Raw genomic sequence first — 57,671 nt, 5'->3', positions numbered from 1 at the left:
AAACTCATCTTCACTGATCATGCTCACCCCCAGTTGCTGGGCCTTGCTGACTTTGGAGGGGCCGGCATTCTCGCCCACAATCAGATAGTTGAGTTTTTTAGAGACCCCGCTGAGCAGCTTACCACCATGGGCAGCTATTTCGGCTTCGAGTTGCTCGCGGCTATAGTTGGCAAAGGTGCCGGTGTACAGAAATGTTTTGCCCGCCAGTGTATCACTCAGGGCCTCGACTACCTTACGTTCGCCGACCATAGTTAATCCGGCTGCCCGCAGCCGTTCTACATAAAGCCGGTTGTCAGCTTCCGAGAACCACTCAACCAGACTCTGGGCAATTCGCGGACCGACGTCCGGCACATTGGCCAGGGTTTCGAGCGAGGCAGTCATCAGCTCATCGATGTTGCCAAAATAGTCGGACAGGCGTTCGGCAGTCGTGTTGCCTACGTACCGGATACCCAGCGCAAACAGCACGTTGGCAAACGACTGTCCTTTGGATCGGTCAATGGCGGTCAGGATATTATCGACGGTTTTCTGACCAAACTTCACCACCCGCACCTTTCCGGTTTCTTCCGGGCCGCTGTCGGCGGGGTACGCTTTTTCGAGGCCCAGCAGGTCGGCGTTGGTCAGGTCGTAGAGATCGGCGGGGGTCTGCACCAGTCCCCGCTCAATCAGCAGCTGTATTTTCCCTTCGCCCAGGCTTTCGATGTTCATGGCCCGGCGCTGGATAAAGTGCTCAAAACGCGCCTGCCGCTGCGGAGGACAGCCGTTGGTATTGGTACAATAAAAATGAGCCTCTCCCTCGCGCCTGACCAGCGGGGTGCCGCAGGCGGGACATTCGGTTGGGTAACTGATAGGCTCGGTTTGCCCGGTTCGTTTGCTCAGGTCAACGCCCGTTACCTTCGGAATAATCTCGCCCCCTTTTTCGATGAAGACCGTATCATGCAGCATGACCCCCAGCCGGGCAATTTCGTTGGCGTTATGCAGCGAGGCCCGCTTGACAACGGTACCGGCCAGCAGCACCGGGGTTAGCAGGGCGACCGGGGTAACCGCTCCCGTTCGACCCACCTGGTAGTTGATGGCATTCAGGGTAGTGCTGGCCGCCATGGCTTTGTATTTGAAGGCAATGGCCCAGCGCGGGCTTTTGGCCGTATACCCCAGCTCCTGCTGCTGGTCATACCGGTTCACCTTAATCACGATTCCGTCGGTGCCGAGGGGCAGATCAAATCGTTTGGTTTCCCACTCGTTGATGTACAGCATCACCTCGCGGATGTCGGCGCATTTTTTCCAGGTAGGCGATACGTTGAACCCCCACGCCTTCATGGCCACCAGGCTTTCTTCGTGGGTTTTGAAGAGCGACGTACCATCGGGAGCCGGTTCGGATAAAAATGAATACAGATAGCAGTCGAGCCGGCGTTTGGCTACGGCCGTTGAGTCCTGTTGCTTGAAGGTTCCCGAGGCTGCGTTGCGTGGGTTAGCCAGCAGCGGCTCGCCAATGTCCTCGCGTTCTTTGTTGATGCGCTCAAACTCGGCCAGTGGCAAAAATCCCTCGCCCCGCACCTCAAACAGAGCCGGTGGGTTCAGCGCAGCCGGAATTCGCAACGGCACCGTACGAATGGTCCGGATGTTATGGGTAATATCGTCGCCCCGCACCCCATCGCCCCGGGTGGCGCCCTGCACCAGCACCCCGTTTTCATAGGTCAGGCTGAGGGCCACACCGTCGAATTTCAATTCGCAGATATACTCGACATCAGCCCCGTCGAGCCCCTTCCTGACGCGGGTATCGAACTCGACCAGCTCTTCCTCCGAATAAGTGTTACCCAGCGACAGCATAGGAAAACGGTGGTATACGGTAGCAAAATCCTTGCTTACGGTACCGCCTACCCGCTGAGTAGGACTGTCGGCCTGCCGGTATTCGGGGTACTGTTTTTCGAGGTTGGTCAGCTCGTCCAGCAGCTTATCGAAGGTAAAATCGTCGACCTCCGACGTGCTATTTTGATAGTATTGATAGTTGTAGTGATTCAGTTGTTCTGTTAATTCGGCAATTCGTTGCTGGGGTGTCATAAGGCAGTAGGCAGTTTGTAGCCAATCACTCAAAACCCGATAGGTTTTAAGCCGGCAATATGGGTATTGTTTCTTCGTTCGGCCAAAAAAAAGTACTTTTACGAGACAAAAATAGTGGTATGTCACAGCCTCTCATCGCCCCTTCTCTACTCGCAGCCGACTTTGCCAATCTGCAACGTGACCTGAACCTGATCAACCGCAGTGAGGCCGATTATCTGCACTTCGATGTGATGGATGGCGAGTTTGTTCCCAATATCTCATTTGGTTTCCCCCTTCTGGAAGCAGCCCGCACACACTGCCAGAAGCCCCTGGACGTTCATCTGATGATTGTTCAGCCCGACCGGTATATCGATGCATTTGCCGACGGGGGGGCAGCCATTATCCACGTTCACCATGAAGCCTGTACCCACCTCCATCGTACGCTGACGCACATTCGTGAGCGCGGTTGCCAGGCGGGCGTAGCGCTGAACCCCCACACGCCCGTCGAAGGTCTGATCGATGTGCTGGAGCTGATTGATGTGGTGCTGATCATGTCGGTCAATCCGGGCTTTGGCGGGCAGGCGTTTATTCCGCATACTCTCCCCAAAATAACCCGGCTCAAACAAATGCTGACGGCTAACCAATCGGCTGCGCTGATCGAAGTAGATGGCGGAGTAGGGGTGGGTAATGCTGCGGCTTTACTCCAGGCCGGGGCCGATATCCTGGTAGCAGGGAACTCGGTGTTTCGGGCTGCCGATCCGATCGAAGCGGTTCAGCAGCTAAAAAACAGCCATCGGCCAACGATGGCCTGAGTGCGACAAACAACCCCGTAACGTAGCGCGCTTTACGGCGACCTAACAACAGAACTGTTTATGAAGAAAACCCATCTGGCCGTTGCCCTTAGTTTGTTGACCCTGGCAACGGCCTGCCGCAATGAACAAAAACAAGCTGAAACCACGACAACTTCTACCAGCGCGTCAGCCCCTGAGTCGACTCCTCCGCCGGCTCCCGACTGGGCCAGAAACGCTACCATATACGAAGTAAATACCCGTCAGTTCTCTCCCGAAGGCAATTTCAAAGCCGTTGAAGCCCAGCTCCCCCGCCTGAAAGAACTGGGTGTCGATATTATCTGGCTCATGCCCATCTACCCGATCAGCCAGAAAAATAAAAAAGGCACGCTGGGTAGCCCCTACGCCGTTGCCGACTACAAGGCCGTTAACCCCGCCTACGGAACCCTCGCCGATTTCAAAGCCCTGGTCAACCGGGCTCACGCGCTCGGCCTGCGGGTCATCCTGGACTGGGTACCGAACCATACCGGCTGGGACCATGTCTGGACCCAGCAGCATCCGGACTGGTACACGCAGGTCAACGGAAAAATGATTGCACCTATCGATCCGAAAACGAAAAAACCGACCGACTGGACCGATGTCGTTGACCTCAACTACGACAACCCGGACATGCGCCGGGGTATGATCGAAGCCATGCAGTACTGGATCAAGGAATGTGATATTGACGGGTACCGCTGCGATGTGGCCGGTTTTGTACCGAACGACTTCTGGGCCGAGCTTCGCCCCCAGCTGGATAAAATCAAGCCCGTTTTCATGCTGGCCGAATGGGAAGATGAACCGGATCACTTCAAGAGTTGCTTCAACATGAATTACGGCTGGAGCATGCATACCATGATGAAGGCAGTGGCCAAAGGCGCGCGTACGGCCGACAAGATCGATTCGCTGCGGCTGGCCAACCAGAAACGGTTTCCGGCCTGGTATTACCAGATGCTGTTCACCCAGAACCACGACGAGAACAGCTGGAACGGAACCCTGGCCGAGTCGTTCGGTCCCGCGGCCAATGCGTTCATCGTTCTTAGCAGCACGCTGGAAGGGATGCCACTGGTCTACAACGGCATGGAGTCGAACCTGAATAAGCGGCTGGCTTTTTTTGAGAAAGACTCAATACCCTGGGGCAACTACAGCAAGAGTGATTTTATCAAGGCGCTGCTTACACTTAAACACCGGAATACGGCCCTGTGGAACGGACCAGCCGGTGGGAAACTGGTAAAAATCCAGACCGATCACGACGATAAGGTCTATGCCTTTTACCGCCAGCGGGACAACGATCGGGTGGTGGTGCTGCTCAACCTGAGCAACCAGCCACAGGAAGTACGCCTTAACGGGTCGGGATTCGAAGGCACCTACACCGAAGTCTTTCAGCATCAGCCCGTAACGCTGCAACCCGCCATGAGTGTTGCCATGAAACCCTGGGAGTATCGGGTAATGACTAATTAAGTTTGCTATTTTTGAGTATTGGCTGACGTATGGTACGGAACGACACCCTGAAACTGGCCCTGCCAACGGCGGTTCGGGGGTTGCCGATCAGCTGTTTTTATTCAATATAGACTTCACATGTGTACGCAGCGTCTTCTGACCCTGATTGGTGGTTTGCTAAGCCTTACCCTGGCGGGTTCGGCACAAACCGCCAGCCGGGGCACGCTACAATGGGCCAGCCGCGTGGTAGGTGTTTCGTCAGAAAAGAAAAGCGAAACGACCGGCGACCAGTTTAAGGCATCACAGGCGCTGGGGCGTCCTAACAAACCGCTGCAACTGGGAGCCACCCCCTGCGCCTGGGCTCCGTTCTATCCAGATGGAACCACCGACGAGTGGGTGCAGGTTGGGTTCGACAAACCCATCCGCGCCCGCCAGATCGTCGTTGCCGAGAATATCAATCCTGGCGCCGTGGTTCGGGTCATTGTGCTGGATGAAAACAAACAGGAACATGTGGTGTACCAGAATGCGGGAAACCAGCCGCGTCAGGACCCGCTGCTGCGTATCTTCCCGACTAACCCTACCTATGTGTGTCATCAGATCAAAGTGGTCATCAACGGGGCGGCCCTGAAAGGCATGAACCAGATCGATGCCATCGGCATTTCAGAAGATACCAGCCCCGTTACCGTTGGCATCAATGTGTCGGCCAATACGCCTAAGGAAATTCAGAAAGAAAACCTCGGTAAAACCGTCAACTCGCCGGGGCAGGAAGTAGCTCCTGTGATCTCACCCGATGGGCGTACGCTGTATTTTACGCGGGGGTTGAACAAAGCCAACATCGGGGGAGCGGAGCATCAGGACGTCTGGTACTCAACACTCGCGTCGGCCAGTGGTGGCAATCCCGCCAGCTGGAACGAGGCTATTAACATGGGCTCCCCGATCAATAACGCGGGCGACAATGCCATCAGCGGCATGGCTCCCGACGGGCGAACAGCCTACCTCATCAATGTATACCAGCCCAACGGTTCTATGTCGTTCGGCATCTCCAGGTCAATCCGGACCAAGGCAGGCTGGTCGCAACCGGTTGAGTGTAAAATCGCCAACAACTACAATCTGCACGAAGATAACCAGCTGGAGTTCTGCGTCTCGCCCGACGGGCAGGCCATCATTCTGGCCGTACAGCGGAAGGACACTCGTGGCAACCGGGACCTATATGTGTCGCTGCAACTACCCGACAAGACCTGGGCAGAGCCCGTCTCGCTGGGTGGCGTCGTCAATACCGCCGATGCGGAGAGTTCGCCTTTTCTGGCCGCCGATGGGCGTACACTCTATTTCACGTCTATGGGGCACCCCGGTTTCGGCAATGGCGACATCTTCGTATCGCGCCGGCTCGATGACTCATGGGGCAACTGGAGCGAACCCGAAAATCTGGGTCCAGCTATCAACACGCCCGAATGGGACGGCTATTTCACCATTCCGGCCTCGGGCGATTTTGCCTACCTGAGCTCGCGGGCGGGCTCTATGGGCGAAGACGATATCTTCCGGCTCAAGCTCTACCCGGCCATCAAACCCGACCCCGTGGCCATTGTATCGGGACAGGTGCTCGACGCCCAAAGCAAAAAGCCCGTTGCGTCGGAGGTCATCTCGGGCATTTTCAACGAAAACAAGGCCGTCAGCAAGGTAGATTACAACCCGGAGACCGGTGAGTACAAGCTCATTCTGCCCACCCAGAAAACTTATAACCTGACCGCCAGCCGCGAAGGCTATTTCCCCACGACCGAAACCCTGGATTTGAGCAAAGACAAACGGTTCCGCGACATTCGGCGCAACCTGTACCTGGTTAAGATCGAGCCGGGCCAGAAAATTATCATGCGCGATGTGCTGTTTCAGCAGAGTGAGTTTGCGCTCCTGCCGGGCGCCAGCGTGGAGCTGGACCGAGTGGTAGCCATGCTGGAAAAATACCCCGCCATGGAGCTGCTCGTTGAAGGGCATACCGATAACCAGGGCGAATGGGAACCCAATATGAAGCTGTCGCAGGACCGCGTTCGGGTGGTGAAAGAATACCTGACGGGCAAGGGCATTGTCGAAAGCCGGATTCAAACCAAAGCCTGGGGACCCAGCAAACCGATTGCCAGTAACGAGACCGAAGAAAAGCGGAAACAGAACCGGCGGGTAGAATTCACCATCCTTAAATTGTAAAAGCGATAGGTACGGACTTACTTTTGCGCTAATATGCTGCAATCACCCGCTACTAACCGCACAATGAACGAATCCCGTTCGGGTTTACTTGCTTCGCTCAGTCGGTCACAATGGACCATTTATCTGATTCTGCTCCTGGCGCTGGGCCTTCGGCTGTATAAGTCCAGTGTACACGGTCTTTACCTCGACGAGAAGTTCACGCTGGTCAACACCCAGGGCGTTTCGCTGGAAGGCGCCAACCAGCGCGATGTGTTCCATACACCCGGTAAAGTGTATTTTACCCCCCAGGAGTTCTGGAAGCCTAAACAGCTCAACGATTACATCCGGGCTATCATTCAGACCGATATTGGTAACAGTGCCTCTCACTACGCGCTGCTCTGGGCCTGGATCGAAGTGTTTGGTCTAAGCGATCTGTCGATCCGGATGCCGTCTATCATTTTCAGTACCCTGATCGTTGGTTTACTGTTTCTCCTGGTCAGACGTTACCTGAAATCCCAGCCGCTGGCCCTGATTGTAGCTGCGCTGGCGGCTGTAGAGCCATTTTTCATCGCCTACAGTCATATGGCCCGTAACTACTGCATGACCATTTTTCTGTGTCTGCTGGGCACCTGGCTGTTTTTACGTATTCTCGACAAACGCGCGGAGGGCAGGCAGCCCATCGGCTTGTATATAGGCTATGGCCTGTCGTTTGCGCTGGCGACGCTGGGCCACTACCTGGCCTTCACCGTCTTTCTTTGCCACGGCATCTATCTGCTGCTCTTCAACCGGGATCTGAAGACCTACATCGGCTTTGGGCTGAGTACGGTGGGCGGGGCTGTCGGCCTGATTTTACCCTGGTTCGTATATGGGGGAGGTAAGTACACCCTCTTTACGCTGGCGTACCAGGCCAAGCTATACGGCGGGCTGGCCCTGACGAACCCGTACAATAACGGATTCGGAATCATTTTACCGGCTACGCTGGCCAATATTGTGAAAAAGTCGATACCGGTCTGGGCCGATCTGTTCATGATCTCGAACGGCCTTTCGGCCGAGACGCTGGCGTTCCGCAACCTGGTCATCGCCGTTGGTTTTGGCCTGATTGCTCTGCTGGTGGTCGTTCGATTCGGTCAGAAAAATCAGCCACCCGCCTGGGTGAAAGTCGCGGTGCCGATACTGCTGGTTGCCGGTATGGCCCTGTACACGATCCAGTCGGCCCGGCTGGTGGTGGCGGCTGCCCTACCCCTGCTCTATTACCTGCTTTACCAGGCCTTTGTGGCCCATAACGACCGGTCCGAACGGCGTTTCCTGTATCTGATGGTTCTCTGTAGCACCATTCCGACGCTGGTTCTGATCGCCTTTGCTGTTCGAAACGGACATACCTACGGCATCACCCAGCGCTACTCGGGCTTTTCGTTCCCCTATGCGCTGACCCTGGTAGGGCTTATTATCCAGCAGCTGTTCCGGCAGCCCGCCTACCTACGGCTGACGCTGGGGGCGATCCTGCTCGTACAGGCTTATTTCATCGGCGATCTGCTGTACCGGATCTACGAGGATCAGGCGCCCAAATACACCTACTACGGTCGTTACCGGATCGAAAACCCGTACAACACAGCCGCCCAGCGAATCATCAGCCAGTATGCGCCTGGCGATACGGTGCTGTATCCCTCGGCGCGTACCAACCCCCGCGATGAAATCGAAAAGACGTATACGACGCACTCGATCATCGACGCCCAGTATACGAACCTGTATCTGCCCAAAGACGCTACGTACTATCAGCGGATGGATACAACCCAGACCGACCGGATCATCCTGATCAAAGGAAAAACCGGCCAGCGCATTACGATCTACGATTTCGAAGGCACCAAGTATCGCTACTAGCGTCTGGCTTCGAACCGACCGCACAACCAGTACCGGGCCGACGCTGACGGCCAGTCCACCAAAATCAATACGGCATGATTTCCCGCTCGCAACCCACTTACGCTCCCCCGTCGCGCTCAACACGAACCGCAGCCGGAGGAGAGGCTGCACTGGGCTGGGTACTGCTGGCCGTGCCGCTGCTGGTTTTTGGCTGGATATGGCAGCAGTATGCCATCAATATACCCAAGTGGGACGACCACGCGTTGCGGGCGTTTCTGTTCAACACCGATCAGGAAACAACCCTCTCCGGAAAGCTTTACCAGCTCTTCAGGCAGCATAACGAGCACCGGATTGTCTATGACCGTATGGTTACCCTGCTCGACTACTGGCTGACTGGCAAGCTCAACTACGTGCATCTGATGGCCATTGGCAACCTCAGTCTGGTTGGCTTGCTGGCCGTCTTTTGCGCCGTTCTGGGTCGCAGCGCCGGAGCTGCCAGCCGCAACACTGGCCTCTACGCCGTGCCAGTAGCACTGGTGCTCTTCAACCTGTCGCAGTGGGAAAATATGTACTGGGGCATGGCTGCTCTCCAGAATTTCTCGGTTGTCCTGTGGGTGCTGGCTGCTTTCTACTGGCTGGCCTACACGGACCGGTGGGGGCTGGCTGTTGGAGCCGCTGTACTCGCAACCCTTACCAGCGGCAATGGCCTGCTCGTCTGGCCAATTGGATTTGCGCTACTCCTGCTCCGCAGCGCCGAAGTGCAGGCAGGGACCAGCCGAACATCGTATCGGCCCCTGCTGGGCTGGACCTGCTGTGCGCTGCTGGTCATAGGCCTATATTTCGTTGGCTTCGAGAAGCCGGGTGGAGCACATGCCATCCGGCCGGGCGTTACTGACCTGATCAAAGGCTGGTTTGCCGTGATCGGTGCTGCCGGGGAGGCTTTACCCATCGGGAGGCCGCTGACAAACAGTACAGCACTGGGCGGGCTTATGGCCGTACTGACGCTGGGTATAGTAGGAACGGGTCTGTTTATGAACCAGCGCAGCCTTGGCCGGGTGTGGCAGCAGGTCAGACACCCCAATCGGGCGGGCGGCCTGGCCACGATGCCGGCCATTGCTTTGTTTTTCTGGGGGAGCGCGGCCTTCCTGCTGGGTACGGCGGCTGTGGTAGCTTACGCCCGGACTGGCTTCGGTGCGGATCTGCTCATCACCAGCCGCTACAAAATTTACTCGCTTACCTTGCTGGCCCTGCTGTACAGCTATGCCGTGGCCAACCTTCCCGGTCGGTTGGGTCAGTGGGTCGGGCTGGCCGGCGGAGCAGGCGGTCTGGTCCTGGCTTGGCTGTCGTATTTTTCGTTCCTCGACGAGACGATCTGGTGGCGGCACTGGCTCACGACTAACCAGTTCAACTGGCACTATACGACCCGTCGGCCCGTTGCTCAGCTCGATGCCGTAACGGCCCGCTACACCGACCCCGCGCCTGCTTTTTACGACACCGCCCTGCCCGTTATATTCGGCGCGAGTCGGCCGGGTAATCTGAAGATGACGGTTCAACCCAATCCAGCCGGGTTCACGATACTGGAAACAGAGCTCCCCCCCCAGGGCCTGCGCGATGCGGGAGCTTATGTGCTGGCCCGGTCTGATCAACGCCGGTATCTCTTTCCTGTCTGGCAGAACAAACGGTCGGCAGGCGGGGCCCGTCTGCTGCCGGACCGGCAGTTTACCACCGGCTTTCGGGCCGACGTGCTGATGGCCGAACTGGCTGCCGGCACGTATCAGCTAAGCATGCTGGTTGTTCCGGACGGCCCGGCAACACCTTATCTCATCAACACTGGCCAAACCGTTACGTCAGCGGGACAACCCGCCGATACAACCGAAAAAAACTGGTAGATTCAATTATCACTGTATGCAGTCCAATCAAACCCTGACCCCATCCGCTACCCGCCCGACTCTGAACCATCTGCTCCAGCTGGATGGAGTCCGGTTTATCGCCGTAGCGCTGGTTCTGTTCGATCACTGGATGGCAGGCCGGGTTGAGCTACCGCTGGGCGCGCTGGGCGTCACGATCTTCTTTGTGCTGAGTGGTTTTCTGATCACGCGGATTCTGCTCTCCAGCAAAGACAAGCTGAGTGATCAGCCCGGACGAGGATTTTCCAAGTACATGAAGGTCTTCTACATTCGCCGAACGCTGCGCATTTTTCCGGTCTATTACATCACGCTGTTTGTGCTGTATCTGGTCAACGAGCCCCCCGTCCGGCGTACCTTCGCCTGGCTGGCCCTCTATGCGACCAACCTCTATATGGCCTACTTCTCGACCTGGATGGGCACCGTCGATCACCTGTGGTCGCTGGCCGTTGAAGAGCAGGTTTATCTGTTCTTTCCGCTGCTGCTGTTCGTCGTACCCCGCCGGTGGGTGCCGCTAACGGCTACGCTGATGATTATCGGGGCGGTCTGCCTACGTTATGTCATCTTTCGCGCCCGTATGCCGTGGTTTATCGGATACGTAACCATGCCAGCCTGCCTGGATTCGTTTGGGCTGGGCGCTATTATGGCATTCTGGTGGCTCTATCAGCGCGAGCGTTTTAACCAGGTTTTCCGGTCTTCGGGCTGGGTCTGGGCCAGTGTCGGGTTGTTCATCATCGTACTGGTAGCCACCAAGCTGCTCCCCGCCATTCCGGACCCGCGCGGCTGGACTGGCCACCACAACATCATGTCCGATGTCTGGGAGCGGCTGGCGGCTTCGCTGGTTGGTTTTTTCCTGATTGGTCGGGCAGTGATGGGCTTCACCAACCCCATCATGAAATGGCTGCTCGAAAACCCCGTAAGTCAGTATCTCGGCCGGATCAGCTATGGCCTGTACCTCTTCCATAACTTTGTTTTCAACGTCTACCACACTCAGCCAACCCATTTTTCGCTCCGGGCCTGGCGCCGGCTTACAGACATTGCCCCTGTTCTGGATAGTACCTATGTGTTTCAGTTTTCGTTTTTCCTGCTGCTGACAGTAGGGCTGGCCACCGTTTCGTGGTATTTGATCGAAAAACCGATCAATAACCTGAAAGATCGTTTTTCCTATTGAGCACCCGGATGAGTCCACTCGATAATCTACTAGACGGTTCGTCAGACTCCCGGCAACAATTTCTTATATTTGCGATGTTTAGGATGTATGTAGTGACTCTTCATCACTATACACCGTTCAGTATACATTCATCACTATATACCCCTGCATGAGTCTCCTCTTGTCAATAGTAATGCCGGCCTACAACGAAGAAGAAGTCATCGAAGTTGTTGTCCGGCAATGGACAGACATGCTGGCCCGTCGATTCCCTACCGAGAACACGCGCCTGATTGTTGTTAATGACGGCTCCCGAGATAACACTGGGGCTATTCTGGACCAGATCAAAGAACGTTACCCTAAACTGATGGTCGTTCATCAGGCCAACGGCGGTCATGGTAATGCCGTGGTAAACGGGTACCGGCAAGCCGTTGCGCTCGATTCCGAATACGTTTTTCAGACCGACAGTGATGATCAGTTCGTCACCGAAGACTTTGAAAAACTATGGGCCCGGCGGAACGACTCACCGTTTATTCTTGGATACCGCGAAGAACGTTACGATGCGTTTGCGCGGCTGATCATCACCCGGATTCTGCGATTCAGTATCGCTTTTATCTACGGAACCTACATTATGGATAGCAATATACCGTTCCGTCTGATTCGGGGTTCGTTCCTGCGTCGACTGCTGGCTCAGCTGCCAACGCCAACGCCCTTCGCCCCCAACATTTTCCTGGCCGTTATGGCCAAGAAAGCCGGGTACAACACCTTCGATATTCCCATTACCCACAAAGAGCGGCAAACCGGTACAGTGTCGATTCTGAAGTGGAAGCTGCTGAAAGTTTGTATGCAGAGTTTTAAAGAACTGGCGCAGTTCCGGTTCGACCTGGGCAGTAAAGTTAAAGCCCTCAAATCACCAGAGCCAGTAGCCGCCTGAAACCAAGCTTACCTTATCCGGTAGTCCCGGTCGTTGGCGTGTCCTTACGGGGCCGTTGCGCCCGGACCACTGGATTGAGTTGGCCAACAACGTCATCATGAACTACAAATATGTCATTATCGGTTCGGGCCCTACTGGTCTGGGAGCCGCGTATCGCCTGAAAGAACTGGGCATCACCGACTTTATTGTCCTGGAAAAAGAAAACCGAATCGGGGGTCTGTCGAAAAGCTTTGTCGATGAACAGGGCTTTACCTGGGATGTGGGTGGCCACGTTCAGTTTTCCCACTATAAGTACTTCGACGACCTGATGCTCAAAGCACTGGGCGAAGATGGCTGGCTCAGTCACCAGCGCGAATCGTGGGTCTGGATCGAGAACCGGTTTGTTCCCTACCCGTTCCAGAACAACATCAAATACCTGTCGCCCGAAACGATGTGGAAATGCCTGGAAGGGATTATCCACAACTACAAATTCCCGAACAATCAGAAGCCGGCCAACTTCCGCGAGTGGATTCTGGCTACGTTCGGACAGGGGCTGGCCGACACCTTCATGTTCCCCTATAACTTCAAAGTGTGGGCCTACCCACCGGAAGATATGAACGCGGTTTGGGTGGGCGAGCGCGTAGCTGTTACCGATCTGCAGCGGGTTACGAAAAACATCATCTTCAATCAGGATGATTTTTCGTGGGGGCCCAACAGCACCTTCAAATTTCCGAAACAAGGCGGTACGGGTGGTATCTGGGAAGCCGTGGGCGACCTGGTTGGCCGCGAATACGTGAAGCTGAACTGCACGGTTGAGAAAGTAATTGGCCCCGAAAAGAAAATCGTGCTGGCCGATGGCTCTACCATTCAGTACGAACACCTGATGAGCACCATGCCGCTCGACCTCTTTACCCAGCGGGTCGAAGGGCTGGACCCGGAAACGGTACAAACCGCCCAGGGTCTGAAACACTCGTCGACCAACGTGGTGGGTATCGGCCTGAAAGGTAAACCGAAGCCAAGCCTCGAAACGATGTGCTGGATGTATTTCCCGGAAGCCAACAGCCCGTATTACCGGGTAACGGTATTCTCGAACTACAGCCCCAACAACGTACCCGATATCAACCAGCACTGGTCGCTGATGACCGAGACCAGCGAATCGTCGGCGAAACCCGTCAATCGCGAAACGTTGATCGATGATACCATCCGCGCCCTGGTTGAAGATCAGCTGATCGAGTCGGCCGACGATGTTATTTCGACTTTCCACATGGCGTTCGATTACGGCTACCCGACCCCTTCGGTCGAGCGCGACGGGATTCTGAAAGCTGTTTTGCCGAAACTGGAACCGTTCGGTATTTATTCGCGGGGCCGTTTTGGCGCCTGGAAATACGAGGTCAGCAACCAGGATCACTCGCTGATGCAGGGGGTCGAATGGGCCAACCGCGTTGCTGCCAACGTGCCGGAGCTGACCCTGCCGTTCCCCGAAACCGCCAACGCGATGTGGGGTAAATAAACCCGAATGAGTACACCGACGGGGCCACCCGGCCGTTGTGAGTGCGGAAAGTCGTAAGTAGTATGCCTACTTTGGCGATCTTTATCACTTATAACGACCAGCTGGCCCCGTCTCGTTTTTGCGTATCTCTATTTATTCTATGAACCGTAACGTCTGGTTAGGTATTGGTGTAGTGGTGCTGCTGATCGGTGGCTGGCTCGGCTACCGTCATTACCGGGCCAACGACCGCAGTATTGATGCGTTCATCCCACCGGGCGCGCTGATGATGCTGGCCAGTGATCGCCTGCAGGATACGGTGTCGGCCCAGGCTTTACGGAATGAGATCGCCCTGCGGCAGCTACCCGTTTTTGACGAAGCCCGTCAGCGACTCGACCGGTTCCTATACGCTACCGCCGACACGGCCACGGTGTTGCGGTTTATCTCGGGTAGGAACGTCCGGTATTCCCTGCATACCGTATCCAGAACAACCCTCGACTATATCTTCTATATCCCCCTGACAGAAAATGATCAGTCGTTTCTGCAGCGACTCACCAACCCCGATCCCCGCCAGTACCGGGTTCTTAACCACACGTTCTCGGGGGAGAAAATATTTGACCTAGTCTCGCGGGCGAATGAGCCGGTCGGTTCGTTTATCCTGACCGACGACTTTCTGGTTGGCAGCGTCTCCGGCATCCTGGTCGAGAACGTAGCGCGGCAGATGCATCGTCCGCTCAAACTGGCCGCAAACGGTTCGATTATCCGGGTTGAAGGGAAAGTCGATGCCGACCATCCCGCCGGGGTCAGCGTTCGGCCGGAGGTGCTGCAGGGCCTGTTCAGCGATGTAAGTTCGCTGGTCCGGCTTTTCCTGCCCGAGTCGTTAACCTTACAGTTTCGGCCATCGGCGTCACGGACCCACCTAATCGGGTCCGCCGTCGATGAGATCGGCGCCCGGCGTGATGTAGCAGCCCTTTTCCAGGACCAGACGCCCCAGCGCATTGCCCGGCCCGACCTGATTCCACAGACAACGGCCAGCCTGTACCATATCGGTATCAGCGATGCCGCGCGCTTTGGCCGATCTCTGAGCCAGCTGCTGGGGTCGGCTTCCAGCGACTTCCTGCGCGACCGCTTCGATCAGATTCAACCAGATACCAAACCGTTTTATCAGGCGCTGGACCGGGATGTGCTTCTCTGCCGCATGGAGTCGGCCACAGGCACACAGCGGCAGGTGCTCATTTTACCCGGTCGGGATGGCAAACAACTCGTCAGCGCGTATCAACGCATTGCCTACCGCGCCGGTGCTACCGCCCCCGCTCCCCTGCGAAGCTTTCTGGGCCACAAAACGCTGTTGCTGAACGTTCCCGAGCTACCTGCGTCTTTATTCAGCAGCCTGTTTACCGGCTTTCCGCAAAGCTGGATCACCCAACACGGCTCGGCCCTCATTGTGGCCAACAGCGAAGAAGCCCTGCAGGATTATCTACAGCAGGTCCAACGAAAAGCGGTCTGGTCGGCCGACGATCGTCAGGCCGAATTTCTGAACGGCACCCTGCGTCCGGCCAATTTTACCGCCTTCGTTCGACTCAACCGGGCCCATACGACCGTACCGACAACCTGGCCGTTAGCCTGGCAAAATCTCCTCGACCAGCCTGACCCCGCCACGGGTAGCCCCGCCCTGGCCAACCTGGAGAACATGGCTTACCAGGCCAGCTACGGCAATGAAAATATTCAGTCGACGGTAATTCTCGGTCGCACGACCCGCCGGGCCAGCCGGGCCGTTCTGAACAAGCTGCTGCTCCGTAAACGTACCGAGCTGGCCGCTCCGCTCGTGGCGGCTCCTTTTACAACAGGTAGCCTGAGTGATGGAACGGCCCCGTTCTACGCCCAGCAGGCCGATGCGCAGCTGAGCCTGATCACCCCCAACAGCGATGGGACCATACAGAGCAGCACCGACGGGCCGATTCGCAGCAACGCACTGGCCGTTGATTTTCTGGATAATGGGTGGTTGCAGTACCTGTTTATGACCGACCGGACGCTGTACATCGCCGACCCTGGCCAAAAGCCGAGCAGTACGGGTGCCGTATCGCTCCAGCAGATACCACTCCCCGCTGGTCTTGATCCAACTTATCTGGTACGCCCCCGGGGTAGCCAGCAACGCAGCATCGTTGCGCTCGCTACTCATCCGAACGGGCAGGTCTACGGGCTGGATCGTCAGCGAAAAGCCTTTGTTAAACTCATGAGTGCTCCCCGGAAGGGGCCGTTGCTGCTGCCGTTCCAGATTATAGTTACCCCTAGTGGTATGGATATTCTGGCCACACAGGCCGACGGTACGCTTAACTACTGGCACGAAAACGGTACACAGCACCCTCATTTTCCGGTTAAGGTTGAGCGGCAGACCGAAGACGAACCCGACGTGCGCTTTGCCGGTCCCGCTCTGATTCCGCCTGGTCAGTCGACGTTACAGACCATCACCGACGAAGGTCAGCTGCTGACCCTGCTCACCAATGGTACCGTAACCAAACGAACGCAATTGTACCGGCCCGTCCGCAGCGGCTCGTTCCGGCTGCTTCCCGACGAAGAACAGACAAACTGGCTGGTGCTGCGCTCAACCGATACCGAGGTGGCCATACTGGACCAGAAAGGTGAGCGTCGGTTCGAGATCCGGGCGCTTCAGTCGGGTCGTAACCGCATTCGGTACCACCGGCTGGGCGCGGGGGTCGAGCTTGTCAGTATCAAGTCGGGCAGTTTCACCACCTTATACGATCTCAACGGACGCATTGTGGGTGATCGACCTATCCCAAGCGATTTTCCGGTAGTTTTGCAGTTCGATGAGAGATCGAATGAGTTATACGTCCTGAGCAGCGTTCAGCGCGTCGTCAACCTTTATTCGATCCGGGTCCGATAATTTATTTCTCCATGCGTTTTCTTCGCTACGCTGTTTTAGTAATTGCCGGTATATTCTGGCTGTGTGGCCTGTCGGCTACGGTATCGCACTGGTTATACGAAGCCGGGGTCATTGCCGACGATTACCGCTATGGCGACCTGTACCGGTTGTCAGCCCTGCCGCAGTTCAAACAGGAACAACCCTCCTGTACACCCTCCAACCGCGACAGCGACACCGCATCAACTCACCTGTACATTATCGGCGACAGTTTTTCGGAACCGCAGCGTATTACCAAAGATGATTTTCGGGTCAGCCATTACCAGCGGGTACACTGGTACAACAAGCAACGGGCCCAGCTGGACACCAGCAAACGCAACGTGTTACTGATCGAAACCATTGAGCGCCATTTTCGGGACCATGTGACCCAGCCCGTGCGTGAGCTGGTCGTCGATGCCGACACCAACCAGTCGCGGCTGCCACCGCCAACGCTCTGGGAGCGCATCAAAACGGATATTCACTGGAGCGATGTGGAACAACGGCTCGAAACAGCCCTGTTCAGTCATCAGTGGGCCTTCTGGTTCAAGGAGCTAAAAGCCACGCTGACCCTGCGCTGGTTTGACCGGGCCAATGAGGGGGTTAGTCTGTCGAGGAACAGACAACACATCTTTCTGAACTCCGACACCGATACCAGCAGCGTACTATCGTCCTACTCGCCCCTGACCAGCGCTCAGGTCGATGCCTATGTCGATAGCCTCAACGCAACGGCAGACTACTATAAGCAGCAGGGCTTCGATGCCGTATATCTGTCGATCATTCCCAACAAAGCGAGTATCCTGGAACCAAACCGGTACGCCTATAATCACCTGATCGAACGTATTCAGCAGCATCCGAAGCTGGCCGTCCCGACCATCGATGTATACAGTCCCTTTAGCCAGGCCCCTGCCTCACCCTATCTGAAGAGCGACACGCACTGGGATTGTGAAGGGCGGGCTATCTGGCTGCGGCTGGTTCGGGAGAAAATAGGCATCTAACCACTGACCGATGAATGAACTTTCGCTTACGGGTGTTGACCATCCGGCCGTTGCTGCCGACGACGTAGAAACCCTGGCCGACTGGTACTGCGCAGTGCTGGGCTATACGAAGTGGTTCCGCCACTGGAAAGCCGACGCGGGCCGGCCGGTCTGGATGCTACAGGCGCCTGATAATACCCTGCTCGAGATCATGCCAAAGGATGACACGACCCGGTCCCCCCGCACCACCTGGACACCCGGCTGGTCGCATCTGGCCTTGCGGGTTGCCGACATCGATCGGGCCATCGCCTATCTCGACCAGCAGGGCGTTCGCTGGGATGGCGAGCGGGTTGAGGCTATTGGCGGAGGCCAGGTCCGTAGTTTCTTCGATCCGGAGGGGAATATGCTTCAAATTCTGCAACGACCACCCGCCGACAGCTAACCGAACCAGCCTCCGCCGGTACTTAGTCTTTCAGATTTTTGAGGTAGGCAATACTTTGGGGGACCTGGGTGGCAATGCTGGGGCTTTCGTCTTCAATGTAATAATGCTGAACACCGGCTTTGCGGGCTGCCTTCAGCACAGCCGCCAGGTCGATCTGGCCCGTTCCCAGCGCCACGTCATTCTCGACGGGAGTCCCCCCCGACAGGTTGCCGGTAACGCCTTTGCGCAGATCCTTCAGGTGCATGAGTTTGAAGCGTTTGCCGTATTTGTTAAGCAGGGCCACAGGATCCTGGCCCGGAAAAAACGTCCAGAGAATATCCATCTCGAAGCTTACGTACTTAGGGTCGGTCTGCTGAACAATGTAGTCGAAGAGGGTGCCATCCTGATACGGCTGGAACTCGAAGCCGTGGTTATGGTAGCAGAACGTAATGCCATAGTCGTCGTTCAGGCGTTTGCCAATCTGGTTGAAATCCGCCACGGTTTTTTTGGCCATGTCGATGGTAAAGGGTCCATCGTGCGGAATCCAGGCAACCCGTACAAATTTGGCGCCCAGGGTTTTGGCGTTTTGGCCCACTTCCTGCGTCTTGTTCAGCGCATCCGGGTAGCTAACCCCGAACGAGGAGCACTTCATACCGCGTTCGTCGAGAAGCTTACGTAATTCAGCTGCGGTTTTCCCAAACAAGTTCGAGAATTCCATATCTGTTATACCCAGTGCTTTGATGGTATCAAGAGTTGCAGCCACATTTTTCGAGAAGCTGTTGCGATAGGTATACGACACCATACCCGGCGCCTGGGGGAATACTTTTTTCTGGGCCTGCACTACCGATGCCAGTAGCAAAAAGGCGAGGAGCAATGTGTTTGTCTTCACGAATCCAGCTTGATTAAAATAGACGATTAGCTCTTCGTGAGCCGTCGGCTTACGGAGCGTTTTGTGATTTCAAGCGAAAATCGCGCTGAATTTACCCATGCCGCCAGTCTTGATTTTCAAAAACTCCACTCCCGCATTCGGGTAAGTATTTATAAAGAAAACGGTCTGAATCCTGTATGACTCAGACCGCCAGCGAAGAACGCAGCGACTCGCCCGTGTGCCTTCCGGCCCTTATAAAGTTGAGGCAACGGACCCGGCCGCCGGTTGCCGATCTTTGTATGTACCGGTAGCCAGCCGCTGCAGAGTATGATAGCACAGATACGAACCCACCCCGACGGCTACAAAGAGCAGAATTGGTGCCCAGTAGACAACAGGCTTTCCAATGGCCTGAATGGAATACGTAGCCCCCAGCAGGTCGAAGAATAAACCAGCATAGGCCCACTCTTTAAGCCTGGGAAAACCAGGCACGAGGATGGCTACAACCCCCAGCAGCTTAGCCCAGCCCAGAAACGGAATCAGATAGACGGGATACCCCATCTCACGAAAGCCCTGAACCGACATGGGGTCGACCATGATATTAGGAATGGCGGAGCCCAGCATCACAAAGGCGAACAAACCGGTGAAGATCCAGTACATGATTTTTGTCTTTTTCGTAGCCATGTTTACCTGTCGTTTGGTTGATCAATCAGGTAAATATACCGCTCGGCACCCGGCCCAACGGGGGGTAAACGGGGCAATTTTGGGGGGTGATCAGGCCATCTTTTCCCATAGCAGCCCCTGGACGAAGCCAAAGAGGTAAAGCTGGCGCCTGCAAGAACGGCCACCAACCCGCCTATCTACAGGCGGGTTAGTGGCCGTTTCAAGACAACAGAAAGACAGGAACCTAGCGGGGGGCAGTTTTGTCGGTCTGCTGACTTAGCCTTTGGTAGTACTCATGCCCAGCTCGTTTATACTGTTGAAAGAGCCGTTCAAACTCGTCCGTCGGTAACCCCTGCGGTTCCCCGGCTTCGGGCAGCTTGTTATTTTCGGCAGACCAGTTTTTGCCTAAAAGCGATTTTCGTAAAAAAGGGATCGTCTGCTCGGGCGTAGTCTGGGGCTGACTTTTGCTGACTGGCTGACGGCCGAGCCTGATGGTACAGGTAACTCGCTTAAAGGCTTCCGATTCATCAATATATTGCATAGGAGTCTGGAATTATCAGTCATACAAAAAAGCGCTGGCAGTTTGTTGATGTGTAGTAGTCCAGCGGTTCTGTAGACAGACTTAAATAATAAACAAATATTGTTTTTTGTTCACAATGGATATTAACGCATTTCGGCCACAGTTTTCCTCATTTCAGCCATTTTAGTTCTTTAAAGGTATTTTTTCACAAAAAAAGCCCCAGTTCATGGGGCTTTTGACAGAAATCAGTGACCTGTTGGCTTCGTCACTGACCGATTGCAACTTTGACGTTAGGCGTAACATCGAACCTCCATCAGGCTGGCTGGGGCAGTGCCGTTCGTGGCTTTCAGGTGAATGGTTAGACTACTGGTCACAACCGGCTGATCGAATCGGATAACGGTATGGGTTTGATGGTTGGCCGTCTCATGCCAGATTCGCTCCTGCCTGTCGTTACACAGTATAAACTCCCGCACGCAGAAAGGCGAAGCCGTTTCGGGATGAATCATAATAACCGACTCCAGCGGGTGATCATAATCGGTATCAAAAAAGAGATCGACGCGGGCAATACGCTGCGTCGTGGGCCAGCTCAGGGTTACAGTCGGGTTAGGATCGGCCGGATCGGCCACGTAGGCGTTAGGCTGGCGGGTGGGCCGCTGAATGCCGTTGCGTATGTTCCCGGCTCCGAATAGCCGGATGGGCGTATCCAGCGCCAGTGCCATATTATACCCCAGCGGACGCCGTTCAGGGCACCAGAATTCGAACGTATCGACTCCGATATCTTCCGTTGGCTCCTGCTTGCCGTAGTTAGACACCGCGGGATTGATCTTGTTGAAAACCGACAATACGCCCGTTACCCGAAACAGACTGTACTGGAGCTGAACGGATTTGTTTTTGAGAAACATGACAAACACGTAGCACGGCTCCTCAACATGGGCCTGGAAGTGCAGGTCCAGGGCCTGACGTCCTTTTTGCAGCGGAATGCGAAGCGTTTTCAGGGTCACATCGGGCGTATGGTTATCGACCTTGCTGCTTCGCCGTAGCTCAACTGTCAGTTCTGTCTCTTCATCGGCCACTACCCAGGCCGTCAGACCGGGAACGGGACCGGCCGGCAGCGGCAGCATCTGCGCGGCCGATTGGGCCAGCGGCAGCAGAGGACCATCGGGCGGAAAGGCCGCCAGCCGGTATTCACTCGACGCCCGGAGCGTAGCCTGCTGAACCAGATCCTCCGGATCTTTCAACCGAAAGCCCGGAATATGATGCCCTGTTTTCAACAGTTCCATCTGTAGAGACGCAACACCTTGCGTCTCTGGCGCGTCAGCTGAAACCGGCTGGCGCACATGAGACGCAAAGTGTTGCGTCTCTACGGGGGTTACTAACTGGCGGGGTAATAGGGTATGCCGTGTACAAAGCGCGGCTGCCATGCCGACGGCCTGGCCTACGTGAGCGCTTGTTCCCATCACCCGCGACGATCCGAAGGCTACATGGGTAGCGCTGATAATACGCCCGGCCAGGAAAAGATTGGTGATGTTACGGCTGTACAGACAGCGGTACGGAATCTGGTATATACCCTTGCTATGCCACTGGTTGCAGCCCGGCTTTTCGGAGAATACGCCGTCGGCCGGGTGCAGATCGATCGACCAGCCTCCGAACGCGACCGCATCGGCATGGGTACGCTGCTCGACGATATCCTGTTGTGTCAGCAGGTAGTCGCCCTCGAACCGGCGGCTTTCGCGCTTACCGGGAATATGGCCGACCCACTCGAGCGTCATCGTTTCGGCTTCCGGAAACAGGCCGGAGTTTTTGATGTGGTTCCAGACGCCGTATACGACTTTCCACAGCTCCCACTTAATGGCTTCCGTGTCGTGAACGGTATCGAGCCGCCCCCCGTATTCAATCCACCAGAGCTGGCAGCCGTACTCCTGGGCGTTGAACCGGCGATAGCGCGGAATTTTAGTGATGTCATCGAGCGCATAGGCCGGTGGGACAAACCGGACGGGCCTGCCGGTATCTTTGGTGTAGAAATAAAGCGAGTGGCCCAGCAACTCACCGTACTCGGCCGTCGGGGCAAACTTCTCCCCAAACTCCTCGCGCGACTCCGCCCCCATCCGAAAGGCGGCTCCGGCCTGAAACGCCACAATCCCATCGCCCGAGGCATCGCAGAACAAAGGAGCCGACAGCTCGTAGAGGGTACTGTTCTGACTACAGAAGCCTTTTAGCCCGCTGATCGTGTCGGCACTGGCCTTTTCTACCTCGTATACCGCCGTATTCAGCAACAGCCGGATGTTGGGCTCGTTCATTACTTTTTCGAGCAGGATGGTATCGAAGATGAGCGGGTTCCCTTCGGGATTTCTATACAGGTTTTCAACCAGCAGTTCGTCGATAACGCCCCCTTCGCGGGCCCAGCGGTTGTTGTTGCCCATGTGCGATGTAGCGCCCAGTACCCACAGCCGAACTTCGCTCGAAGCATTCCCACCCAGCACGGGCCTGTCCTGCACTAAAATGACCTGAATCCCAGCCCGGGCGGCCGTAATGGCGCAACAGGTGCCGGATAAGCCACCACCCGTTACGATCAGATCGGCCTGGTGTCGAACGGTTTTGAGGGATCGTTTATCGGTTGCTTGTTCGCGTATCATTCGTTAAGTCAATAGATTGAAAAAGAACAGAAAAGCCCGTCGGTTTCAGGACGGCTACGTTGAGTGTTCGGTCGAAACCACGAACAGGCACCGTCAGATCGACGTGCTGACCGGGCTGCAACGGCGGAATAAGCAGATTGGCATCGGCGGCCTGCAATCGATAATTCTGAAGCGCGTAGGCCGGAAAATCAGCGCGGGCCACCACCCGGAGCTGCAACGTATGAAGCCCTTCGGGGCCCGGGGTGAAGCTTAGTTTCTGAATGGTCAGCGGGGCCATCTCGCGCTGATGGGCCGCATACAGCAGGCGTTTTGTCCGCTCCGGCCCTACCAGGCCCCAGGGTCGGTATCCGTTCGGGTTCGTACCCAGATGCCGGCTCTGGTAATCGTTGAATGACCACCACGATGCGCCGATGACATACGGCCGTTTTCTAATCTCGGCCATAACCTCTTCCAGATGAGTCACCTGACCGACTTCTCCGGTTTCCGTATCGGCCCGGCGGCCCCACTCGCTGATGAATATGGGTTTATCGGGATAGAGCCGGTGAATGTGGTCGAGAACGACGGCATGGTTGCCATACGTATTGGTCGACACGAAATCGCAGTACTGACTGGCCTCGCCATCGGCGGTCTTGGGTAATATGTTCAACCGCATGGAAGCAAACGTGTAGAGCCGGGTCGGGTCGAGCTGCCGGGCGTACTGAATCATATCATTGGTCCAGCGTTGTCCCGAAGGCGTTTCGGAGAGGTACTCATTCCCTACGCTGTACGCAATGACGCTGGGGTGGTTCCAGTCGCGCTCGGCCATCTCGCGAAACTGCTGCCGGAACTTGGCCCGAATGGTATCGTTATCCATCTGGCGGGGTGTCAGTTGCCAGTTGCCGGCTTCCGTGATGATAAGCATCCCATGCCGGTCGGCCCAATCGTAGACCGTTTCAGAAGGGGTGTAGTGGGTCAGGCGGTGCAGCTCCATGCCGGCTTCTTTCATAAGCCGAAGATCTTTCTCGACCAGCCAGTCGGGCTCCATCGACCCCAGGGTCGGATAATCGACGACCCGGTTCCCGCCCGCCACCCGGATGGGTTTACCGTTCAGCAGCAGCTGACCATTCCGAGCCTCTACCTTGCGTATTCCGAAAGGCGTATGGGCCGTATCCGACCCGCTGATCACCTGCAGGTCGTAGAGGGTGGGTTGATCGACGCTCCATAGTTTCACATCGGGCCCTTTCAGCAAGACTGTTGCTTCCAGCACACCCGTCTGGTTCGGGGCAATGGTGCCCGTCGTGGTTTTCCAGCTGAGTGCCAGCGGCCGTTCACCCTGCCGGACCTGTAGCTGCATACCGGGCGAGACGGCCTGTCCGGACGTATTGCGCAGGCGGGTCCTGACGGTTAGCACGGCCGTCCCTTTCGCCAGATCGGGGTTTGTTTCAACTTTGATATTGTCGACATACACGGCGGGTTCAACGGTCAGGTAGACCGGGCGGATTAGTCCGCCGTAGTTCATCCAGCCCGGAAATGGGTCGTTGGGCTGGTTGTTGTCTTTGGCGCCCGGTATGCTGCCCGGCAACCAGGTATTGTTGTTGACCGAAATGGCCAGCAGATTATCGGTACCGTCTGTCTTCAGAAAGTCCGTAACATCGAGTCGACAGGGGGTATACCCGCCTTCGTGCGCCCCTACTTTCCGGTTGTTGAGGTAAACGGTGGTGGCATAATAGGCGCCATCGAGATGCAGCAGCACACGCTTCCCTCCGGCGGGCCGCCACGGAAACGCCCGGCGATACCAGACCGTACCGGTATAAAACTGATACCGGGGGTCAACGGAAAAACAGTGCGGAACGGAGACTTTATCGAATCGACTGGCGGGCACCTTGTTGGAGTACCATTCGCCTGCTTCGCCCACCCCGGCAGGATCGAGCGCAAACTGCCAGTCGGCTCCGTGTAAGCGTATGGCTTTCGGCTCGCGAATGGTGTGCTGAGCCTGTACCAGGATACTGCCGGCGATACCTAGTACCGTGAGCAGGTATTTCATAACGTAATGCATAAGGGCTGTTTAGGGACGTTGCTGTATGGGTTATACATTGGTGAGGGTGCTGGGGGTGTCCGGTACGGGCGGGTCAGACGCCAGCACCTGAACCCGTCGGGAAGCCTGCCAGGGAATGAGGGCGGCCAGTAAGATTACCACGGCAATACCCGCCGTAGTAGCCGCTCCTGACGTGGCCAGAAAACTCAAGCCCAATAGCATTAACGAGGTAAACACCAGTGAGCCGGCTATCACCTGCAGCCCAAACCGGTTCTGCTGCCGAATGGCCTGCGCTTCTTCGGGCTGGTCGGGTTCGAGCAGGGCCCGATCCTGTTTCTGGGCGCGCGCCAGCCGGTAGCTCAGGTACTCGTCGGCCGGGGCGGCTGACTGCCGGGCTTTCCAGACCTCGTAGATCAATAGCAGCAGCAGCGGTAATCCGACACCAACGGCCGTTTCCCAGGACCGGGACAGCCTGTAATCCAGCAGCCAGGGCGAAAGCACCTTGAAAAACAGATTGACAAAAAGGCCAATACTGGTGATCCAGAGGGTTGCGCGGCTGGTCAGTCGCTTCGAGAACAGCGCCCAGAGCGGGGGCGCCAGCAACGGCCCGCCCGAAATGGCCGAGATGCTCAGCACCACCTCCACAATTCCGCCCGCAGCCGGCACCAGCAGCGCAATTCCGATCATGCCCAGCCCAAACACCCACGACGAGCCACGGGCTACCCGAATAAGTTGCCTGTCGGAAGCATTGGGCCTGATGAGCCCCTTATAAATGTCGTTGGTAAACACGGCCGACACCACGTTGAGCGCCGTGTTGGCGCTGGCGGAGGTCGAAAAGTACATGCCCGTGAGCATGAGCCCCAGCAGCCCCGGCGGGAGCACCAGCTGACAGATTTTGAGATACGCATTTTCGGTGTCGAGTCCGACCAGCGACGGGTTGATCGCTTTGTAGATCATAGGCGGCAGCATCCAGATAATGGGGCTGATGAGGTACAGACCCGCAAACAGAAACGCTACCTTCCGGGCTGACTTCGGGCTATCGACGCTGGTGTAACGCTGCACGAACGTCCAGTTGCCACCGATGTAGGCAATGTGATAGAAGACAAACGCCAGAATAAACCCAATGGTGTATTCGCCGTTGAGCAGGTTGAAGAAATCGTCGGGAACGCCCTGGGTGAAGCCCGTCAGCCCCCCCACCCGATCCAGCGACAGGGGCAGCAGGATAAACACGGCCGCCGACAGCACCACGAACTGCAGAATATCGGTTACCATGACTGCCCATAGCCCGCCCACGGCGGTGTAGGCAATCATGAAGATACCGAGCCCGATCGTACAGGGCACCAGCGGCAGATTCAGCGAGGAGCTAACCAGCCTGGCTACCGGATACAGCACCGAGCCTTTGATAAATACCGATACCAGGGTAAAAATGAAGATGTAGACTTTCTGTACCGTAAGTCCGAGCCGCTCCCGGATAAACTCGGCGGCCGTCAGCGCACCGGCCCGTTTCCAGCGCGGAGCCAGGTAAAGCCCTGTCACCAGCGCCCCGATGCACATAGTCCACTGAATGGTAATCGCCACCCAGCCGTACTTGTAGGCAATAGAACCCCAGGCCACGAACGTTCCCGCCGAGAAGAAGCTCATAAACAGCGATAGCCCTCCAATAAACCAGGGTACGGCTTCGCCCCCCGCAAAAAACGATTTCAGGTTACGCCCCGTCCGGGCAAATAACATCCCGATTCCCAGCACAAACGCAGAGAAAATGACAATAACGGCGGTATCAATGGTTGTATTCATAGACTATTGAGGAAATGAGCAATTGGCGGTTGAGTGGCAGTTAGTTTACCCTGGTTCACCCTACTGCCAGTCAAACTGCCAGACGTCGATCCCGAAGGGAGGCAGGGTCAGGCTAGGCCGCTGTGCATCCAGATTTTTCTGATTGATCAAACTCCTCAGTCGCCCCGCTCCGGCCCGGATACCAGCCGGTTGCAGCCGTACGGTTGTCGTGGTGGCCTGCGCGTGGCTGTTCAGCAGTACGATAAACAGTTTTTTCTGATCGGGCGATACCGCCGTTATGTAATCGATGTTGGGGTCGGCGGGGGTTACCAGCTCGTTGCGAATGAGCAGACTGGCCGGCTGACCGTAAATCAGGCCAGGCGCAAACCCATAGGTCTGGTGCGGTCCTACCTTGGGCGTGACGAACCCACGCGGAAACGACACCTTACCACCCGACCGCAGCTCGGCTTCGGCCATCAGGTAGTCGGTGATCCACCCGATCTGCCACCACGCATGGTGCGGATACGGCCCCGCGCCCCGGTTCATGGTATGCCAGTAATAAGAGGCCACACTGGTTTTCTCATCCACAAACGCATGGCGCCCAATGGCCGCCGAACGTGCCATATCGGCAAAAATCGGCTCTTTGGTCAGGCCATACATCCGCACGAACAACCCGGCATGGCTAGCCAGCTGAATGGGACCATGCCGGTTGGCCGATCCGAAAATACCACCGTGCTCGAAGCTGAGACCCGACTGCGTAATTTCCCAATCCTGACGGCTGGTACCGTTCACCTGTTTGGTGGCCTGGCTTACGATCGGGTGGGTATAGATCGAAGTCGTATAGAGTCTGGCGGTCCTGATGGCCGCGTCTTTATAGCGCTGATCTTTGGTGAGGTCGTACAGGTCCAGCAACGCCTGGGCCGCCTGCCCGGTTGCAAAGTCGGGCGCGTAGCGGGCATCGCCACATACGCCCAGAAAATGCCCTTTATCGACGGCATTGGTCAGGAACCAGTCGGCGCCTTTCCGGGCGGCCCGCAGGTACTTTTCGTCGCGCAACAGCCGGTACGCGACAATGAGTCCGTAGAACGTGGGGCGAACGTCCGGAATATCGAGGAATACTTCCTGGTCGGTAGCTTTGTCATAGGCCACCGCCCAGTTACCCGCCGGCTTTTGCCAGACCAGCAGCCGGTCAGCACCCAGCCGAAGCCGGGTTTTCAGGTCGGCATTATCCGGTTCGAAGAGCAGCATATTGCCAATATCGAGCATGGTATAATACGTCAGGCCAATGGGTTCGACCACGGGTCCCCACTCCTCCACGAACTTTTTGGATTTGGCCAGGTAATACTGCCCTTCTACCGCTCCCTTAAAAAAATCGTCGTTGGTTTCCTGCTGCGCCAGCTTGAAATTCAGCGCGTAGGGTAAAACGTTCTGGGTAAGCAAGGGGTCCTGGGTAGCCCCGGCCAGCATCCACATGGCGCCGTAGTCGGAGTTTTTCATGGCGTCTTTGTTGGAGCCGACCACCCCACCCAGATACGACTGCGCGCCGATTTTTTTACCTTCAAACTCTTCAACATTCCACAGCGACGTTTTAGGGTTGGTCAGGTACTGGTGCATCTGATGAACGCGATCTGTCAACGACTGCTTGTTTTGCCGCAGCGCTACCGACTCGCCGAAACGAAAGACGTCATAAACGGCATGGTTCAGCATCTTGTACCAGTCGCCATCGAGCAGGCTGATCCGCACCGAGTATGTAAAGACCTCCCCGGCTTTACGCTCCGATTTCGGCTCGCCCAGCACCGGAAAATACAGGGTCGGGCTCAGTTGCGAGCGCCGGTTTTTGTGAGACAAACCAATATTCCAGTCTTCCTGGGTAATTTTATCGACGGCCCAGGGATCGCGGCCCAGCGACGGATCGGGAATGACAGCCAGGGTCTGACCGCTTTTCGTGCTGACCATCGGGCATAAGGTACTGGCACACCGCTCCCGGTAGATGACGGGTAGGTCGGGAACCCCCTGCCCGTAGGCGTAGGCCCGCACAAAATCACGCTGGATGGCATCGCCCTGACAGTAGCCCGGAACCGCAGCCCAGCGCATATCCGTTTCGGCAACGGTAGCCACTGTAGGGCTGGCCGACGAGTAGAAGCCTGGCTTTTTTACCGTAACCGTTTGGCTGACAAGCAGGTCAGACGGGTGTCGGGCATCGATCGACCAGTCCGACACGATGGTGGCTACCTCGGTTTCGTGCCGGAACCGAATGCGGTTCGGGCCTGACTGACTCGCTTCCTGCGGGAAGAAGTGATAAGCCGTACCGGCGGTATTAAGTCCCACGCTGTTGGTCGTCTGGCGCCACTGGTCACGCTGATAATGATAGGCCTCGCCCGGAAACACCTGGCCCGTGTTGTCAGTAAAGGTTCGTTCCGGTTCGGCAGCGGGTTTACTGGCCGTATAGAGCAGGGTAAACTCGCCCGACGGATTTGCCACCGGTTTCCACTGGCTGGCCTGCCTGACCGACAGCTCGGCCAGCTGATAGCCGCTGGCACCCGCCCGCCAGCGAAGCCGAATCTGCTCGTTGCCCAGCGCTATCGACTTAGCCGACTGCGCCCAGGCTACGGTTGCCGGCAGCAGCCCGACCAGCAGCCAAAGGCCCCGGCGTACGTACGCCCTGCTCGTCCGGTTTCTGATCATCTGATTAGTGATTGTGTTCATTTCCAGTCGGGGTTCTGCTCCAGTTTCGGGTTTGCATTCAGTTCGTCGAGCGGTATCGGAAAATACCGGTTTCGGGCCTGTACAGGGCGTGTTGGGTAAACGTTGTTAACGGCTTTGGGCACCTCGGTCAGGTACTTGCCCGTACGGGTCAGGTCATACCAGCGGTCACCTTCGGCAAAAAACTCCCACGACCGCTCCTGTATGACAGCATCAATGAACGCATCTTTACTCAAACCGGTCCGCAAATCATCCAACCCGGCCCGTCTCCGAACCACGTTGATGAACCCGTAAGCCAGCGCGGTGGGCCCGTTCTGACGCGCTTCGGCTTCGGCAGCAACCAGATACACATCGGGCAACCTAAGAATCGGGATGTTGGGCAGGTTGCCCACCGTCGAAACGGGGTCCTGGTATTTTTTAATGAGTACCCCCTGGGTCGTGATCGGGGTGATACTACGCTGCGGCACCACCCGATTGCTCCGGTCCACGTAGCTCGTGTCGAGTAACTGCCGCCGTTTGTCTTTCGGGTCGAACGAGTTGAAGAACGACTGGTAGGCAAACATGGACCCAAATGAGGCCCGTGAGTACTCGGCACCGGCGCTGTTTGGCGGTCCACAGAGACCCGACAGCTGATGGCCCCGGCTGGGGCTGAAGCCGCCTTCTGACTCATATGCCCAGATATTCTCGACCCGAGCCAGATCTTCGCGGTCGTAGCGGTACACGTCACGTACATCGGGCATGAGCGAGTATTTGCCGGCGTTGATCACCTCCTGTGCTTTTTGCAGCGCCCTTGCCCAGTCTTCGTTATATAGTGCTACTTTGGCGTACAGGGCATTCACCGCTTCTTTAGAGGGGCGCCCTTTCTCGACCGTCGGCCCGGATACCAGTCCGGCCGCCACGGCCTGATCGAGATCACTGTAAATCTGTTTGTAGACATCGGCCCGGGCGCTTTTGCCTACTATCGCTTCGGTCTGATCGACACTGGCATTGATTTTGACCGGCACATCTCCAAAATTTTTGGTCAGTGTCCAGTGGTAAAACGCCCGCAGAAAATAGGCTTCGCCCACGATCTGCGCCCGGCGGGTGGCGTCCATGCTGGCACTGGGCACCTTTTCGATGATCCAGTTGGCCTTTTCGATACCGTCGTAGCAGGAGGTCCAGATCTGTTGCGGAGCTTCGTTTAACCGGCCGGCGGTGCGCTGGGTCGTGTAGTTGGGATCGTACGAAAACAGCGTGAGCGTGTTGCGCCCTACCACCGCCCGCGGGTAGCACTGATCGGCGCTGAAGTCCGAAACGATTGTCAGTGCCGGCCCCACACACATATCGGCAATGGGGTCATATACCGCAATCAGGCCCTTTTCGGCGTCAGCTGCGGTTTTGTAGAAAGCTTCGGTATAAATCGAGGAGTAGATTGTTTCCTCCAGCTCACACGAGCTAAGCGTCAGCACAAAGGCCAGTATAGGAATAAGTGTCTTTCTCATGGCAGAAAATAGATTGAGGGATTGTGCAGCTCAGCCATCGGGCGACGTTCGCTCAATGGCTCAGTCTCTAATTAGAATGTGACCTGCAGACCGCCGAGGAAGGAACGGGCCGGTGGGTAGACCAGATTGTCGACACCGATGACGGTATTGCTGCCCGCGTAGGTGTTTACCTCCGGATCGAAGCCAGTATAACTCGTCAGGGTAAAGAGGTTATTGGCGCTGCCATAAATCCGGATGCGTTCGATTCCTTTCACCCTGGGCAGGGTGTAGCCGAGCGTAATATTCTTGCAGCGTATGTACGAACCGTCTTCTACGAACCGATCACTCACGGGCAGACGGCTGCCCTGGGCCGCACTGGCAAACTCGTTGTTCGGGTTCGTGGGCGACCAGCGGTTGGCCACGCCTTTCAGCAGGTTTCGCTGCCCCAGCGGAGTCTCGAAGGCAAAGCGGGCCTGGTTGAAAATATCGTTGCCCTGCGTACCAGACAGAAACGCACCCAGGTCGAAGTTCCGGTAGGCCAGGTTGGTAGAGAACCCGAAGATAAACGATGGGTTGGGGTTACCCGTGATGGTCTGATCAGCGGCCGTAATGGTGCCGTCGCCATTCAGGTCTTTCACTTTATGACCACCCAGACGCCCGTCATACCCCGGCAGAATGGTTTCGCCGGTCTGGTTGATACCGTCGAACACGTAGGTTTTGAACAGGCCCAGTGGCTGTCCGACGCCCAGAATGCTGTACGTGGTTACGAACCGCTCCCGGGTGGTGCCGCCATCCAGATCCAGTATTTTGTTCCGGTTCACGGTCGCGTTGGCCGACACATCCCAGCGTAAAGCGCCCTGCAGGATGCGCGCATTGGTGGCCACTTCAACACCCCGGTTCTGAAGCCCCGCAAAATTACCCGTGATGCTCCCGTATCCCGATGACAGCGGCAGGGTCTTTATGTACAACAGATCGCGGGTATTTTTATCGTAAACATCGACAACCAGACTCAGTCGGTTGTTGAACAGGCTGACATCCAGCCCAATGTTTGTCTGAGCCGATTTCTCCCAGCGCAGGTCAGGGTTGGCAATGCCCGAGGGGTTGATACCGGTCAGGTACACATGGTTGAACTGATAGTCGCTGCCCGACGAGGCCACGGTAGCCAGCGACTGGTACGGGTTGATGCCGCCCGCGTTGCCGGTGATGCCCCAGCTCGCGCGCAGTTTCAGATCGGTCAGCCAGCTTACGTTCTTCAGGAAAGGTTCTTCGATCAGGCGCCAGGCCGCCGATACCGCCGGGAAAAAACCGTATTTGTGGTTGGCGCCAAACTTGCTCGATCCATCGGCCCGGGCCGTCAGGTCTACAAAATACTTGTCCTTATAGCCATAGTTGACCCGCCCCAGGTAAGAGTCGAGCCGCTCTTTGCTGCGGCCGCTGCTTACCGTTCGGGCCAGCGCCAGCTGCAGGGCTTCGTTACGGGTAGCATCGTTAGGAAAACCGGTGGCATTGATCGTGTTCGAGTTCGACAGGTTGTTCTGGGTCGCAAATACGCCTGTAAACTTCAGGCTGTGCTGACTGGCCAGGGTAGCCACGTAGGTCAGTATACTTTCGTGCAGCAGAACGGTGCTGTTTGCGTTTACTTTAGAGCCGGAACCCGAATTGTCGTTCAGGTCGTTTCGGGAAATAATGGACCGGGGCGAATACGTATCGCGCAGGCTGCTTTGCAGATCTACGTTGAACGACGCGCGATAGGTTAGCCCCTTGATCAGGCTGGCTTCGCCGTAAAAATTGGCCAGCGTACGCCGAATGCCGATCTGGTTGGTGATCGAGGCCAGACCCAGCGGGTTGGCTACTTCGCGGTACTGGCCGTTACCCTGTTCGCCGAACGGAAAAATGCTGCCATCGTCGCGGTAGGCCCGCAGCGTTGGCGGAGCCCCAACAGCCGCCCCCAGAATACTGCTCGTCACCACATCGCCATCGCCCAGGCTGGTAGCCCCGTAAGGGACGTTTTTGCTCTGCGAATAACTTCCCAGAATACTGGCGCCCATTTTGACCCGCTCGCTGATGCGATGGTCGAGGTTGACGCGCATGGAGTAGCGCCTGAAGCCCGAGTTGATGACGATGCCATCCTGCGAGAAATAGTTGCCCGACACGGCCAGCTGCGTTTTCTCCGAGCCGCCGTTGATACTGAGCTGATGATTCTGAATCGGGGCCGACTGAAACACCAGGTTCTGCCAGTTTACCCCCTCGCCGAGACTGCCGGGGTTAGGATAGAAATTGTTCTTGAACACCTCGTTTTCGAGCTGGGCAAACTCGGCGGCATTCAGTACTGGCAGCGTTTTGGCCACCTGCTGGGTACCGTAATAGCCATCGTAGGTAACCCGGGTTACGCCGGCCCTACCCCGTTTGGTTGTGATCAGGACCACCCCGTTGGCGGCCCGTGAGCCGTAAATGGCCGTTGCCGACGCGTCTTTCAGCACCTCAACCGACTCGATATCGCTCGGGTTGATGGTCGACAGCGGGCTTACGTCGGTAATTCCTCCTCCATTTGAAATCTGAATCCCATCCACGATATATAGCGGCTCCGATGTGCCGTTGATGGAGTTGGTACCCCGAATCCTGACGCTGATGTTGCCACCCGGTGCGCCCGAGTTCTGGCTGATCTGCACCCCCGATACCCGCGCCTGCAGGCCCTGGGCTACGTTCGACACGGGTGTTTGTACCAGGTCGGCCGATTTTACCGAGGCAATAGACCCCGTTGTTTCGATTTTCCGCTGCGTACCGTAGCCCACAACGACGACTTCACTCAGCGACCGGTCGTCGGTCTGTAAGATGACATCGATGCTGCTGCGGTTGCCAATGGGTACGTCCTGCGGCTGGTAGCCGATGTACGAGAACGCCAGTGTGCTGTTCGGCCCCGGTACTGACAACGAGTAACGACCATCAGCATTCGTAGTGGTACCCTGCTGGGTTCCTTTCACAACCACGTTGACACCCGGCAGCGCGATGCCATCGGGCCCGGTAACCTGACCGTTAACCAAGCGGTTCTGCGCCAGGGCGGTCGCTACTGTACAGGCAATCAGCAGCCACAGACAGCCCATAAAACGTATTATTTTCTCCATGAGGTGAATATAGGAATAGTTAAATTTTTTACTGTTTTTAAATTGAAGAAGCTATAGACTGCACAGACTAGACAAAAAGCCGTTTGCGAAGCAGTTTGGCCATTCCTTACCTACGACTCCTTCTAATTTCACCCCATTACTAGCTTTTGTCAAGGAATATTTTGATTATTTTTTTGGGAACATTCCCAATTGCTGTTGGGAATGTTCCCAAAAAAAGTTGTACGTTTAAGCAGATATAAGTATCACACAACCCGCTTTATCAGAAAAATACAATTTTATGCAACAACACCTCCCTACTATAGTCGACATTGCCCAACAGCTGGGCATCTCCAAATCGACGGTTTCGCGGGCGCTCACGGGGCATCCCAACGTAAATAGCAAAACCCGTCAGCGCGTGCTCGACCTGGCCGAACAGCTCGACTACCAGCGGAACCAGCTGGCTATCTCCCTGCTGACCAGCCAGACTCGCACGATTGGCATCATCGTACCCGAATTTTTGAGTTTTTTCTTTCCGAAGGTGATCATCGGGGCGCAGGAGGTGCTGGCCGAAGCGGGCTACAACGTGGTAATCTGCCATTCCAATGAATCGTACGAAACGGAAGTTACCAACGCCCGGGCACTGATGGCCAGCCGGGTCGATGGGCTGCTGGTGTCGCATACGAAAGACACCCGTAATTTTGACCACTTCCGGATTTTTCAACGCAAGGGTATCCCGGTCGTCTTTTTCAACCGGGTTTGTGAGGACATGAGCGTGTCGAAGGTTACCGTCGACGATTACGAAGGGGCTTTCCGGGCTGTTGAACACCTGATTCAGACCGGCCGACGCCGGATTGCGCACCTGGCCGGCCCCGACAGCCTTCCCAACAGCCGCCACCGTCTGAATGGCTACCGCGATGCCCTGCGCCACTACCAGATTCCGGAAGAAGCCGAACTGGTCATTTCCTATGATCTAACCCTCGAGAAGGCCAATATCTACGTAAATCATCTGCTCAACCTGCCCCAACCGCCCGACGCACTTTTTGCCGTGAACGACCCTACCGCCATCGAGGCCCTTAAAGTCATAAAAGGCCGGGGGCTGCGTGTTCCCGATGATATTGCCATCGTCGGGTTTAGCAACGACCCGGCTTCAGCTCTGGTAGAACCCGGTTTGACTACCGTAGCCCAGCCCGTCAGCGAGATTGGTCAGCAGTCGGCGCGGCTGCTGCTCCGGCAACTGGCTACCGAAGCAGCAGCCGCGCCCGAAACGGTTATCCTACCTACCGAACTGATCATTCGTAGTTCGACCGTTGGGTGATCTACGCCAGTAGCGCTGTTCGGCAAGCCGGGGCAGTAGCAGCTGGCAGCGCAGGCCCCATTGTTAGTTGAGGGCGTAGCCGGTTCGGAGCGACGATGCGCGCACGACCAACTGCGTTTCCATAATCTTGGTCTCGCGCGGCACGGTAGCGTCGGTCGTCTCGATCTGGCGGAGCAGCAATCGAACGGTTTCGGCGGCCATTTCCTGGATGGGCTGGCTGATGCTACTGAGCGTGGGCGAAAAAAAGGCAGACACCGGCTCGTTATTAAAGCTGACAATTGCCACATCGTCAGGAATCGACAAGCCTTTCTGTTTCATAGCATATATGGCCGGGTAAGCCACCCGGTCGCTGATGGTCACAACGCCATCAGGCGGACTGGGCAGGCTCATCATGGCCAGCGTCTGCACGATGGTATTCTCCTGGGTATAATCGCAGTGAAGGACATACGGACCACCCGCAACGACCCCGTGTTTGGCTGCGGCATCGCGGTAGCCATCAACCCGCTGGTTGCTCAGCAGCAGATGCGCCGGGCCAGCCAGAAACCCGATTCGCCGACACCCCTGCTCAATCAGGTGTTCGGTAGCCTTGAAGGAAGCCGCGTAGTTGTCGACAATGACTTTCGACGCGTCGATATTATCGGCATAGCGGTCGAAAAGCACGAGAGGCACGTTTTTACGAACCAGCCGGTCAACGTGGGCGTAATTGTCAGTATCGCGCGACAACGAAATGATCAGCCCCTCTACCTGGCTGCGAAGCAGGTTTTGAATATTGGTTGTTTCGCGCAGGTACGATTCGTTGGTCTGGGCCACCAGTACACTATACCCCGCCTGCAGCGCGGCTTCTTCGATGCTATTGAGCATGGCCGAAAAGTAGTGGTAGCTCAGGTTCGGCATGATCACGCCAATGGTACGGGTTCGGCTCTTGACCAGGTTTTTAGCAACCTGGTTGGGCTGATAATCAAGCTCCTGAGCCAGCCGGATTACCGCAGAGCGCGTATCAGGGTGAATTTCCGGCATACCCCGCAATGCCCGCGAAACGGTTGAAATTGAGATATTCAACGAGCGGGCAATGTCCTTGATCGTAACGGGAGCGGTTTTCATGGGTGTAATCTACTAAATCAATCGTGCTTTCTCTCCAAGCGGCTGATTCAGGTACGCAGCTCGGGGATAAGCAGGCTTTTTTCAGGTAAAGAAGCATTGGTTTGCTGCTTTACTACGCGTATTGGTACTTTTCATCCTCAATTTTTCTTCCCGTACGCAATTTCCCGTGGTTAGCTGCCTGTTTTTCGGCTGGCCGATTAACTGTATCAACAGTATGAAAACACCCTATTCTCTGATAAACCGGGTGGGGCGGGTCGCCCTGCTGCTCTTCGTCTTGCCTGGCAGTTTGGCCTTTATACCAAACCCGCTATCAGCCCAGTCGGCCAGTCGATCAGCGACGTCGGGGCAGGTCCGGATCACGAACCCGGGTACCACCCCCTGGACCCAGGCTGTACTCGAGATTCCGTGGTCCGTTGTGCAGCAAGCCTATCCCGCCGTAGATACCAGCCAGTTGCAGGTCTTACAGACATCGACGGGTGAGCCGGTGCCGTATCAATTGGAACGGCGGGGTCAGAAAACCGTACAGAACCTGCTGGTGCAGCTGACGGTAGCGCCCAAACAAACCATCCGGCTAACCTTGCGGAAGGGGCAACCAGCTCCCGTTGTCCCAAAAACCTACTGCCGTTTCGTACCGGAGCGATACGATGATTTTGCCTGGGAAAACGACCGGATCGCCTTCCGGATCTACGGCAAATCCCTGAACGGCCGGTCCGACAACGCCTACGGCACCGATGTATGGGCCAAACGAACCAGCCAGCTGGTGATTAACGACTGGTATAAAAGCGGAGATTACCACAAAGACCACGGCCAGGGTCTCGATTATTATCAGGTGGGGCTGACCCTGGGCGCAGGCGACGTAGGCATATGGCTGGGCGACTCCATCAACTACATCCACAATTACACCAGCTGGCAAGTACTGGACAACGGGCCGCTCCGGTCTACCTTCCGGGTTCGTTTTTCGCCCTATCAGTTTGGGCCCATAACGGTCAACACCAGCAAAACGTTTTCGCTGGATGCGGGCTCGCAGCTCAGCCGGATCGAGGTACAGCTGGCCCACACGCATTCGCAGCCCTTGCCGATCGTGGCTGGTATTACCCTCCGGCCAGAGCCGCGCCAGGTACGCTTCGACAGGAGCTCAGGAATTATGAGCTACTGGGAGCCCGCACACGGGAACGACGGTACCCTGGGCATAGGCTGCGTTTTTCCCGAACCGATGGCGACCATGCGTCAGCAGCGCAATCACGCGCTGGCCGGCACAGCCGTACCGTCGGACAAACCCTTCGTCTACTACAGCGGAGCCGCCTGGGATAAAGCCGGACAGATTACTTCGGCAGACGCCTGGTTTGCCTACCTGCAATCATACGCCAACCAACTGCGCCAGCCGCTGGTCATTTCGGCCGAAACTAGCGGTGGTTCGGCTCCCCGAAAAGGCCGGTAACCGGGCTTTTCTGACCTGGGTCTGCACCAGCGGCTATAAAACAGCGAGTCCCGGTTTTGTCAGTAACATTGCTGACAAAACCGGGACTCGTTCATTCAGGACAGTTTATTCGTCCGAACTCACCTTGGGCTTGCGGCCCCGGGGCTTACCGGTATACTCGGTTTTGGCCCCTGGTTGCTCGAACTCAAGCTCGTATCCCGTCACATCTCCTTCATAATCAAAAGGCTGAATGGTAAAGTTGTACTTTGTATTTGCGTAATCGACCCCCTTTTTCTGCAAGATTACACCCAGAGGAATAGAATAACTTTTAGCTCCTTCAACCAATTCGAAAGCATCGGACTCACTCGCCGAACCCGGAATCAGGTACAGCGATTTCAACTTACGCTTTCCTTCCTGAGTACCAATTTTAAACCGGGTTACCTGCGGATCCAGACCCAGCTGTTCAACCGTCTTGTGTGGAAATACAAGCTTGCCCGCTGCCGAAATATAACCTGTCAGCTTAGGTGCTTTAGCTACACTTTTTTTAGCAGGCTGGCTGTTATCCTGAGGAGAGAAAAATTCAATTGATTTTGCTTTCATTGCGACAGAATTAGTGTTTTATCAGTATATCAGTGCAAACGTAATCAATTATTAATAAGTAGCCTTATCCAATCACCCTTAAAATTTTTTAATCTTATTTTTTTCTTTATTTCTTACACATCGGTTCTAAAGTATCAATCTATACAGGTGTATTAATTTCAGCAAATGGGGCGATTGCGTCAATAACAAACTAAACGATGCGACTTCTACCGCCTGCCGTTTATCGAACTAAACCGTTTTACTTTTCAATTTATTCGCCTAATTTAAACAACTATAATTGCCTAAAGCTACCTAAACAAGATTACTCGGTTACTTATATTGAACTGTGTAAAGATGCTTTATGCACGGTTAAAGAACCGGACATTTACCGGCCAATCGAACAAATTGAAATGCGGTCATGTACAAAAAAAATAGCACGCTAACCAGGTTGCTCCGGTAATTAAATGCACCATAGGTTTCAAAAACGCGGTCCTTGCTACGCCAGCAGGTGCTCTTTCTAAACAAAAAAAAACAACGTTCGCTGGCGGATGCGACTACTACGCCCATCACCTGCCAGTCGGGAGTATGACATACCTGGCTGATCTTTCCGCAATTAATTCGTCACAACAAAGTCTATCTAAAGAATATACTTTATTGTAAATTCCTGTTTTCCTGAAATATAATCTTCCTTAACAACAACTAATTATTTTCCAGTTAGCAACCGGGTTACGCATAAGTCATGAATCAGGTCAGGACTTTTTCTACCATTCCACAACTGAGTTAAAAACGGTAGAGATGTCTGAAGTCAGGCGAATGACCCTTTCTAATAAGCTAACTTCTTCGCCAACCGATAACGTCAGCCATCAACGCTGCCGAACTAAAACTGAGAACGACGTACGTGAATAGTTATGCTTCTTTTCTGGGTACGTTTTTTGGTTCGACGGCCTTGTCGGTGCCATGAGTATGACGCGATGTTTTAGCAGTCATATCATACAGTCGACCATTCGCAGTCAAGCTCTAAAGACAATTTAATCAGGCTGATGCCCCTGCGGGTTAGCCTGTTGCTCATCGATCTAAAAACTGTACTTCTAAAAAATAGACGGATTTTTCGCGAAAACAGGCGAATAAATAAATGGTATCAATCCGGTATCGACTGAGAATCGGCTTGACTATTTTGAGGCTGGCACCAAATTTCACGGAGCGCACCCGATTGCCTGAAAACCGGTAAACCAACCCGACTCTTCGCTTTATCAATCTGTCACCTTTTCGGCTTCGCTAATCAGCCGAAGCCCAACCCCTACCCGCATGAAACGAAGAACGTTTATCCGAACAACCAGCCTGCTGGGTGGTGCCTATGCCCTGTCGGGGCCGTCAGTACTGGCCACGGGAGCGCCCCTTACCGAACCGCTCTGGCTCGACGGGCCGATGCGGTGGGCACAGCTGGCTTTCGTTGAGCGCGACCCTGGCCACTACGATCCGGATTTCTGGCTCCGCTACTTTAAACGCATCCATGCCGATGGAGCCTTGCTGAGCGCCGGGGGCGTTGTCGCATTTTACCCGACTCAGATACCGCTGCATCATCGGAGCGATTTTCTGGGCGATACCGACACGCTCGGCTACCTGGTTGAAGGCTGTAAGAAACAGGGTATGAAGATCATGCTCCGGACCGATCCGCACGCGGCCCGGCAGGACGTACACGACGCCCACCCCGACTGGATTGCCGTAACGGCCGATGGCCAGCAGCGTCGGCACTGGGCTAACCCCGACCTGTGGGTAACCTGCGCGCTGGGACCGTACAACTTCGAGTTTATGACCCGGGTCAATACTGAGATCATGCAGCGGTACCAGCCCGAAGGCATCTTCTCCAACCGCTGGGCGGGCCATGACATATGCTACTGCGAGCATTGTACCCGACAGTTCAAACAGGCCACGGGACTGGCCTTGCCGACAAAGATCGACCGGCTCGAACCAACCTACCGGAAGTGGGCCGGGTGGCGTATGACCCGGCTACGGGCGCTGTGGATGCACTGGGACTCGGAAATCCGGAAACAGCGCCCGGCCTCCCGCTTTATTCCCAATGGGTTTCCGGACAAGGTAATGACCGGTAAAGAAGCCGATCTTTTCTTCGCCGATCAGCAGGCCCGGCGCGGTTTAATGGCGCCCTGGGCCAATGGCAAAGGCGCCAAGGAATTACGCGCTACGCTTGGTATGAAACCGCTCATCGGCATTTTCAGCGTCGGCATCGAAGAAGAATTCCGGTGGAAAGACTCGGTACAGAGCGACGCCGAGATCCGTATCTGGGTAGCCGAAGGAACGGCCAACGGCATGCGCCCCTGCTTCGTCAAATTCGGGGGCGATATTTACGACAAACGCTGGATGGAAGCCGTAGCCCGCCTGTACGAAGGCTATCATAAAAACGAGTCTTACCTGCGAAACACAGCGTCGATGGCACGCGTGGGGGTGGTCTATTCCGAACAGACCGACCGTAATTACGGCGGCAAACCCTGGCAGCAGAAAGGCAGTGACCACCTCGACGGTATGTATCAGGCCCTGGTCGAGAGCCGCGTCCCATTCGATATGGTCAACGACCAGCTGCTTACGCCCCGCGATCTGGAGCGATTCAGGCTATTGATCCTGCCCAACACGGCAGCGCTGTCCGATGCCCAGTGTCAGCAGCTGCGGGCTTTCGTTGACGCGGGCGGTAGCCTGATTGCCACCTTCGAGACCTCATTATATACCGAAGACGGTCAGCAGCGGCCCGACTTCGGACTGGCGAGCCTCTTCGGTGTGTCCTACGCCAGTCAGGTAGAAGGCCCCCTCCGCAACAGCTACCTGCAGCTGCGCCACACCCCCGCCGACCGCCAGAGCCAGGCCATCCTGAAGGGCCTGACCGATACGCCCCGGATTATCAATGCCATTCACCGGGTAAAGGTCACCCCAACGATGCCCTTCCCCAGTCCGGTAACCCTCATTCCGACCTATCCGGACCTGCCGATGGAAGACGTTTACCCACGGGTGTCCGAAACCGATACGCGCGAGCTGTACCTGCGCCAGATTGGCCCGTCGCGGGTGGCCTACCTGCCCGGCGACCTGGATCGATCGTTCTGGCAGCTGCTCAACACCGATCATGGCCAGCTGCTCGGCAACGTCATTCGCTGGGCGCTCGGCGAAGAGCCCATTGTGACCGTAACCGGACCGGGCGTGCTCGACATCAACGTATGGCGGCAACGAACATCGATGACCGTTCATCTCGTTAACCTGACCAATCCGATGATGCTGAAAGGCCCCTTTCGCGAACTGATTCCGGTGGCCGCACAGGTAGCTGTTCAGGTTCCGGCAGGCTCTACGGTGACGGGCGTAAAACTGCTCATGAGCGGCCAGATACCGGCCTTCACCCGCCAAAACAACCAGATTCTCGTCACCGTACCCAGTATCCTCGACCACGAGATCGTTGCCCTCGACCTGGTGTAGCCAGGCCCCTTGCTACCCACTTCGACTCAACAACCCGCAACGAAGTTTTTCTACCGCTTAACCAACGCCTGCCCATGGTCTGGAAACAAGTTACCGATCCGTTCAACAACATTATTCTGTCCGTTCTGGTCGCAGCCATCCCGATTCTGTTCATTTTCTGGGCACTGATCATTCGCCGGATGAAAGGGTATCAGGCCAGCCTCATCGCCACGGGTCTGGCTTTACTGCTGGCCATCGGCCTATATGGCATGCCGGCCGGACTGGCGTTACTGTCCGTTGCCCATGGGGCGTTGTACGGGCTGTTTCCGATCTGCTGGCTGGTAATCATGGCCGTTTTTCTGTTCAACATCACCGTAGCCAGCGGCCAGTTCGAGATCATCAAACACGTTATGGCTTCGATTACCGCCGACCGTCGGTTACAGGCCCTGTTAATTGCGTTTTCGTTCGGTTCGTTTCTAGAAGGCACCGCCGGATTCGGGGCGCCCGTGGCCATTACGGCGGCTATGCTGGTGGGGCTGGGGTTCAACCCGCTCTACGCATCGGGTATCTGCCTGATTGCCAATACGGCCCCCGTTGCGTTTGGGTCTATCGGGATTCCCATCACGGTGGCCTCGCAGGTGTCGGGTATCCCGGAGTTACCCATTTCGCAGATGGTGGGCCGCACCCTCCCGATTCTGTCGGCGCTCCTGCCGTTTTATCTGGTAAGCATCATTGCCGGGGTGCGGAAAGCCCGCGAAATTACCCCGGCCCTGCTGGTATCCGGCTTATCGTTCGCGCTGCTGCAATATGCATCGTCCAACTTCCTGGGGCCGGCCCTGCCCGACGTCATTGCGGGCCTGGGTTCTATCCTGAGCCTGATGGTATTTCTGCGGTTCTGGAAGCCCAAAACGATCTGGCGCTTCGACAACGAACCGCCCCCCACTCAGACCACAACCATCCACTATTCGGGCGGGCAGATCATTCGGGCGTGGTCGCCGTTTATCGTACTGACCGTACTCATCATTGCCTGGGGACTTCAGCCGATCAAAGAGGTGCTGAACGCAACCGGTCAGGTACAGTTCGAATTTCCGGGTCTTCATAATGCCATTCAAAGCGAAAGCGGAGCCCTGCTACCCAAGCTATTCAAGCTTAATTATCTGTCGGCGGCTGGTACGGCTATCCTGCTGGCGGCTCTCATTGCGCTGCCACTGGTTGGCTTACCCTACCGGCAGGGACTAACGATTTTTGGCGCCACGCTTAGCCAGCTGAAATTCCCGATCCTGACGGTAGCGGCCGTGCTGGGGTTTGCGTACATCCTCAACGATTCGGGCATTACCCTCACGCTGGCGCGGGTGCTGGCCAGCACAGGCGTTCTGTTTCCATTCTTTGCGCCGGTGCTGGGCTGGCTGGGCGTGTTTATCACCGGTTCAGACACCTCGGCCAATGCGCTCTTCAGTAAACTCCAGTATGCTACGGCCGAATCGATCGGGGTCGATCCGGTCGTGACGGTGGGGGCTAACGTATCGGGCGGGGTTGTTGGTAAAATGATCTCTCCGCAGTCTATCGCCGTGGCTGCGGCTGCCGGCAACCTGGTTGGTCATGAGTCGCAGCTGTTCCGATTTACGGTCAAACACAGCTTTTTCATGCTGCTCTTCATCTGTTTCATCACCCTGGCGCAGGCCTATCTGATCAGCTGGATTATTCCGACCTATGAGCTGACCGACGTAAAAAATACCCCGACTCCGCCCAATCCAACGAATGGCTACCCGTATCTTGTCGGCCTGGCGGTTCTGTTGGCCGGGCTGGTATCGGTTATTCTGCGGACGGCCAAACCAGCGGCCCCGGCCAGTGCATCGACGGAAAACTAGCAACGAGAAATCAACTACGTACTATGAAGATTGTCGTACTCGATGGGTATACATTAAATCCGGGCGATTTGTCCTGGGAAGGGCTCGAGAAACTGGGCGAGGTAACAGTATATGACCGAACCTCTGCGGATCAGGTGCTGGAACGCGCCCAGGATGCCGACATTCTCCTAACCAACAAAACGCCCCTGGGCGAAACCGTGCTGAAGCAGCTGCCCGCCCTCCGGTACATTGGCGTGCTGGCTACGGGCTATAATATTGTCGACGTACAGACCGCCACCGAAAAGGGGGTCGTGGTGACCAACGTACCGGGCTACGGAACGGCGTCGGTGGTGCAGCTGACCTTTGCGCTGCTGCTCGAGCTAACCCTGCACGTTCAGCGCCACAGCGATTCGGTACGAGACGGCAAGTGGGCCCGCTCGGCCGATTTCTCGTTCTGGGACTATCCGCTGATCGAACTGGCCGGTAAAACGATGGGTATCATCGGGTTCGGAAGCATTGGCGAAAAAGTAGCCGATGTAGCCACGGCCTTCGGCATGACCGTTATCGGCTCCAAACGCCACCGGACAGACCAGTCGCACCGCCCTAATTTTCGATGGGCCGACATTCCGGACTTGCTGGAGCAGGCCGACGTAGTCAGTATTCATACGCCCCTCGTTCCGGAAACCAAAGGCCTGATCGACCGCCAGAACCTGGCCCGCATGAAGTCTACGGCCTTTCTGCTCAACACCTCCCGAGGGCCTGTCGTCGTTGAACAGGACCTGGCCGACGCCCTCAACGAAGGTGTCATTGCCGGGGCCGGTATCGACGTCCTGTCGACCGAACCACCCGCGGCCGATAACCCGCTGTTCAGCGCCAAAAACTGTCTCATCACGCCCCACATCGCCTGGGCTACCCAGGAAGCCCGCGCCCGACTAATGGAGATTGCGGTCAATAATCTGGCGGCTTTTCAGACCGGAAATCCGGTTAACCAGGTACGTTCCTGAACAGGCCGCTGGCCCTTATAGCCTATGCATATTCTCATTGCGCCTAACGCGTTCAAGCACAGCCTGAACGCACCGGAAGTGGCCCTGGCTATTCAGAACGGCCTGTTACAGAGTCGTCTCGACTGCGTCTGTACCTGCTTCCCGATTGGCGATGGGGGTGACGGAACGGGGTCGCTGCTGGTAGACCAGCGTCGGGGAAAGCGGATGCCAGCCACGGTTGCTGATCCGTTCGGTCGGCCCATTACGTCGTCGTTCGGGCTGGTTGACGAGGGCCAGACAGCCATTATCGAAATGGCCGATGCCTCGGGGCTACGCCTGCTGCCAACTCACGAGCTGAACCCGCTGCGGGCTACATCGTTCGGTACGGGTGAGCTGATCCGACACGCGCTCGACGAAGGCGCCACCCGGTTCGTGCTGGCGGTTGGCGGGTCGGCCACGGTCGATGGTGGCACCGGCATCCTGCGCGCGCTGGGCGTCCGGTTTCTCGACGCCACCGGTGCGGAACTGACCACGCCCGACCAGCTGACCGCCCTCGCTCACGTCGACACGGCCGGGCTTGACCCCAGGCTCCTGACCAGCGACCTGGCCATTCTTTGCGATGTCGACAATACGCTGGTCGGACCGGCGGGAGCAGCCGCGGTGTTTGGCCCCCAGAAAGGCGCCACGCCAGCCGATGTGCAGCGTCTCGACGCAGGCCTGGCCCGCCTGGCCGAAGTGGCCCGGCAGCAAACGGGAGTCGACATGGCTGCGGTCAGGCATGGCGGAGCGGCCGGGGGGGTAGCTGCTGGCTTGCACACCTTTCTGCGCGCCAGCCTCGTCAACGGTATCGATTTTTTTCTGACGTTCACCGGCTTCGACCGCTTTCTGGAAAAAGCGGATCTGGTCATTACCGGCGAAGGGAGTATCGACGAGCAGACCCTGCACGGCAAAGGGCCCTACGGGGTGGCGTTCCGGGCCAAACAGCAGCAGCTGCCCGTTATCGGGCTGGCCGGCCGGATTCCGCTGCAGCCCAGTGAAGCCCTTGGCCAGTACTTTGATACGCTGCTCGCCATCGGTCACGAACCCACCGACCTGCCTGCCGCCTTCCTGCATACCGAAATAAATCTGACGCGTACTGCCCGGCAACTGGGGAATATGCTGGCTGCTCACGGGCCGGTATCGTCGCCCTAAAAACATACGGGAACAGAAAGCCGCTGTAAGCAGACCCTCCGTTCCCGTCTCCCGGCGTTCGGTCGAACTAGCCCAACCGAAACACAGGCGATTGGTGGCGCTCGACGCGGATCGTTTTGACCACGACCTCGTCGCCGATGGTTACCTCGATGTGGTACGTACCTTCGGTAATTTGCGTCAGATCGAACGTCTGATGAATTCCCTTCCGAAGGCCCACCCGGCTGGTATACAGCGTGCCTTTGCGGTCGAAGAGTTTGATGACAGCGCTGCCATCGTGCTGACCAACCGACAGTTTAAGCTTGCCGGCTTCGGTTAACCAGATCGCCATCTTGTTGGTTACGACATAGGTTGCCGTTTCCCGGGACAGGGTTTTGTCGTCGGTGTTAGGGGCCGTGCCGAGTGTGCAGGCGAGAGCAAGGGCAAAGAAAGTGTTCATCGGTAGTTGTTGTTTAGAGGATGTTTCAGCCGCCGAATCCGTTTCGCCGGTCTGATGGATCAAAGATGGCAGATGCCCGCTCCCAACCACAATCGCTACCCGCTGGGATGCCGCTACTACTGGTTGAAGCCGACGAAAACAGGCCTGAACTGTAACCAGCCCCCTCTGTTCAGGCGGCCCTACCCGGTCATTCGATTCCAAGCCGTTGTGCGCTCTGGAGCGCGGGCGGTTTTCATTCAGCGGCTACGAAAAACCCCTGCGGATCGGGAAGCTGTAACGCCGATGCCGCAGGGGTACGAAAAGAGCAGGGCCGCTTACTGGGCCTGCCAGGTCATCACCATCTTCATGTCGGTACCGTCGCCCGATTCGGTGGCAATGGTTGCTTTCAGCTGGCTCCCCGACACGTCGAGCACCTTCCATTCGGTTACGTCGGTGGCATCGCCATTGGCAACGATTCGCAGGATTCGGGTTTGTGGGTTGTACGTCCAGGTACTCGGGCCGTAGTTCGTGGGGCTGTCGTCGCCGGTATTCGGGCAAACCTTGGCGCCCTCGCTGCCCGACAGTTTCCCGTTCTTTTCAAAGATGATGGTGTTGTCGCGGGCGCAGTCGTCCATGAACTTCAGCAGATCGCTATCCAGCTTACCGTCCCCGTCGAGGTCGATAGCCGGGTCGAAATTCAGAGCCACCAGACGCAGGTTTTTCCCTGCGCAGGCCAGCGTAGACCCGCTACCACCATCGGGCGTAACGGCCTCTTCGGCATCTTTTTTACAGGAAGCGGTCAGGAGCAACAGGCCAAACAGGGCGGTTTTGAGGGTAAAGAGGAAGGTTGACGTTTTCATTAGTCCAGTTGTTTTTGGTTTTGGTTAGTCAGCCCATCGGCGAACTGACGATGCAAAGATGGCCCTGGCTCTACCCCAACCGGAACTGCCAGCCGCATGAACCGGCATAAGTTGCGGATGAACCCGCACAAGCTCCCGTTCAACTGGCCAGATCCCGTCTATATGGCTAAAAACAGGCTTTTTCCGCGCGGCTTCGCCCGCTTTACCGCTTCATCTGCGAAAAGTACCCGTTGACTTACCTAAAATGACAGTTGATGCATACGACCATCGACAAGGGCTACCGGCAGGTGGTAGGTTTGTGCCAGCATTGCCGCTCCGACGGCTTTCACAAACCTCTTTTCAACCGCCAAACAAACAAATACTCATGATTATCTCCTGTACCCGTATTGCCCTGTTCGCCCTTATGGCCGTGACCCTCGGCACCGCCGGACCAGCCCTGGCGCAGCAACCCGCCCGCAAAGCCACCCCTGCCAAACCGACCGTCACCACCCGCCCTGCGTCGACAGCGCCACGCACCGCAGCTGCCCAGCCGGTGGCCTCGACCCAAAAACCGGTAGTTACCCAGACCAGTGCCCCCGCTGCCCAGGCTACTGCGGCACCAGCCCCGAAAACCAGCCCCTCGGTAGCTCCGCGTCCGGCCGCTTCGGCGCAGCTGGCCCGTCAGAAATACCTGAACCTGGGCATCGGCCTGGCCGCTTACTACGGTGGCGGCTTACCTCTGGGGGCTTCGTTTGAAGTCGACATGAAAAACAATATATCGGTCGGCGGCTCCGTCGATTACCTGCGCTACGGTTATAACTCGGGGGGCTATAAGTGGAACTACACCTTCATCTACGCCGGTGCGCGGGCTTCGTACCACCTGGGAGAGCTGCTGAGCGTAGAAAATGACAAGTTCGACCCGTACGTTGGCGCTACGCTGGGCTTCCGATACGCCGGCTACCGCGATAATTACGGCTACAACGATTACGTAAGTCCGTACAATAGCGGTCTGTTTCTGGGCGTACACCTGGGAAGCCGCTATATGTTCAGCGATAAAGTGGGTGGTTTTGCCGAAGTTGGCTACGGTGTGTCAGCACTACGCCTGGGAGTTACCGCCAAGTTTTAATCGATTCTCATACCCACCCGACAGGACCGGCCCGAACAGAGCCGGTCTTTATCATTCTGGCTGTCGGTCTGGGGCGCATCGAAGCGGCAGGTATCTGAACAGTTTAGCCTGTACGTATGTATATAGGTAGACAATGGTAACTACCCCATCCATGATCAGCCGCATACGCCAGAAAGAAGCAGTAGCCGTACGCGGTTGGTACCCCCTACTCTTTACGGGCCTTTTACTGCTGCTGGCAACCACCGGCTTTGCCCAGCGGCAGCGATTGCTGGATCGTAATGCCATCGGCTGGTACGTGTATAACGGCGATTATAACCTGACCAGGAAGTGGGGTATCCATGCCGAATATCAGTGGCGCCGGATCGATCTGATCCGTAGCTGGCAGCAGTCGCTGGCGCGGCTTGGCGTCACCTACGCCCTGTCGGACCGGGTGTCGCTGGCGGGGGGCTACACGTATTTTGTGACCTTTCCCTTCGGCGACTACCCACAGGCCGACCTGGGCATCCCCTATCCCGAACACCGGACTTACCAGGATATCGAACTTCAGGACACCTACGGACGACTTACGCTGAGCCACCGGTTCCGGCTCGAACAGCGCTGGCTGGCCGAACAGGCCGAAACCGCGTCGGCCGAGGGGCCCGTCGGCCGCATCATCAGCTGGACTTTTCAGAACCGGGCTCGCTACCAGGTTTCGGGCGATCTGGCGCTGGATGGCCCCACCATCGACGATCAGGAGTTTTACCTGAATTTCTTCGACGAACTGTTCATTGGCTTCGGCCGAAACGTGGGCGAGAATGTCTTCAACCAGAACCGAATTTCGGGCGGACTGGGCTATCAGTTCAAAAACGGGTTTCAGCTGGAACTGAACTACCTCAACCAGATTCTCCAGCATGCCGAACTAGATGCGGCTTCGGGTCAGTCGGTGTTTGAAATCAACAACGGCTTCCGGCTCAACCTCAACCATACTTTCGACTTCAGCCGGAAGTAGGTACTCTTTCTCTGTTCTCCCAGCGAATGTGGTCAATCGGGCCATAAAGCCCTTATTGATCGGCAGGTTACTGACAGCCCTCACTCAGGGCTTCGGCAAGTTGACGGTCTAGCTTTACAAGTTGGCACCAACTTGCAACGACACCCTACGGCCGAGTTTCCACTCGTCACGCTCCGCAGCTATGCATCGGAAGCGTTAACCACCCAACTTCTGCGGTTATGGCCACCTCTGGTGGCCCCTTCACACTTCGCCAGTTCAGCCTCCCTTTCAACCGCTTCAGGACGCTCATCTGTCGGTTGGCCCATCTGTCACTTCGCTGGGCCACAGCGCCCTGCCAACTTTGTATCACCGGCCGGCCACAAACGAACCAGACGGCCCCAATCCTCTTTTTACAACCGCTTCGGCGACAACCCAAAACACAACAATACCGATGAAACGTCTACTCCATTTCCGACTGGTCTGGCTGGCTCTCTTGTTGAGCGCCACGCTGGTTACCGCCTGTAAAAAAGACAATGTCGTTCCGCAGCCCACCGACCTGTCTGACCGCGTAGCGGGCACCTATACGTATTCTGAGCTAAGTTCAAACGGCCAGACACTTCCCGCCGACGAAACCAATCTGCGCGGAACGGTAACCATTAGCCGCCAGACCGCCACCACCGTACGCATCGCCTTTGCTATATCGCTCCGGAACGGCAACCCCTTTCTGAACGACGTGCTGAACGACGTAACCGTTCGGGAAAATGGCAACGCCTTCACCTACGAATACAGCGGTCAGACGTTTGCCCAGGGCAAAGCCAACCAATTCGTGGTCAACGGCCGCGACACCGCCAACAATCCGTTTACGCTCACCGCTACCAAATAACCCGAATCTTCCTCTTTTCCTTAATCTCATGAAATCACCCAGAAACTACCTGCTCCTGCTGCTGACAGCGCTTACGCTGGGCAGCTCGTTAACCAGTTGCGCTACCGTATTTGGCGGACGCGTCACCGAATCGCAAAAACGCAGACCCATGCCGGGCGAACCCCAGCGCCGGGTACGGGCGGGCGCGCTGGTTGCCGATATTCTGCTGTTCCCGCTAATCAGCATTCCGGTCGATTTCGCCACCGGAGCCATCTATAAGCCTAAGCCAGCCGTTGCTCGGCAGGCCCCACCATCACAACCCGTGGCAACGACCACTCATCGACGAAACTAAGTTAGGTTAGGTTAACGCTCAGAATCCCCGGCGCACTTGTGTCGGGGATTTTTGTTACTGCCTTCAGCCAGGCGGAGAGGGCATTTGACTGGCATAAACACCATAATAAACGTCAGCTTAGTATAAACACTTAAACTTTCCTTTTAATTAATTGTAATATTAGGGTCTGTTTCTAGAGAGAATACCTACACATGTCTGATTCATCGGCCCCCAGTACCTTATCGGATGATGTGCTGTGGGAGAAGCTACGAACGGGAGATAAGCAAGCGTTGGGTTTACTGGCGGAGCGGCACTACCGCGCCCTATTTCATTACGGCACCAAATTAACGACCAATCACGCCCTCATTCAGGACTGTATTCAGGACCTGTTTCTGACCGTGTGGGAAAAGCAGCAGACCATTCCGGCGCTGCATTCGGTCAAGGCTTATCTCTTTGTTTCACTGCGTAATAACGTCTTGCGCCAGGTAAAACAAAACGGCACCAACACCGATGTGGATACCGACCTGATGGTTACCGACTGGCTCGCCAACCCCGAAACGCTCTACGTACAGGCCGAACACGAACAATCGCTGCACGAGAGCCTCCGCCAGGCGCTCGAACGGCTCCCCAAACGGCAGCGCGAGGCCATTTACCTCCGCTATTACGAAAACCTGAGCTACGAAGAGATCGCAACGGCCATGGGGCTCAGCCGGCAGGTCGTGGCCAACTACCTCCAGCATGCCCTGCACAACCTCCGCGACCACTGGCAGGACCTCTCTTACGCCCTGTTTTTGCTGTCGTTCCTGCTATAAATTTTATTTTTTTACAAAATTTTCATACCCGGCGATTACTTTTTCGGCCCGGCCGACTCCTCGTGCTACAAGCGGCACCGAAGCCCCTTGAATAGACCGGATAACGGCCTTGACTCCGCAGGATTTCATTGACAACGAATCGTTTCGCCGGTGGGTATTCGCTAACCCACCCGACGAAGCCGCGTACTGGCCGCTTTACCTGGCCCAGCACCCCGAGCAGCAGGAAAGTGCCGACCTGGCGCGAACCTTCCTGCTCACGGCCCGGGGCGAGCTCCCCCCGGTAACCGACCAGCAGATCAGCGACGCCGTAGGTCAGCTTCTGTCGGCGGCCCCATCCCAGCGCCCGACAGTGATCCGCTCGCTAACGGGCTGGTCAGGCTGGCAGCCGCTCCGGGTGGCCGCTTCGGTTGCGCTGCTGCTGACGGCAGGCGGGCTGGGCTGGTGGTACTGGCAGCAGCAAACGCAGCCGATAACCAGCCAGACGGCGCAGGTGACACCCCGGGCCGATGCCCTGATTGAGATCAGCAACACGCAGGCGGCTCCCCGGCTGGTGAAGCTGGCCGATGGGAGTCTGGTCGTTCTGCAGCAACACGCCCGCGTTCGGTATCCAACCCGGTTCAACGGTTCCCGGCGCGACGTTTACCTAACCGGGAAGGCCTTTTTTGAAGTGGTCCGCAACCCCCAGCAACCGTTTCGGGTGTTTGCCCGCGAGTTAACGACCGAAGTGCTTGGTACCAGCTTTCTGATCAGTGCCCCCGAAACGGGCGGCACGGTCAATGTAGTGGTCAAAACCGGGAAGGTGACCGTATCGACGAACCCGGACTTCGCCAGTCGGTCGACCCGCCACCGGCCCCAGCCAGCTGCTGTTGTGCTGTTACCCAACCAGCAGGCTACGTTCTCGACCGATGATGCGCGCCTGGTAAAGAGCGACGTGAATCGGGCTATGGCGACTACGCTTCCGGCCACCACCCAGGCCTTTTCGTTCCGGCGCACGCCCCTGCCAATCGTGCTCGACGCATTGGCCAAAGCCTATGGCATCGCTATCCAGTACGATCGGGAATCGCTGTCGGGTTGTACGCTCACCGCCCGGCTCGACGATCCGTCGCTGCTGGCCCGGCTCGACATCATTGCCGCCAGTACCGGCTCGACCTACGCCCTCCAGGACGGCCAGCTCGTTGTTCAGTCGGCGGGCTGTCGATGACCTTGTCTTTTCTTTTCACCCCGTACTCAACTCCATCCATGAAGCAACCGCTACTCCATCGCTCCTGTCACCGCTGGCTCATGCGACTCACCCTGCTGCCGTTTCTCTTACTCACCAGCCTTGTAGGCACCCTGCTGGCCGAACCCGTTCGCGGCCAGAACCCGCTGAAGCGTACGGTTAGCCTGTCGATGGCCAACCAGCCGATCGAGACCATACTGGAGCGGCTCGAAAAGGTAGTCGACGTTCAGTTTGCCTATAGCTACGAACTGATCCGGGCCGACCGGCGGGCCAGCCTGAACGCCCGGAACGAGCGGCTCGAAAAGGTCCTGAACGACCTGCTCAACCCGCTGCAGATCGACTATGCCGTAACGGGCAGCCGACTGATCATCCTGCGCCCGAAAGCGGGTGAGGCCGTACTGGCACCCGCCACGGACTTCCGGGCTTCGGTAGCCCCCGACGCTCCCGCTTCGGTCGACCGAACCATTACGGGTACGGTCGTTGACGCCAACAACCAACCGATACCAGGGGTTAACCTGGTTGTCAAAGGCACCCGAACCGGTACCAGCACCGATGCTCAGGGCAACTTCCGGATTGCGGTGGCCGACGATCAGGCCGTTCTTCAGTTTTCGTCGGTGGGTTATCTGGGCCAGGAGGTTTCGGTAGGCAGCCGCAGTACCCTGACCGTTACGCTGGTTGAAGACAACAAATCACTCTCAGAAGTGGTGGTGGTCGGCTACGGCACCCAGAAAAAGTCGGACCTGACGGGTGCGGTATCGACGGTAACGGCCAAGGATATTGACCGGCTACCGGTAGCGGGTATCGACCAGGCGCTGCAGGGAAAATCGTCAGGCGTACGGGTTACCCAGGCCACGGGCGCACCGGGCGAGGGCGTAGCTGTACGGATTCGGGGGGTCGGCACGATCAACGACAACAGTCCGCTTTTCATCATTGACGGGGTGCCAACAAAAGATGCGTTCAGCGTGCTGAATCCGGCCGATATCGAAAGCATGTCGGTGCTGAAAGATGCATCATCGGCTGCGATCTACGGCGCACGGGCGGCCAACGGGGTTATCGTTGTTACGACCAAACGGGGTAAAACCGGCGCTCCCCGGGTCATGTTCAACGCCTACTCGGGGATTCAGCAGCACGGTCGGCTGATTCCGATGGCCAACGCACAGGAATACATCAGCATTTACAACGAAGCGGCCACCAACGACAACGCCACGATCACCAACCCCAGCCTGCAACGGCCCCTGATTCCGACCTCGCTCCAGGTACCCGATACCGACTGGCAGCGGGCGATCTTCCGCCCCGCCCCCATCCAGAACTACCAGCTGTCGATCAGCGGAGGCACCGAACGCTCCCACTACCTGCTGTCGGGCAATTACTTCGACCAGCAGGGTATCATTCTTAACTCCGGCTACAAACGCTACGCCCTCCGCACCAGCGTCGACACCGAGATTGCCCGCAAAGTCAGGATCGGCACCAACCTGAACATTACTTATTCGCAACGGTCCATTGTCGGCAGCTCGGGCGATGGCTACGGCGGCAACGGGGGCAGCATTGTCCGGTATGCCCTGTTCCATACGCCCGCCACCCCGATCTATGACCAGAACGGCGACTATGCCGACCTGCCCCAGTTCCCGGCTTTCTTCGGCGATGGCTACAACCCGGTGGGTCTGGCCGAGAAACAGGACAACAAGGAACAGCAGTACCGGGTTTTCGGCGATATTTTCGGCGAGTGGCAGATACTGAAAAACCTGCGGTTCCGGACGGCCGGCGGACTCGACCTCAACATCGTTAACCGCAAAACTTTCAACGAAAACTGGGGCACCAACAACCGCATCAACAGCCCCTCTACGCTGGTAAACCGGTTCAGCCCGGCCAGCACCGTGACCTGGAACAACACGTTTAACTACAACCTGACCCTGGGTACCGACCATCAGATCAACGCCCTGGCCGGCACCGAAGCCATCCGCAGCGTCAGCCGCGACATTGGCGGCTCGGACCGTAACTTCATTGACCAGGTCGCCAACCTGCGTTACCTCGGACAGGGCGCCGACATTACCGGCCGGCAGTCGTTCGAAGGGGATTCACGCTGGGCCCTGTTCTCGCTCTTCGGCCGGGTTAACTACGCCTACAAAGACAAATACCTGGCGTCGGTCAACGTTCGGCGCGACGGCTCGTCGCGCTTTTCGCCCAGCAACCGCTACGCCAATTTTTACTCGGGCTCGGTTGGCTGGAACATTGATCGGGAGGCCTTTTTTCAACCCCTCGCCCAAACGATCTCTCAGTTAAAAGTACGGGCCAGCATCGGCCAGCTGGGTAACCAGGACATTGGTAACTACCCGTACGCGTCGCTCATTGGTAGCGGCTTCAACTACGTGCTGGGCGCCAGTCCGCAGCCGGTGGCCGGGTATGCCGTCGTGAGCCGGGGCAATACGAACGTGAAATGGGAGTCCTCGACCCAGGCGGATATTGGTCTGGAAATCGGGGTACTTCAGAACAAGCTTCAGCTTACGGCCGATTATTTCGTAAAGCAGACGTCCGACATCCTGGTGCCGATACCAGTGCCGCGCTCGGGAGGCAGCGCGGCCGCTCCTTACGTCAACGCCGGCAAGGTAGAAAACCGGGGGCTGGAGCTGGACCTGATCTACCGCGACAAGAAAGGCGATTTCTCGTATGACATTACGGCCAACGCGTCGTTCATCCGCAACCGGGTTCTCTCGCTCAGCGATGGGCGCCCTATTCCCGGTGGCCGGATCGACAATGGGGTGTTTGCTACGCTAACCGAGCCGGGCCATCCGATCGGGTCTTTTTACCTGCTTCAACAGGACGGCATTTTCCAGAACGAAGGGCAGATTTTCACCAGCGCTTTCCAGGGCAATACCATCCGCCCCGGCGACGTCCGGTTCGTGGACACCAACGGCGACGGGCTCATCACCCAGCTCGACCGGTCGCACGTGGGTAGCCCGATTCCGACGCTGACCTACGGGCTGACGGCCAACCTGCAATGGAAAAACTTCGACCTGTCGGCCTTTTTTCAGGGCGTATCGGGCAATAAGATTTATTACCAGGTGGCGACCGACATCGAAGGGTTTTACCGGGCCTTCAACGTCACCAAACGCGTTGTCGACGGTCGGTGGCGGGGCGAGGGAACCAGCAACAGCCAGCCGCGTGTGTCGTGGAGCGGATCGGCCAACAACAAGCAGCCCTCCACCCGTTTTCTGGAAGATGGCGCCTACACCCGCCTGAAAAATCTCCAGATTGGCTATAACCTGCCCGCCACGCTCGCCAAAAAGTTTGGATCGACCGGGCTTCGGGTTTATCTGAGCGGACAGAATCTGTTCACCCTGACGAAGTACCCCGGCCTGGACCCCGAACAGCAGAGCAGCGACAACCTCAACAATGAACAGTTCCGGGGCGACGTAGCCGTAGGAATCGACTGGGGCACCTACCCCAGCGCCCGCATCTACACGGCTGGATTAACGGTTAGTTTTTAGCGCCATTCGTTATGAAAAAGAAGACGATACTTGTTGCCACGGCCCTGCTGATTACGGCCAGCAGCTGCTCCAATTTCCTGAACGAAGAGGTGCGGGCGGCCTATTCGGAGGAAACCTTTTATAAAACCCAGGCCCAGGCCCTGCAGGCCCTCAATGCTGCTTACCAGACGCTGACCTTTGCGTCGGACAACAACCGGCTGTGGGTATTCGGCGACGTAGCCTCTGACGATGCGGCCAAGGGGGGCGACCCCGGCGACCAGGCCGACATCGGTCTGATCGATGACTTCACGGTATTTCCCAACAACGGACCCGTCGAATCGCAGTGGGGGGTTCTGTACGAAGGCATCAGCCGCTGCAACCGGGTTATCCAGCAGGTACCGACCATCGGGATGGCGGCCGAACTGAAGGCCCGGATTGTGGGCGAAGCCCGGTTCCTGCGGGCGCTGAATTACTTCTACCTGGTCAACATCTACGGGCCGGTACCGGTCCTGCTGGAGCCTAAAAATGCCGACCAGCTTCAGATCGAACAGTCGCCGGTAGCCCAGGTGTATACGACGGCTATCGAACCCGATCTGCAGGAAGCCATCCGGAGCCTGCCCGCTGCGTATACCGGCGCCGACCTTGGCCGGGCTACCCGAGGAGCCGCACAGGCCCTGCTCGCCAAGGCCTATCTGTTTCAGGGCAAGTGGCAGCAGGCGGCCGAAACCGCCGGGCAGGTCGTCAGTAGCGGCACCTACGAGCTGCTGCCGGTCTACAGCCAGAATTTTGACCAGGCGCATAAAAACAGTTCGGAAACGGTTTTTGCCGTACAACACCTGACCGGGCAGGTTCCCTTTACCGGCAACCGGCTAAACCAGTGGTTTGCCCCGCGCAGCAGCGAGAACGGCTATTTCTTCAACGTGCCGACCCAGAGCTTTGTCGACGCTTTCGAGAAAACGAGTGCGGGCGTGGTCGACCCCCGGCTCGACTATACCGTAGCGCGCGCGGGTCAGCCCTGGATCGACGGCACCGCCTACGATCCGCAATGGTCGCCCACGGGTTATCTTAACAAAAAACACGTGCAGCCGGTAACGGAAGTCCCGAGAAGCACTAAAGGCGACGGCAACCTCAACTACGTGACGATTCGTTATGCCGAGGTGCTGCTGATTCAGGCCGAAGCGCTGAACGAAGCCGGTCGGTCGGCCGATGCGCTGGTGCCGCTGAACCGGGTCCGGAAACGCGCCCGTGAAAGCTACCTCTACGACACCCGGCTAAGCACTACCAACCCGGCCGTACCGGCGGGTCTGCTGCCCGACATCACGACGACGAGCCAGACCAGCCTGCGCGATATTATCCGGCGCGAACGCCGGGTCGAGCTGGGCTTCGAGTTTCATCGCTACTTCGACCTGATCCGCTATGGCAAAGACTACGCCCAGGCCGCCCTGCGCGACAAACCATCATTCAGCTACGACACCGACCGGTATTTCCCGATTCCGCAGAGCGAACGGGATACCAACAAAAAGCTTCGATTTTAACCCTGTTTCATTTTTTCAGTAATCCTAAAAATCCCAATGCACGTATGAGAAACGTCACGACCAGTACCCCTGTGCTTCGCAGTCTGCTGATGCTTTGCCTGCTGTTTACCCTGTTTCAGGCCTGTAAGAAAGACGACGGTCCGGATGTGGCCCCGGTCGACAAGGCCGCTCTCAGGGCCCGGCTCGACAGCGCCAACACCCTGCATAACAACGCGGTAGAAGGCACCGCCATCGGCCGGTACGAAGTAGGCTCAAAAGCCGTTTTCAAGACCGCCATCGATGCCGCCACGACGGTAAGCAACGACAACAACGCCACGCAAACGGCCGTTAACAACGCCAACGTAAACCTGGGTCAGGCCATCACCACCTTCCGCAGCAAGCAGGTAGCCGAAAT

At 56.8% G+C, this 57,671-nt stretch carries 40 protein-coding genes (2 of these 40 cut by a window edge); 26 read left to right on the top strand and 14 right to left on the bottom strand.

From position 1 onward, the window contains the following. Positions 1-2,055, bottom strand: partial view of an NAD-dependent DNA ligase LigA gene (gene ligA / locus FBR45_RS13210; protein ID WP_138503029.1) — the 5' portion only. 21 nt of this gene lie to the left of the window's left edge; 2,055 of the gene's 2,076 nt are visible here — the first part of the coding sequence; it begins with the start codon at positions 2,053-2,055; its stop codon lies beyond the left edge, outside the window. A 119-nt stretch (positions 2,056-2,174) separates the two neighbouring features. Between ligA and rpe the strand changes: the two genes are divergently transcribed. The 11 genes from rpe to FBR45_RS13155 all read left to right on the top strand — a co-directional run bounded on the left by rpe (position 2,175) and on the right by FBR45_RS13155 (position 18,113). Beyond that, positions 2,175-2,846, top strand: a complete 672-nt coding sequence (gene rpe / locus FBR45_RS13205; protein WP_138503026.1) for a ribulose-phosphate 3-epimerase — start codon at positions 2,175-2,177, stop codon at positions 2,844-2,846. A 60-nt stretch (positions 2,847-2,906) separates the two neighbouring features. Continuing rightward, positions 2,907-4,319: an alpha-amylase family glycosyl hydrolase gene (locus FBR45_RS13200; protein ID WP_138503024.1), complete on the top strand. Its 1,413-nt coding sequence runs from the start codon at positions 2,907-2,909 to the stop codon at positions 4,317-4,319. 117 nt (positions 4,320-4,436) lie between these two features. Beyond that, complete coding sequence (locus tag FBR45_RS13195) at positions 4,437-6,494, top strand: OmpA family protein (RefSeq protein ID WP_138503022.1); 2,058 nt, start codon at positions 4,437-4,439, stop codon at positions 6,492-6,494. Positions 6,495-6,557: 63 nt separating this feature from the next. Then, complete coding sequence (locus tag FBR45_RS13190) at positions 6,558-8,351, top strand: glycosyltransferase family 39 protein (RefSeq protein WP_246082224.1); 1,794 nt, start codon at positions 6,558-6,560, stop codon at positions 8,349-8,351. Positions 8,352-8,425: 74 nt separating this feature from the next. Then, positions 8,426-10,219 carry a hypothetical protein gene (locus tag FBR45_RS13185; RefSeq protein WP_246082223.1) on the top strand — a complete coding sequence of 598 codons (1,794 nt, stop codon included), beginning with the start codon at positions 8,426-8,428 and terminating at the stop codon, positions 10,217-10,219. Positions 10,220-10,235: 16 nt separating this feature from the next. Continuing rightward, positions 10,236-11,405, top strand: a complete 1,170-nt coding sequence (locus FBR45_RS13180; protein ID WP_138503018.1) for an acyltransferase family protein — start codon at positions 10,236-10,238, stop codon at positions 11,403-11,405. Between the two features lie 148 nt (positions 11,406-11,553). Then, the gene (locus FBR45_RS13175) at positions 11,554-12,315 is read left to right on the top strand and encodes a glycosyltransferase family 2 protein (protein ID WP_138503017.1); all 762 of its coding nucleotides are present in this window, start codon (positions 11,554-11,556) and stop codon (positions 12,313-12,315) included. Between the two features lie 97 nt (positions 12,316-12,412). Then, the gene (locus FBR45_RS13170; RefSeq protein ID WP_138503015.1) at positions 12,413-13,804 is read left to right on the top strand and encodes a protoporphyrinogen/coproporphyrinogen oxidase; all 1,392 of its coding nucleotides are present in this window, start codon (positions 12,413-12,415) and stop codon (positions 13,802-13,804) included. Between the two features lie 139 nt (positions 13,805-13,943). Next, entirely contained in the window at positions 13,944-16,682 is a 2,739-nt protein-coding gene (locus FBR45_RS13165) for a hypothetical protein (protein ID WP_138503013.1), read from the top strand. An 11-nt stretch (positions 16,683-16,693) separates the two neighbouring features. Further along, positions 16,694-17,692, top strand: a complete 999-nt coding sequence (locus FBR45_RS13160; RefSeq protein WP_138503011.1) for a hypothetical protein — start codon at positions 16,694-16,696, stop codon at positions 17,690-17,692. Positions 17,693-17,702: 10 nt separating this feature from the next. Beyond that, a complete protein-coding gene (locus tag FBR45_RS13155; protein ID WP_138503009.1) occupies positions 17,703-18,113 on the top strand; it encodes a VOC family protein in 411 nt (136 codons plus the stop codon). Between the two features lie 22 nt (positions 18,114-18,135). On the opposite strand, the gene FBR45_RS13150 is transcribed toward FBR45_RS13155, so the two are convergent. From FBR45_RS13150 to FBR45_RS13110, 9 genes are all read right to left on the bottom strand, one after another. Beyond that, a complete protein-coding gene (locus FBR45_RS13150) occupies positions 18,136-18,981 on the bottom strand; it encodes a sugar phosphate isomerase/epimerase family protein (RefSeq protein ID WP_394344372.1) in 846 nt (281 codons plus the stop codon). A 231-nt stretch (positions 18,982-19,212) separates the two neighbouring features. Further along, complete coding sequence (locus tag FBR45_RS13145) at positions 19,213-19,641, bottom strand: DoxX family protein (RefSeq protein ID WP_138503007.1); 429 nt, start codon at positions 19,639-19,641, stop codon at positions 19,213-19,215. A 223-nt stretch (positions 19,642-19,864) separates the two neighbouring features. Next, complete coding sequence (locus tag FBR45_RS13140) at positions 19,865-20,161, bottom strand: hypothetical protein (RefSeq protein WP_138503005.1); 297 nt, start codon at positions 20,159-20,161, stop codon at positions 19,865-19,867. 269 nt (positions 20,162-20,430) lie between these two features. After that, positions 20,431-22,773 carry an FAD-dependent oxidoreductase gene (locus FBR45_RS13135; protein WP_138503003.1) on the bottom strand — a complete coding sequence of 781 codons (2,343 nt, stop codon included), beginning with the start codon at positions 22,771-22,773 and terminating at the stop codon, positions 20,431-20,433. After that, a complete protein-coding gene (locus FBR45_RS13130) occupies positions 22,748-24,796 on the bottom strand; it encodes a glycoside hydrolase family 2 protein (RefSeq protein ID WP_138503000.1) in 2,049 nt (682 codons plus the stop codon). The genes FBR45_RS13135 and FBR45_RS13130 overlap by 26 nt, the downstream gene beginning before the upstream one ends. 42 nt (positions 24,797-24,838) lie before the next feature. After that, positions 24,839-26,581: a sodium:solute symporter family protein gene (locus FBR45_RS13125; protein ID WP_138502998.1), complete on the bottom strand. Its 1,743-nt coding sequence runs from the start codon at positions 26,579-26,581 to the stop codon at positions 24,839-24,841. 60 nt (positions 26,582-26,641) lie between these two features. Next, a complete protein-coding gene (locus FBR45_RS13120) occupies positions 26,642-29,266 on the bottom strand; it encodes a glycerophosphoryl diester phosphodiesterase (RefSeq protein ID WP_246082222.1) in 2,625 nt (874 codons plus the stop codon). Next, positions 29,263-30,744: a RagB/SusD family nutrient uptake outer membrane protein gene (locus FBR45_RS13115; RefSeq protein WP_138502996.1), complete on the bottom strand. Its 1,482-nt coding sequence runs from the start codon at positions 30,742-30,744 to the stop codon at positions 29,263-29,265. Before FBR45_RS13115 ends, FBR45_RS13120 begins: the two co-directional genes overlap by 4 nt. A gap of 71 nt (positions 30,745-30,815) precedes the next feature. Further along, positions 30,816-33,845 (bottom strand): SusC/RagA family TonB-linked outer membrane protein, encoded by a 3,030-nt coding sequence (locus tag FBR45_RS13110; protein ID WP_138502993.1) that lies wholly within the window; start codon positions 33,843-33,845, stop codon positions 30,816-30,818. A 277-nt stretch (positions 33,846-34,122) separates the two neighbouring features. Here FBR45_RS13110 and FBR45_RS13105 point away from each other — a divergent pair, with 277 nt between their 5' ends. After that, a complete protein-coding gene (locus FBR45_RS13105; protein WP_138502991.1) occupies positions 34,123-35,139 on the top strand; it encodes a LacI family DNA-binding transcriptional regulator in 1,017 nt (338 codons plus the stop codon). Between the two features lie 63 nt (positions 35,140-35,202). Here FBR45_RS13105 and FBR45_RS13100 read toward each other — a convergent pair whose 3' ends face one another. Next, positions 35,203-36,240 carry a LacI family DNA-binding transcriptional regulator gene (locus FBR45_RS13100; RefSeq protein ID WP_138502989.1) on the bottom strand — a complete coding sequence of 346 codons (1,038 nt, stop codon included), beginning with the start codon at positions 36,238-36,240 and terminating at the stop codon, positions 35,203-35,205. A gap of 214 nt (positions 36,241-36,454) precedes the next feature. Between FBR45_RS13100 and FBR45_RS13095 the strand changes: the two genes are divergently transcribed. After that, on the top strand, positions 36,455-37,678 hold the full coding sequence (locus FBR45_RS13095) for a DUF4861 family protein (protein ID WP_138502987.1): 1,224 nt from the start codon (positions 36,455-36,457) through the stop codon (positions 37,676-37,678). Between the two features lie 105 nt (positions 37,679-37,783). Here the strand turns inward: FBR45_RS13095 and FBR45_RS13090 are convergent, their stop codons facing one another. Next, positions 37,784-38,257: a hypothetical protein gene (locus FBR45_RS13090; protein WP_138502985.1), complete on the bottom strand. Its 474-nt coding sequence runs from the start codon at positions 38,255-38,257 to the stop codon at positions 37,784-37,786. 1,284 nt (positions 38,258-39,541) lie between these two features. Between FBR45_RS13090 and FBR45_RS13085 the strand changes: the two genes are divergently transcribed. From FBR45_RS13085 to FBR45_RS13070, 4 genes are all read left to right on the top strand, one after another. Beyond that, positions 39,542-41,707, top strand: coding sequence for an alpha-amylase family protein (locus FBR45_RS13085; protein ID WP_138502983.1), 2,166 nt, complete (start codon positions 39,542-39,544; stop codon positions 41,705-41,707). A 74-nt stretch (positions 41,708-41,781) separates the two neighbouring features. After that, the gene (locus tag FBR45_RS13080; protein ID WP_138502981.1) at positions 41,782-43,554 is read left to right on the top strand and encodes an L-lactate permease; all 1,773 of its coding nucleotides are present in this window, start codon (positions 41,782-41,784) and stop codon (positions 43,552-43,554) included. Positions 43,555-43,577: 23 nt separating this feature from the next. Then, the gene (locus FBR45_RS13075; RefSeq protein WP_138502979.1) at positions 43,578-44,537 is read left to right on the top strand and encodes a D-2-hydroxyacid dehydrogenase; all 960 of its coding nucleotides are present in this window, start codon (positions 43,578-43,580) and stop codon (positions 44,535-44,537) included. 24 nt (positions 44,538-44,561) lie between these two features. Continuing rightward, a complete protein-coding gene (locus FBR45_RS13070; protein WP_138502977.1) occupies positions 44,562-45,707 on the top strand; it encodes a glycerate kinase in 1,146 nt (381 codons plus the stop codon). Positions 45,708-45,774: 67 nt separating this feature from the next. Here the strand turns inward: FBR45_RS13070 and FBR45_RS13065 are convergent, their stop codons facing one another. Both FBR45_RS13065 and FBR45_RS13060 read right to left on the bottom strand, forming a co-directional pair. Beyond that, a complete protein-coding gene (locus tag FBR45_RS13065) occupies positions 45,775-46,143 on the bottom strand; it encodes a hypothetical protein (RefSeq protein WP_138502975.1) in 369 nt (122 codons plus the stop codon). 314 nt (positions 46,144-46,457) lie between these two features. Next, complete coding sequence (locus FBR45_RS13060) at positions 46,458-46,982, bottom strand: hypothetical protein (protein ID WP_138502971.1); 525 nt, start codon at positions 46,980-46,982, stop codon at positions 46,458-46,460. 364 nt (positions 46,983-47,346) lie between these two features. Here FBR45_RS13060 and FBR45_RS13055 point away from each other — a divergent pair, with 364 nt between their 5' ends. From FBR45_RS13055 to FBR45_RS13015, 9 genes are all read left to right on the top strand, one after another. Next, positions 47,347-48,087: a hypothetical protein gene (locus FBR45_RS13055; RefSeq protein ID WP_246082221.1), complete on the top strand. Its 741-nt coding sequence runs from the start codon at positions 47,347-47,349 to the stop codon at positions 48,085-48,087. A gap of 151 nt (positions 48,088-48,238) precedes the next feature. Further along, positions 48,239-49,075 carry a DUF2490 domain-containing protein gene (locus FBR45_RS13050; RefSeq protein ID WP_138502969.1) on the top strand — a complete coding sequence of 279 codons (837 nt, stop codon included), beginning with the start codon at positions 48,239-48,241 and terminating at the stop codon, positions 49,073-49,075. A gap of 430 nt (positions 49,076-49,505) precedes the next feature. Then, positions 49,506-49,937 carry a hypothetical protein gene (locus tag FBR45_RS13045; RefSeq protein ID WP_138502967.1) on the top strand — a complete coding sequence of 144 codons (432 nt, stop codon included), beginning with the start codon at positions 49,506-49,508 and terminating at the stop codon, positions 49,935-49,937. 28 nt (positions 49,938-49,965) lie between these two features. Beyond that, positions 49,966-50,268: a hypothetical protein gene (locus FBR45_RS13040; RefSeq protein ID WP_138502965.1), complete on the top strand. Its 303-nt coding sequence runs from the start codon at positions 49,966-49,968 to the stop codon at positions 50,266-50,268. Positions 50,269-50,459: 191 nt separating this feature from the next. Further along, positions 50,460-51,059 (top strand): RNA polymerase sigma factor, encoded by a 600-nt coding sequence (locus FBR45_RS13035; protein WP_138502963.1) that lies wholly within the window; start codon positions 50,460-50,462, stop codon positions 51,057-51,059. Between the two features lie 109 nt (positions 51,060-51,168). Continuing rightward, on the top strand, positions 51,169-52,260 hold the full coding sequence (locus tag FBR45_RS13030; RefSeq protein WP_138502961.1) for a FecR domain-containing protein: 1,092 nt from the start codon (positions 51,169-51,171) through the stop codon (positions 52,258-52,260). A 38-nt stretch (positions 52,261-52,298) separates the two neighbouring features. Continuing rightward, entirely contained in the window at positions 52,299-55,763 is a 3,465-nt protein-coding gene (locus FBR45_RS13025; RefSeq protein WP_171044884.1) for a TonB-dependent receptor, read from the top strand. Between the two features lie 11 nt (positions 55,764-55,774). Next, a complete protein-coding gene (locus FBR45_RS13020; RefSeq protein ID WP_138502957.1) occupies positions 55,775-57,277 on the top strand; it encodes a RagB/SusD family nutrient uptake outer membrane protein in 1,503 nt (500 codons plus the stop codon). A gap of 44 nt (positions 57,278-57,321) precedes the next feature. Continuing rightward, positions 57,322-57,671, top strand: the 5' portion of a protein-coding gene (locus FBR45_RS13015; protein ID WP_138502955.1) for a LamG domain-containing protein. It continues 715 nt past the right edge of the window; only the first 350 of its 1,065 coding nucleotides appear in the window; its start codon is at positions 57,322-57,324; its stop codon lies beyond the right edge, outside the window.

The sequence above is a fragment of the Spirosoma lacussanchae genome, assembly GCF_005870035.1.
Classification (GTDB): Bacteria; Bacteroidota; Bacteroidia; order Cytophagales; family Spirosomataceae; genus Spirosoma; species Spirosoma lacussanchae.
Note: the sequence above shows the minus strand (reverse complement) of the source record. Positions and strands in the feature narration are given on the sequence as shown.

What these genes read in the sequence shown, in the direction of transcription:
- rpe (WP_138503026.1), top strand. Translation starts at nt 2,175, where the DNA reads ATGTCACAGCCTCTCATCGCCCCTTCTCTACTCGCAGCCGACTTTGCC.
- FBR45_RS13200 (WP_138503024.1), top strand. Translation starts at nt 2,907, where the DNA reads ATGAAGAAAACCCATCTGGCCGTTGCCCTTAGTTTGTTGACCCTGGCA.
- FBR45_RS13195 (WP_138503022.1), top strand. Translation starts at nt 4,437, where the DNA reads ATGTGTACGCAGCGTCTTCTGACCCTGATTGGTGGTTTGCTAAGCCTT.
- FBR45_RS13190 (WP_246082224.1), top strand. Translation starts at nt 6,558, where the DNA reads ATGAACGAATCCCGTTCGGGTTTACTTGCTTCGCTCAGTCGGTCACAA.
- FBR45_RS13185 (WP_246082223.1), top strand. Translation starts at nt 8,426, where the DNA reads ATGATTTCCCGCTCGCAACCCACTTACGCTCCCCCGTCGCGCTCAACA.
- FBR45_RS13180 (WP_138503018.1), top strand. Translation starts at nt 10,236, where the DNA reads ATGCAGTCCAATCAAACCCTGACCCCATCCGCTACCCGCCCGACTCTG.
- FBR45_RS13175 (WP_138503017.1), top strand. Translation starts at nt 11,554, where the DNA reads ATGAGTCTCCTCTTGTCAATAGTAATGCCGGCCTACAACGAAGAAGAA.
- FBR45_RS13170 (WP_138503015.1), top strand. Translation starts at nt 12,413, where the DNA reads ATGAACTACAAATATGTCATTATCGGTTCGGGCCCTACTGGTCTGGGA.
- FBR45_RS13165 (WP_138503013.1), top strand. Translation starts at nt 13,944, where the DNA reads ATGAACCGTAACGTCTGGTTAGGTATTGGTGTAGTGGTGCTGCTGATC.
- FBR45_RS13160 (WP_138503011.1), top strand. Translation starts at nt 16,694, where the DNA reads ATGCGTTTTCTTCGCTACGCTGTTTTAGTAATTGCCGGTATATTCTGG.
- FBR45_RS13155 (WP_138503009.1), top strand. Translation starts at nt 17,703, where the DNA reads ATGAATGAACTTTCGCTTACGGGTGTTGACCATCCGGCCGTTGCTGCC.
- FBR45_RS13145 (WP_138503007.1), bottom strand. Translation starts at nt 19,641, where the DNA reads ATGGCTACGAAAAAGACAAAAATCATGTACTGGATCTTCACCGGTTTG.
- FBR45_RS13140 (WP_138503005.1), bottom strand. Translation starts at nt 20,161, where the DNA reads ATGCAATATATTGATGAATCGGAAGCCTTTAAGCGAGTTACCTGTACC.
- FBR45_RS13135 (WP_138503003.1), bottom strand. Translation starts at nt 22,773, where the DNA reads ATGATACGCGAACAAGCAACCGATAAACGATCCCTCAAAACCGTTCGA.
- FBR45_RS13130 (WP_138503000.1), bottom strand. Translation starts at nt 24,796, where the DNA reads ATGAAATACCTGCTCACGGTACTAGGTATCGCCGGCAGTATCCTGGTA.
- FBR45_RS13125 (WP_138502998.1), bottom strand. Translation starts at nt 26,581, where the DNA reads ATGAATACAACCATTGATACCGCCGTTATTGTCATTTTCTCTGCGTTT.
- FBR45_RS13120 (WP_246082222.1), bottom strand. Translation starts at nt 29,266, where the DNA reads ATGAACACAATCACTAATCAGATGATCAGAAACCGGACGAGCAGGGCG.
- FBR45_RS13115 (WP_138502996.1), bottom strand. Translation starts at nt 30,744, where the DNA reads ATGAGAAAGACACTTATTCCTATACTGGCCTTTGTGCTGACGCTTAGC.
- FBR45_RS13110 (WP_138502993.1), bottom strand. Translation starts at nt 33,845, where the DNA reads ATGGAGAAAATAATACGTTTTATGGGCTGTCTGTGGCTGCTGATTGCC.
- FBR45_RS13105 (WP_138502991.1), top strand. Translation starts at nt 34,123, where the DNA reads ATGCAACAACACCTCCCTACTATAGTCGACATTGCCCAACAGCTGGGC.
- FBR45_RS13100 (WP_138502989.1), bottom strand. Translation starts at nt 36,240, where the DNA reads ATGAAAACCGCTCCCGTTACGATCAAGGACATTGCCCGCTCGTTGAAT.
- FBR45_RS13095 (WP_138502987.1), top strand. Translation starts at nt 36,455, where the DNA reads ATGAAAACACCCTATTCTCTGATAAACCGGGTGGGGCGGGTCGCCCTG.
- FBR45_RS13090 (WP_138502985.1), bottom strand. Translation starts at nt 38,257, where the DNA reads ATGAAAGCAAAATCAATTGAATTTTTCTCTCCTCAGGATAACAGCCAG.
- FBR45_RS13085 (WP_138502983.1), top strand. Translation starts at nt 39,542, where the DNA reads ATGAAACGAAGAACGTTTATCCGAACAACCAGCCTGCTGGGTGGTGCC.
- FBR45_RS13080 (WP_138502981.1), top strand. Translation starts at nt 41,782, where the DNA reads ATGGTCTGGAAACAAGTTACCGATCCGTTCAACAACATTATTCTGTCC.
- FBR45_RS13075 (WP_138502979.1), top strand. Translation starts at nt 43,578, where the DNA reads ATGAAGATTGTCGTACTCGATGGGTATACATTAAATCCGGGCGATTTG.
- FBR45_RS13070 (WP_138502977.1), top strand. Translation starts at nt 44,562, where the DNA reads ATGCATATTCTCATTGCGCCTAACGCGTTCAAGCACAGCCTGAACGCA.
- FBR45_RS13065 (WP_138502975.1), bottom strand. Translation starts at nt 46,143, where the DNA reads ATGAACACTTTCTTTGCCCTTGCTCTCGCCTGCACACTCGGCACGGCC.
- FBR45_RS13060 (WP_138502971.1), bottom strand. Translation starts at nt 46,982, where the DNA reads ATGAAAACGTCAACCTTCCTCTTTACCCTCAAAACCGCCCTGTTTGGC.
- FBR45_RS13055 (WP_246082221.1), top strand. Translation starts at nt 47,347, where the DNA reads ATGATTATCTCCTGTACCCGTATTGCCCTGTTCGCCCTTATGGCCGTG.
- FBR45_RS13050 (WP_138502969.1), top strand. Translation starts at nt 48,239, where the DNA reads ATGATCAGCCGCATACGCCAGAAAGAAGCAGTAGCCGTACGCGGTTGG.
- FBR45_RS13045 (WP_138502967.1), top strand. Translation starts at nt 49,506, where the DNA reads ATGAAACGTCTACTCCATTTCCGACTGGTCTGGCTGGCTCTCTTGTTG.
- FBR45_RS13040 (WP_138502965.1), top strand. Translation starts at nt 49,966, where the DNA reads ATGAAATCACCCAGAAACTACCTGCTCCTGCTGCTGACAGCGCTTACG.
- FBR45_RS13035 (WP_138502963.1), top strand. Translation starts at nt 50,460, where the DNA reads ATGTCTGATTCATCGGCCCCCAGTACCTTATCGGATGATGTGCTGTGG.
- FBR45_RS13025 (WP_171044884.1), top strand. Translation starts at nt 52,299, where the DNA reads ATGAAGCAACCGCTACTCCATCGCTCCTGTCACCGCTGGCTCATGCGA.
- FBR45_RS13020 (WP_138502957.1), top strand. Translation starts at nt 55,775, where the DNA reads ATGAAAAAGAAGACGATACTTGTTGCCACGGCCCTGCTGATTACGGCC.